Origin of the sequence: Deminuibacter soli, from assembly GCF_003412455.1 — a bacterium.
GTDB classification, from domain to species: Bacteria; Bacteroidota; Bacteroidia; order Chitinophagales; family Chitinophagaceae; genus Deminuibacter; species Deminuibacter soli.
Genome location: NZ_QTJU01000007.1, coordinates 230,685 through 288,355, shown reverse-complemented (window position 1 = coordinate 288,355; position 57,671 = coordinate 230,685). Strand labels below are relative to the sequence as shown.

Genomic DNA, 57,671 nt, shown 5'->3' with positions numbered 1-57,671 from the left:
CTGCAGATCCTGCTCAGAACCCAGTACAGATAATTCGATGGCAGTAAAACCCTGTTGCTGCAGTTGCTGCATCTGCTCTTCAAACACCGGCTGCCATTCGTGCATACAGGCAAGATGGTAAAACAGCTTCACCTGGTTGCGCAGGTAATCGGCTACGGTGCTGCAGTAGCGCGACAATAACCGGAAATGCTGTTCATAATACAGCTGCTGCGGCAGCTGTATGCAGGCTGGCTGCTGCGCGGCAGCAAAATCAATAATGCCGCAGCCCCAGTCAGTATCTACCAGGGTGCAGCGATGGGTGGTTTGGTTAAAAATGCGCAATGCGGCTTTCCATACGGTGCCGTTCCAGGTTTCGCCTTCTGTAAATAATTCAGGTGCGCGCTGGTGCCAGGCATCGGGCGGCAAACAATCGTGCAGTACAATTACACCGTTCGGCGATACACAACGGCTGGCATTGGCAAAGTCTTTCAGCACCTGCTCTTCGGTATGCATGGCATCGATAAAAATCACATCGAAGCTTTGTGTATTCTGTTCGAAGAAGGCATCGGTAGTACCCTGGAAGGTAGATACAGGGCGGGTATCTACCCCTGTTTTATGGGCGCATTGTATGTGTATGAAATTTAAATTTTCATTGTTTACACCCAGTTCAAGATAACTGGCTGCATTGCGTTGCGCAATTAAATGATTGAGTAAGGCTGTGCGGTTCATGGCGGGAACGGTGCGTTAGCAACGGCAGGAGAATATGATTAGCGGAGTGTTGTTTTCTGCAGTATTACCAATGTACCGGCCTGGTGTACCTTGTAATAGTGACCACTGTGCAGCAGTTCATGTACCATGGCCTGTACGCCGGGATAGTAATCTGCATAATCATGAAACCCAATGTACGCGCCGGGTACAAGGCATGCGGCAAAGGCCCAGAAATCGGCCGATACATGCGGGTAATCATGCAACCCGTCAATGTACAGGAAGGCAACAGGTTTGTCCCATTGCAATTCATCTGTGGTAGTGCGAATGCTGTGCACCACGCGCGACAAGCCTGCTTCACTGATGTTTTTTGCAAACAGTTCAAATGAAGCGGGCAATGTATAAATACAATCATCGGCAGCACCCTGGCGGCCATCGTGCGGATCAATGGTGTATACCGCTGCCCCGCCGAAAGCTTTGGCCACGCTGCCCAATGCAACAGTGGCCTTGCCCTGGTAGCAGCCTACTTCTACGATATTGGGTGATTGCTGTTGCTCGCGGCATACTTTAATGGCAATTGCCATGAGCAGTTCTGCCTCATCCGGCTCTAACCAGCCCTGTATGTTTTTAATACGGCTGAGTACTGCACTGGTGATAAACAGTTCCTGCGCACCCTGGTCTTTTGCTACGGCAGGTTTGCCGAATGGCGTGTAATGCCTGAAATAACCACGCAGGTGTTTGCGTACTGCATTGTCGTAACGCCGTTCTACCGGGTGCATCCAGAATGCATCGGTGCGGCTGAGTGCGCGGTTGGTTTCCTGCACACTGAAACTGCGTTTATATTTTACATAATCGTAACTGCATGGGTTGGTTTGTATATCATAGCCCAGCAGTTTTACCAATGTGGGCAATATCACTTCTTCGGTTGCCCATATTTTGGTGCGTTGCATAATATCCTGCAACACGGTATTCTTTTTAAACAGCTGTGTAAGGTCATGCATGGCATCGCGGAGAAAAACAGTAGAAGGCCAGAATGTCCAGTGCACGAATTTGTCGTCCCCGTTTTCAAACTGCTGCAGCAAGGGCTGCCAGAGATCTGTTTCCTTAAAAGCCTGCACAGCAGGAAAAACCTGCACATCGGCAGGCAATACTTTTTCATACCTGCTCGATAGCATGCCCAGGCCGTCACGTTCCTGCAGGTTGGCAGCAAGATAGCCGGCATACCCTTTCCGTATGGCCAGCTGGTCAGAATCTACAATGGTTAACGTATCGCAATTGAAGTTCTGCAATGCAAACTCCATGCTCTGCAACGCAAAATGATGCAGGTAGCCCCATTTGGCAGGCACAGGCCGCGGATACATTACTGCACCGAACTGCCCGTAGGGAAAACGGTTGGAGAAGAGGTTGGGGTTATTACCGCCGTTGTACAGCAATATCACCGAAGAGGGATCATGAAAATGCAGGTTACGCACCAGGTCAATCACACAATCCTCCTGCTCGTGCACCAGGCAGGCATAAATATTCTTTACGGGCGTTATGTTCGCTGCCTGCGCTGATTTGTGCACTACCCTTGCTGCGGGCACAAATTCCGTTGCAACCGGTGCGCCGTCGTTGGCATAAAACTGCCAGTCATCATCCATTATTTTCTGTATCTCTTCTACGGGGTAGGCATGCCACCACGCACCATCTGTTTTTTTGGGACTGATGTTGTGGTCGTGTATCATGTGCACCGAAAAAGTAGAATCAGTATGCACCATTACCCGTTCGCTTGGTGCGCGCCAAACGAACAAACCATCCATGCCTACATCGATATCGGCAAACTGGTTGTGGCTCCAGAACTCGCGGGTATAACAAAGCGAGCTGCCCAGCATCCATTTGCGCTGGTTCGATGGGTACACATAATTGTACGCGTTCTGGTTACGCAGATCGAAGTACAGCAGGTTATTGATACCGCAGATATCGGTATGATGGTTTTGCAATGCGTTTACCTGGTATTGCAGGCGGCGCGGTGCATACCAGTCATCATCGTCCCAGTTGGCGAGTATATTACCCGCAGCATAGGTACAGGCAAGGTTTAACTTGGCGCCGAGTGTTATTTTATTCTGCAGCCGTATGTAACGGATATTGCTGTCGCCCGGCACCAGGTCTTCAATAGCGTCTGTGCCATCGTCTACAATAATGAGTTCTTTACGGGGATATTCCTGTCTTAAAAAATAGCGGATTGCATGAGGTATAAACGGCCGCCGGTTAAATGTGGGCATGATGCAGGATACCAGCGGCAGTGCGTTGTCTGTAGTCATAATAAAACGGCTTATTGTTAGCGGGGGAAGCTGGCTGACCGTTCTTTAAGGATGGATTTTATGGTTGGATGGTTTTATTGTTTGATAGTTTTGCCTTCTGCAAGACACCTCGCGGGCGTAACGCGGATACCTGGCGGCATTAGGTATGCTTTGTTACTGCACTGGCTTGTCGGTGGCGCCGCCCGGGTTGGTTTTGGGGAGGGTGGCTACGAAGCGGGTGAAATTGTCGGAGCTGACTACTTTCTGGATGGCGGCATGATCGTTTTGCAGGGAAACAATTTGTGTTTGCATGGCAGCGATCTGCTGGTCTTTCGCGGCTGCGTCTTTTTCAGCCTGGGCAAGGCGTGTCTGCATATCATTGTCAGCGCTTACCACTTTCTGAAAGGCAGTAGTATCGTTTTGCAGCGAAGCAATTTGTGTTTGCATGGCAGCGATCTGCTGGTCTTTCGCGGCTGCGTCTTTTTCAGCCTGGGCAAGGCGTGTCTGCATGTCGTTGCCGGAGCTGACCACTTTCTGAAAGGCAGTATTGTCGTTTTGCAGCGAAACAATTTGTGTTTGCATGGTAGCGATCTGCTGGTCTTTCGCAGCAGCATTTTTCTCGGCCTGATCAAGGCGGGTCTGCATGTCACGGATGCTAGCCTCCTGGGCAGCGGCATTGGCTGCGGCGGCAGGATCAACGGCAGCTGCGGGTGCCGGCTGATCTTTGGTGATGGCGTAGTACTTTACCTGGCCGTTTTCCTGGAACAGGGTTACCTTCTGCCCTGCTTCCAGCTTGGCCGGCATAGAGGCAATGCTGGCAAAGGTTTCTTTGTTGAAGCCGGGTTTGTATTCTTTTATTTCGGATACCGCGATCTGTTTGCTCTGCAGGTTTTGCGTGGCAGTGGCCACGTCCTGGTTAACCACATCGCTGCTTTTGCTGGCGCTGGCTTTGATGGGGTTGAGATGAATGTTCGACAGTCCTTTTGTTATGGCATCACCCAGCACACTTTTCGCGCTGCCTATTTTGTCTTTCACATCGCGGATGGCTCCCGAAAAATCAGACAGGTGCAGGAAGGTGGCTGAGCTGAGGATCTGCGAGGTGGAAATACGGTCTTTCCCGTCTGTACCGGCAGGTGCTGCCTGGTACAGGGTAATGATTACCTGCTCAGGTGCCGTGGGATCCCATTCCACTTCATCCTTTGTATCGTAAATCTGCAGGTTGTTCTGGTATACTTTAAAATACAGCACGGTGTTGTTGGCACGGGCTGCCGTATCAACGGGTACATTGAAATAGCCGTTGGCATCGGTGGTGGCACTGCCCAGTGCAACGTTGGCGGCGGTTGCAGCAGCGGTGGCAGACCATGCTTCTACCTTGAGATCGGCCACACCTGTGCCGTCTTCACTAACTACCTGGCCGGCTGCAAAAAATTGCTGGTTAAACATATGTAGGCTTTATAAAAGTGCAGGTGAGGAATGTTGTTTGGACGTTTGAAGTTTAACGTTTGACGTTGGCGTTTTTTTACCACAAAGGGCGCAAAGAAAACACACACAAAGGGCACGGAGGAATACAGTTAACTTTTACCGAGAATGAGGCAGCAGAATTGTTCGAAAGCTTTTTCCATTATGGGTTTTACCGGTATAACGGAATGCCAGTAATCTACTGTGGGGAACGATTTTACGTATTTGCGTTTATCGAAGTTACATACGTGGTATACCTGACCGTCGCGTATTTCTACGCAGCCGAGGTATACTTTTTTCTCGGGATCGCAAGTAGGGCAATCGATCAGGAATTCTTCCACAAAGCCGTCTTTGAAATGCTGTACCAGGTGACCCAGCATATCCTTGAATGTTTTGAGTACGCCGTCATGATAGTCGGCCAAACGCTTGGGTGCTTCTACTGTGTAGTTCGGTTTGAATGATGGAGAAAATGCCCTTCTCACTTCGATGGTGGTGAGGGTATTCACCAATCCGTTCAGCACGTATACATTGGCTTGTTTGGCATCGGTGGCAATACCCATCGGGAAAATCTGTACGGGTATGCGGTACTTGGCATCTACTGCCTGTATGCCGTCTGCATTGGCAGGCAGGCGAACTACCTTGCTTTTGTCTGACAGGCTGGCGAGCAGGTATTCCTTTTTGCCGGCGGTAAGGTAAGCGAGCCGTACAATCTGGTTACTGTCGAGTGCTACTGTTTTCTTCAGTACAGAGGTATAATCAAACTGGTATACCATGCGGCCGGTTGCGCCTGCTGCATTGTTTGCCGTAACGTAAATGATATTGTTGTGAATTACCAGGTCGTTCCATGCGTCGGTGCCTGTTACCGGCAAATCGGGTGCTGCACCTGTATCGGTTGCTTTCAGTTTGGTGATGTGTATGCTGGTAAATGTAGTGGACACATTGCCGATACCGGCAGTAGCACTTACACCGCAATAAGCACGGCCACCATCAGCCGATACCACCAGCAAACCGGTGGCACTGAATGCTTCTACCACTGTTGCGTTGAAGTTGGCAGTGCCAATGCTGTCAATTTTAAAGATGCCCTGTCCTTTTGCTATTGCATACAGGGTATTGTCTGTTGCAGCCGCTGCGCCTGCTGTTGCCGTGCCCTGTGCCATGCCCAGTGTGGAAAACTGGAAACCGCAACGCAATGAGGTAGGCCCCCAGGTGAGTACCCCTGCAGCATCAATGGCAGCAGTGGCAAATACAGAATCCTTAGCGTCCAGCACGCCTACGGTATACAGGGTTTTGCCATCAGGCGAAATCAGGATATCCTGTACAACAATTTTATCACTGGCCGGGAATACCAGTGCCTGGCTGTACAGCTTTTTCTGCAGGTCGTAGGCGTATATTTTATTATCGGTACCGCAGGTGTATGCCACATTGCCCGATGGATGCACACGCAGTTTGGTGTGTACTTTCAATGCCGGGCCAAATACGGTATCCAAACCTTCGTCAATGGTATAATCCGGGTAAGGGTTATCGTTATCGAACATGGCGCAGAAGGTTTCGCTGCCCAGTTGTTTTTTCAGGTCGTTGTACAAACACCACAGCAATTTGTCTTCGTACAGTTTGTCTCCTGCAACACCGGCGCAGTCTTTTTCTGTGCGCAGTATGGTTTGTGTTTTGGTGCCTGAAACAAATACATACGGACCGGTAGCTGAGTTGAGCAGTTGTGCCATTACATTGATCACGGCTGTTAACCGCTGCTGGTTTACCGGTATGGGTGCTGTTTCAGTGAGCGGGAAAGGCGACAGTGTTTTCAGGTACTTGACAAAGCTCAGGATATAGTCATTATAAAAATCTTTAAGCAGGGTACCTTCCAGTACATCATCCCAGAAATTTTCCTTGCCGTGCGCTTCTATATTAATCACTGCACCTTTCACGCCATTGCCTGCCAGCATCAGGTTTACTTTGCCTGATTTGCCATCTGGCAGCAGTTTGGCGCGGATGGCTTCTTCCACTACATTGTAGATGGTTTCCTTTTTAACCTGTACCAGGTTACCCTCGCAGTCAATAGCATGGCCCGGTTCAAGCACTACATTCTGCCGCGTAAGCTGGAAGCCGCCTGAAGCAGAAAGCATGGTAGAACGCACTACCTGCGCCTGCCCGCAAATCAGCTTCAACCCGCATATTACCCCAACACCATGCAACAATTTGTTGTGCAGGCGCAGGTCGTTCGCAGCACACAGCTGGTCAAGTGCATCCTGCACGGTTTGTGCGCCACCGAAATTGCAGTTGCCGTTATCAAAACAAATGTCTTCTGCGCAGATATCGGTAAGGGAAGGGAACAGGTCACGGCAATCCTGCACCAGTGCGGCTTTGCCGTCTGCCACCTGTATCAGCGCGAGTTTGCTGTAGTGGTGCAATGTGCCAACAGGCTGCAATGCAGCGGGTTTGGCAGGCATACCCTGCAAAGGCCATTCTATGTTACCGGTAGCAGTGCGTGCAGGTATCAGCCAGTAGTCACCGGCATGAAATTTACCGCTATCAAAGCTCACCTGTATGCCACCTTCAATATCAAGCCAGCCGGTGTTTACAGGTGCACCTGCTGCGGTGCTGCCTGCACCCTGATCCCAGCGGCGCAGCTTCAGTCCTTTTTTACCAATATAGCCTGCAGCAGAGGTGCTGATTTGTATAATGCCGTTGTTTACATCCTGTATTTTCACCAGCGGGTAAGGCGCTGCGCCGAGTGAAACAGATTCATCGATTATTTCGGCCCACTGCCCTGCAGCAAAGCCCAGTACCGTATCATCTTTACCGGTAGAGGCTACAGTGAGTTTATTGCCTTCAATATGTGTAATGGTAGTTTCAACAGAAGCATTATCGCGCGACCATTTAAAGCCCATTGGCTTGCCATTGGCATCTACCTGGTGTACCTGTACGCGGTACAGCTGGTTTTCCAGCCGCTGGTAACCGGCTGAAGGCGGCAGCACGCAAGGGTTATCGCCCGGTTTTACCGGTACAGTCTGCGCGGTTAATTTACCGGTAGACGGCATGGACAATGCCACATAGCCGGGGAATACAGTATCGCAGGTAAGCGGCACCGAGCTGTCTGCACCAACGTTCAGCAGTTTTACCTGCCATACGGTTTGCAAACGCATGGTGGTGTCTGCTTCACCCAATGCTACTTCGTGAATATGCGGATCGTCGAGGTAACTGATCTCACGCTGCCAGGCATCCAGGTACACGAGATAAGCACCATCTTTCAGCTGTGCAAACACGGGGCTGGCCGGTGGGCTTAAAGGGCTGTCTGGCGGACTGAGCGGGCTATCGGGCGGACTTAAAGGGCTATCCGGCGGACTGGTAACCGGGCTGTCCGGTGGTGCAAAAGGCCCGGTAAAATTGCCCAGATCGGGTAACGGATAATAAGGCTGATGCAGGTAAGAGACAGCAGACTTTTCCAGTTCGCAAAGCAATCCATCCACGTATATGCGTCCCGGTGCAATCAGCAGATCGCTGGCATCGGTTAATACGGTTATTTTAAAGCCATCTGTTTTTTTGGGCACGCCCGAAACACCTATTACATCCTTTGTTTCAATAATTGTTCTGTGCTGCTGAATGGCCAGCTGCTCATTCCAGTCAGCGTCGAGCAGTACACGGCCCTGCTGCATAAGCACACCGCTGTAGTGCTTATGCCTGTTAAAGGTTTTACGAGAATAATCGCCTGGCATTGTTGAACCCTCCTGAGTTTATGATGAGTTTGTTAAGAACCATAAAAGATACCCGCCTCCAAACCAAATGGCAGGTATTCGTTGAGCCGTTTGCGTAAGTTGGCTTCGCGCTGCGGCTGGTACAGGTTATGAAAGGCACCCATTTCGGCACCATCTGATGCACCTGTTTTAATTACACACGGGCATTGCAAGGCCAGCTGACAATAGCCTGCTTCACCGTATTGCAGGGAAGTAAATGAAGGTTTTATGCTGTCTGTATCACTGCCTGCCACGGGCTGGCACTGATAGGCACTGGGGAGTTTTGATCCTGGTGGAATATAAGAGAACCGGATACAGCCCTGCTGCAAACGCGCTGCAATAACAGGCGCCTGCCAGCCATCTGCGGGCAATGTTGCCGCCACGAAAATGCTGTTGGATGCCAGTTGCATAATGCGTGTATACACCTTACCAATAACAGTACTGTTCTCTGCATGCAATACCGCACCGGGCTGCAATGGCGCTGCTGCCGCAAACGCCACACCGGTTTCGCTGCCTGCATCGGCAATGCTGTTGCTGAGGTATACCGTGGCATCTTCCGATGCGCGGATGGCACCGGTAATGCTGTCATCTATTTTCAGGGTAGTGTCCGGCAAATCAATCCACAATGAAGGTGTATCGCTTACCGGTAACAGGGTACAGTGTTGTATATCGAGTTCGTGCAGGCCATTGGCACTGCCGGTTTTATCTGTGGCAGGTACACGTACAGCCCCGCCGCTTACCAGTAAGCCATTTAATACAAATACGGAATTAACGCCGCCAGTTATCACCAGTTCGTCCTGCAGCACCAGCACACCGCGTGCGCCTTCGCCGGAGCGTATCTCGATGGTTTTACCTTCGGGTACGTGTATCACGGGTGTTTCGTGCAAACAGTCTGTATGCGCTATTTCAACAATGCCGCCTGTATTCACGAGTTTATCCAGTGCTTTCTGAATGGTGGGCACATCATCAGGTACTTTAAATACGGCAGGCTGATCTTCCCAGGTAGTAGTATCTGCATGCAGGTATTCGCCGCCGCCCATCGATGCGCTGAAGCCATACTGATAGGTTACGCGCACATCCATGGGTTGCGAGGTTTCGGGTAGCCATTCGTTTGGCAGGGCTATGCGGCCCAGTACAGGATCGATGGATACCTTGTGTTGTGCAGGCACATGGTTCCAGCCGGTAACATTGCCCCAGCTGTCTGTGATATCGCTGAGGTCGCAGATGCTGATGATATCGTGCAACTGCTGTCCTACCCCGGCCTCCAGTTTTTTATTGTTGATGGTAATGAAAATGCTTTTGTCTTCTTCATCACCGTAATACCCTTCAAGGTTATTGTCGAGCGCCCACCTGCTCAATGGCATGGATACATTTACGGGTGCAGCCAAATGCGTAATGGTGGCTTCTACTTCGGGTTTGTTGTACAGGCGTACATTACGGCCCAGCGCATCAAAGGTGAACATACCGGTACCTGCTTCAAAAGCAGGCGACTGCGTTAACTGGTAGTTACCTATGCGCCACAAATGAATGCCTACATTGGGGATATTGTATTTGCCGCGTTTGCGTTCAATATTGCGCACATCGGCTGTATGCGGAATGCGGTCGAACGGTGTATTTACGTACTCCATGGCCGTGGCATCGCGCAGGTTGGCCACGGATAAATTGCCGGGCCGCAGGTGGTTCATGTATTGCGTGGCAGCCAGCACCTGGAAGTATTCCACCACGCTCGCATTCCACCCGGTTACATCCCTTGCCAGCTGTTCAATTACTGCTGCCGTGCCTTTGCGGCGGCGGTACATCATGGTATCGGCCACCTGTGAGCGCTGGCTGAAAGGCGCACCCGGAAAAGTAAATATACCGCTGGTGCCTACCAGGTCGCCGATATAGGGCACTACCCATTCGGCACAGGTTTCTATGAATTGATCGTCGTATAACTGCGCCAGGTTCTCTTCCAGCACAGCCACCTGTTCTGCTACAATTGCCAGCAGGGCTTTCAGCGGGCCGCGCCGCTGTTCATCAATGCGTTCCTGCAAGTCTGCCGCTTCGGGGCTATTCTGGTCGTGTATGGCATTCAGCTGTTGCTGCAGTTCCTGTATACGCAGCAGCACTTCAGGTGTTACCATGCTGTTGCCTGCATCGGCATCGCGCATGCGGTACCAGGAAGGCAACAGTTCGTAAATGGTTTTGCTATCGAATGGCATGCTTACATCTGTTTAATATCTGCCGGTTGGGCGGGATCGAGTATGAGTATTTCTGCGGGCAAAATGCCATCGTCACCGGGCTGCGGCATACGGGCAAACAAAATGGCAGGCGGGTTGGCATCGGGTGTACTGTCGCTGCGGTAAAAAGCATCGATGTCTACTGCATCCACACCTTCTACATGCTGTATTACACTTACCACTTCACTGTAGGCAACCGGGTCGCCGAAATTGCGCGCATCAAAAGAGAAATTATCTGTGAGTGCCTGTTGTACGGCAGTGAGTACTTTATCGGGAAGGTATGCTGCATTCACCTGCACAGTTCCGGTGATGCGGAAGTACACGGGTTTGAACGATTGCATAAACAGGGTTACATGCGGCTCGCTCTGTGCAAGAATGGCTAACCGCAAACGATCGTACAGCTGCGAGCCGGCGGGCACTTCCTTACCGGCAGCGCCTGCAATGGTGAGCAGCACACAGCGGCGCTGGCCATTCCATGTCCACGTGGCGAGCGCTTTGGCAATACCGGCAAAGGCGCGGGCAAAATCCTGGTAATCCTGCAAGGACACTACCCGGTTCAGTGTACGTATGGTTAAGGTGGCATTCTGCCTGGCATCTTCCAGTTGTTCGGGATCTGCTGCACCGGCTGCTGCAAGCGGGTTGGTTACTGTTTTAACACCCAGCGGGCGGGTTAACAGCTGCGACAGCTGGTTGGCTTTTACCAAACCGCCCAGGCCAATTCCCTTGCGGTAGGTGGCTTTGATATTATTCTGCCCGGTAGGCAAACAGGCACCTGTAATGCCATCACCAAAAATTACCGTGGTAGCGCCTGCATCGTCGCGGCGGGTAATGTAAATATGTTCCGTGGGGCCATGCCCGTAAAATGCCGGCACTTCTTCCCACAGCAAATCGTTTACACGTATGGTTAAGGTAGAAGCAGCGCCGGTGGCCGAACTGCTGCCGGTGTAGGTAAGCGGGGGCTGCTGCAGCACAAAACGCTGAAATCTTGCAGCTGCATTACCGCTGCCCAGTGTTTCCTGTACAGTTTCGCCATGGGTGGCTGCTGCAACATTGGCATTGATGGTTACCGTACTGCGTGTATAACTGTATACGAGCGCAGCGGTAAACGTGAGTACGGTTAAGCCGTTTTCGGTAAGGGCATCCTGTATGGTCATTACCTCACTGGCTACTACCCCTTTCAGGTCACTGCGTTCTCCGGCAAGAATTACCACCTGTCCTTTTTTCAATTCAAGGTATAAGGCATCCAGCGTAAGTGCAGTATCGGGTGTATTGGCATTGGCCACTACATCGTTCAGCGGGGAGAGTGCAAGCGGCAGTACTTCGCTCTGCACCAGGAAGCTGATGGGGCGCAGCAGCGAAAAATCATCATTGACGGTTGTTTTCTTCCCGTGCGCCGCACCATGTGTGTATTTATAATCGACCACTTCCTCTTTTCCCAGGGCTTTTTCGGCTTCCATTTTTTCCTTGATATCGAGCCACCAGTTGGGTGTAATGGCATTGAACTGCAGCCGCGTTGTTTTGGCGCCTACGCCATAGGCATACCGGGATATGGTATCTACCTGTTTCAATGCCACCACTTTTGATTGTTCTACCGCATCACCAGGCTGGTGAACCGCGATAAAACTGCCTGCCAGCACTTCATCGTATACATTGTCGAGGTATGCCGTATGGTTGTTTTCATCTGCTGCCCTCAGCCATTCAGTCATTTGAATGGTGTTGCCAGATGGTGTTACCTGCAACGGTGCATTGGCGGCAAACACAGCTGCTGTTTTGCGGAATACATACAACACACCATTACCCGCAGGCCCTGCGGCCTGCAGCTTGGCCATGCCTGCTACAAACTCGTCGAGCGGCCATTGCTGTGTTTGCACCAGCGCCAGCAAGGCTGCCTGATCCCATTGTTTGCTTACAATGGTTTGCAATACGGTTTGACTGAGTGTTGTTTTTTCCGGTATATCCGTTACGCTGCCAATGGCAAGACCTGCAGGCCGTTTAAACGCAGGCGGCTGAACACCGGTATCTGCGCAGTATACCCAGGTGGTTTTGGCATCATCGTTCACCACCACCTGCTGTACTTTTTTCAGGTAAGAACTGTTCTGGTAACGTACCAGCAATATGTTGCCCTGTTTAAGACTGGTATTGGTACCCTGCACTATAAACAGGCTGGTGCTGCCATTGATGAGCTGCGGTTGTGCCGGCAGCGGGTGAATGCTGTTCCATTCCACATGGGCATCCAGCGGCTCAATGGTTTCGAAGGTTTGTGCTGTTTCGCCGGGGCCGGGAATGCTCTGCACCCTGGTGGCGGCATCGATGCGTACCGGCGGCAGCAATTGTTTGGTGCTGGTGATGGGGTTTAACGAAAGCGCCTGCCCCAGGGCACCGGGCGTATTGTCGAGCGTAAATGCGAGATAGGCAGAAGCCGCTACGCCGGGATTCAATTCATACCCGATGAGCCTTGCCAGCTGCAGTACAGACAGGCGTTCTGTTGCCGTACGCAGCCAGGCTTCATTGGCAATGCGTTCCTGGTAAAAGGTGAGCACATCGCCCATGGTGGCGAATGCATCGAGCAGGGCAATGGTGAAATCATCGTCACTGCGACTGGTAAATGCATTCAGCGCAGGCTGGTGCAGCGAGGTTAACCTTGCCAGCAAACTTTCTTTAAACGTTTGCCGGGTACCTGTGCGGTAGGCTACGGCCGATAAGCCCGGCCGGTTGGTAATGGCCTGCGGTGTTTCAGCAGAAACACCATCACAGCAGCCGCAATCATTTTGTGTGTCCATCATGGTACTTCAATGCGTTTATTTGCCTCCCACCATCAACAGGTTTAATACACCGTGTGAAGGGAAATTCCTGTCGTTATCCAGTCTTGCTATTTCCAGGCGGTTCAGTATCAGTTTACCGCTGAGCAGTGCGGCATTATCCGGTTGCCCCTGCCGCTGGAATTTGGTGATGCGTACCGAATCAATGCCTTCTGTAGCCTGTGCCACTGCGTACAGGGCGCTGAGGTAAACGGTTTGACCGAATGTGAAATTATCGGGATGAAAGAAACCGGGTGTGCCGTTGGAAAGTATGCGACTGCTGAAACGCGCAGCCAGATCGGCTTTCACATCGGCAGCGAAATAACCGGCAGTGACGCAAACGGTCATATCAATTTCGAGCGATACATACACCGGCCCGTCAATCTCGATGTCCTGACCGGCCATGCGATATTTTTCCATGTTAGTGGTTAACAGGTTTTCAAATGGTGCGTCTACAATAGTGCTGCCCTTACGGTCAACCGTAACAAATGCGGTGCGCCAGCTGCCTGTCCACCGGAAAGTGCATGCCGCCCGCTGCACCTGGTTGCTGCTGCGTTTGGCCACATCTTCAAAATCTGCCGCTGTTACAGCACGCTCCTGTGTGCGGAATGCTTCGGGTGCATCGCGTTTCACATGCTCCATGGCCTCCGGTTCGGTGCCTCCCCAGCCTGGCAGCGGGTTGCTGACAGACAAAATATTTTCATCACCGGTTACCAGCGGGTCGTTGCTGGCCATGTGTGTTACCGTACCTGCACCAACATTACCTGCAATGCCATTCCCCTTGCGCACAACGGCCGTAAACACCGTTCCGGAAGCAGGTCTTGACCCCTGCAAATTGTCACCGAACCGCAGCCAGGCAATGCCGGCATTATCGGTCTCTACCACTATTTTTTTGGCATTGCCTTCCACACCAATCAAATCTTTGGCGGGCAGCCACTCATCGGTAGGCAAACCATCTACTGTTTGATATAATTTAACGGCAGGCATGGTATCGCGCATGGCCCAACTGCGCACAGCGCTTGCAGATACCGGCGCTTTGCCGTTAACGAGATAAGGCACGGCCTGCGTAACGGGCGATTGCTGCAAATGCGGATTGTACCTGGGCTGTACCAGCGTTTGCTGCAGGGTATCATCGCAATGGCCGTGGCAGGCTGCTGCATATGACAGTGCCGCTTCAGGCACCAGTGAAGGCAATGGTGTATCATCTGTTGTAAGCCCATAATCAGCCAGTACAATATTTCCCCAGGCTATGCTTACATTATTGAAGTAATCATTTTTGTTGCGTGCCGAAATACACAGCGCAGCAGGCAAGGCATCATCGGCGTGCCAGGTGATCTGTGTTACCGGTAAATACACTGCACTTGCCGGCGATTCGGGTGGTGAGGTCAGCGGCGAATCAACAGGCAGGGTGTGCAGGTAATCGTAGCTGTAACTTACTGCTGTGAGCTTTACCGGGTAACGGTGTGTAGGATCGGCATCTGCTGCATTGCCTGTTGCAGGCCCGGTTACTTCGGCCAGCACCAGTACCATGCCCGGCTTCAGGTTGGGGTAATAACCTGCCAGCGTAGCCTGTGTAGCGCCTTTGGGCAAACAGCACTCTTCTGCATCCCAGGTATAAAAAGGCATTTCATTGTGTTCGGGATACAGTATTATGCTGTTTTCATCACCAATGATTTCAAATGCGCCTGCATCTGCTTCCAGCAGCTTGCGGTATACATCGCTGCCGATTGACATGGATGCAGGCATATTGGGTACCGTAGTAAAAAACTGTGTTAAGTACGGCGTATTTTTTTCGTACAGCGTAAGATGCTTTACCGTATTGTTCAGCCGCACATGCAGCCATACACGTGCATTGCAGCCGTCGTGCATAAAGTAGTCTACCAGCCTGGCATGTCGCTTTACAGAAATGCGCTGCAGCGCGGTATCCAGGTAGGCTTCTGTGGCAATGGCATCCTGCCGGTAGCTGAGGTAGTCGCCTATATAGGCAAACAGCTCAACCAGGGTAATACCCAGGTCGGCGGGGTTGCGTTCTGTCCATTGCGGCATCAGCAGCGACATGCGGTCGAGCATGAGCTGTTTAAAGCTGCTGTAATCTTTTGCGAGGTAGTTGATATCCGAATCTTCTGCCGGTTCGTGACTGCAGCCGCAATCGGTGGCGCAGTCAATATCTGCCGGGCAGGTTACCTTGAAAGAGAAATCCACGGCCGACATCATTACATCAAAACCGCTGAGTGGTGTGTGGTCATCGTCGTCGTTCACCAGCTGCAGGGTATAGGTAGAAAAATCACCTGCTGCTTTTACATGCACGGTTAAAATGGTTTCATCGGCCAATGCAGGTGATACGGGCAATGGCGTGGCAGCGCCTACTTCCACACTTACCACTTCAATGTTGCGGATGCTTTCGCCGCCGGTGATAATAACATTGTCAACACCAATACTGCCGGGCGCAATGTATTTTAAACAATGCACCAGCAGGGTGGTTTGCCGCAGTTCTATGGGATCGGTTGAAATATCCTGCACTTCCAGGAAATCGATGCCATTGAGTACCGGGTGTTCTTTTACCAGTGTACGGCGGTTGGTGTCACAGCATGCGTAATTCATGGTGTATCTAGCGGGTGAATTGTTCTATAAAATTCTGCTGGGTGGTGCGTACGGTGTAGGCGACAATTACTTTCAGCAATGCATCATCATTGGTTACCTGTACGGCGTTTACTTCAATCAAATCGCCCAGCCATTGCTGCAGCGCGCCCTGCACCAGGAACTGCGTGGTGGCAGCCAGCTCATCGCTGTTGGGCTGAAACACCAGCTGGTTCAGCGCTCCGCCAAACGAGGGCCGGTTAAGCCGTTCGCCTGGATTGGTAAACAGCAGCTGTTCAATCATATCACGGATATGACCATCATTATCGGTGGAGGCCGTGCGGCCCTGGCCGCTGAACTGGTAGGTGAATTTTACATTCATGGTATTGCTGGTTACATACCGGTAACCCGTGTTTGGGTAGATGTGATCATGAGCGGTGTGCCATTGGGTACGCAGATGGCCTGGCTATCGAGTAACAACAGCGGCATGCCCATTGACGTAATGCGTGTGGCAAACGTAACCCAGGTGGCGGTAACACAGGGCACCGGCGCGCCCGACACATTGAACGGGCACCCGGCTATTACATATGGCGCAGGCTGCGTGGCAACCGGCATGCCGGTTACCGTAACACGCGGACTGGGTGCGGTGGGTTGTGCTGTTCCGCCATGTGCGCACAGCACAACAGCACCCTGGTGTAACAAAAAGCCCGGCATAGTAAGTAAAGGGAATTTATATAACAGCGAGTGCGCCGTTGTTGATGGTTACCGCAGGGCCAACAAGCGTAATGCTTGCCCCCTGCCCGTTTTGTATAATGATGCCTGTTTCGCTGATGGAAATAAAAGCACCTGTCATGGTTTTTAACATGATGCCACCGGCAGGACCAGGCAGGTCACTGATCATTAACGTATTTTGTCCGAGCGTTTGCAATACAATGCTGGGCGATGCAGGCAGGCCGGCCAGTGCCAGCGCAGGCACTTCAGCAGCAGAGCCCCAGAAACAGCCAGACCAGATGGGGTAATCGGGATTACCGCCTTCAAATTCAACCCACACGCCTGCACCAATGGGCGGTATCATGTGTGCCCCCATTTGTGTGCCTGCAACAGGCAAACAGGGCATGGCCCAGCTGGAAATACCAAGTGCTGTTACATCGGGCACCTGTACCAGCAGGCGTGCTGTTTGCAGGGGATCGATGTTGTTCAAAACAAGTCCGCGATGTTTACCGTAATATTTTTCCATATGTTCACAAGGCTAGGCAGGCACAGCCGGTACTGTTGATACAAGACCGTTGCGAGACAGGGTAAACTCCTGCTTGTACTGCCCGCGTTTTATTTTGTGTGTTACTTTTTTCACGAAGTATAAACCATCATACGCTATTCCCGCGCCGCGCACACCAACCAATGCACGTGATTTGAGTACCGTTCCGTAACGCACTACATCCAGCGAGCCGTTACCGGTAACCACATCTGCCGAGCGGGAGGCTTCTGCCAGTCCGCGGCCGATGGCTGCCATGGGGCTGAGGTTTACGGTATCCTTCATCATTTTCAATTGCACCGACAGGCCCGGGATAGCACCCAGCGGCGGGTTCAGCGGTGTAATATCCGGGATGGGAATGGGGATGGGCGCCCTTGTTTGCTGGTTCTGGATAAACACCACCGGAATTGTTTTGGTGGCTGCATTGTACGTAAAGTTGAGGTCTTCCACATTGGTGAACGAATCCATGTTTACGTTGAGTGCTTTCTGCGGCACACCTACTTTTATTTCAGGCCCCCAGTAAGCCATGTTGGTACCCATTACGGGGCCGGGTTCTACATAAAAAATGTAGCCTGCATCGCCGGCGAGCTGTCTTATATACGCGAGGTCTGTGCCCTGGTGTACGGGAATCCTGTCTGTAGGTATAGGTATATCCATAAACAGGGAAGGAATAACTACGGGTATCATGCCGAACATGGCGTATTTGGCTACGGCGAGGGCCACGCGGGCTTCGGCAGGCATACAGGGATATGGCAGACCGGTAAATTCGATGAGATCCATGGCGCTGGACAAATCACTGCCTGATACATGCAGCACCGACTGCCCTGTTTGCACATTGGGTGTTACCTGCTGGTGATCGATTAAACCATCCATGAGTACATGCTCTGTACCGCCCACGGTTACTGCGATAATCACCCGGATAAAGGGCCCTGTTTGCCCGATCAATAACAGTAAGGTATTTAAAGCTGATTTGCTGCTGAAGGTAAATGACATCTGGAAACCACTCGCCTCTTCGCCGGATGCTGAAGTGACTTCGATATCGTTGAGTGCGTCCATGATTTCCTTTGGTACCGGTAATGGTACCAGGGGGCCTATCATGAGCGAGAGCTGTATTTTTCCTTTAAGCATCTTAGTGAGTGGTGAGTAGTGAATAGGCAATAGTGTCAGCAGGACTTCTTCGGAGAATGAAAAGGCCGGTTTTGCTTGCAGCTCGAAGCTCGAAGCTTGTAGCTCGCAGCTTTCTCTAGCTGATGCGGATGTTGGCGCCGGGGGTGGTTGTTAGTTCTTCGGGGTGCATGGTGGTGTTGAGGTCGGCGATTTGCCAGAACTGTTCGGGATCGCCGGTATAACCTGCAGCCACATTGTCGAGCCGGTCGCCCTGTTTTACGGCATACAGCTGTGGCTGCGGATTGGGTGCAGGTGCTGTGATGAACCTGCGTTGTACATAGGCCACCGTATTGCCCTGTGCATCGGTATAGGCTGATGTTGGTATGCGGTAATAGCGGCTGTTTACACCGAAATTGCCTGCAGGCTGGTTGCCTGCGAGCAGCATGGCTTTAAACTGGTCTGCGGTCATAATATAGAAGTTATACCAAGGTTAGTTAATGGACCGCCTGAGAACATGGCTGCCAAACGTTCTTTGTTTTGCTGGTAGCTCATGTACAGGCTGCCGCCTTTGTGATCGAAGCCGAGATCATCTACCGTTAACACGCGCATGCTTATGCTCACTTTTGCCCTGATGGGGTTCAGGTTAACATCAAATGCTTCTTCGGTAATGCTGAACTCGGTTACACGTACCGGTACAATGCGGTTTTTATTCCAGATGAATAATGCCAGCGGCGTTTCCATCGGGATAATTTCAAGCGAACCGGATGAAGCACTGCTGTTATTGGCCAGCAGTTGCTGACTGGTGGGATAGATCATGGTTTCCAGTACAGACAGCTGTGGCTGTATCCCTACTTTCAGCGTAACACTGTCTGCTGTTTCGAGCTGGTCTGTTGCATCAATCTCTGCCTCTACTTTCAGTGTTTCCACAGGCGGGCCTGTTAAACGCATGGGCTCTGTGCGGTGGCTGCTTTCACCTGTGCTTTGCACCTGGAATGAGCGGGTAAGGCTGTCGGGATTGTACTGCAGCGTAATGATGCGCTGTACAGTGGCAGTATCGGGGTTTACCAGTACAATACCACCTTTGATGAGGTGCGGAGAACCGGGAAATGTGGTCATAACAGGTTACTGCAATTTAACGTGGTTTGGGCGAGCCATGCAGTCCGCCCATTACAGCAGCAGCCACCTGTGTGCCTGTTGCTGCGGCGGACTGCCCCGGCGCCATTTGTATAGTGTGTGCTCTTAGGGCTTCTATGGCAGCAGGCATGGCCAGTTCGGGCGGCAATCCCTGCTGTTGTAACATACCGGCCAGTGCTGCTTCCACGGCTGCACCAATATACGGTGCTTCGTGTGGTGCAAAACCATGCAGCACCAGTTCTTCTATATGCAGGTTTACCTGCCGGTATGGATTACGCATTGAGTTCGCTGTTGCTGAATATTTTTTCCAGTTTCTGGTATTCGTTTTTGGCAGCATGCATCAGGTGCGGCATTTGTATGGAAGTGTTTTCGCCTGCGGCCATAAATGCTGCATTGAGGGCAATGTTGCGGATATTGCCACCCGCCATGTTCAGGCGTGATAAACGCGCAATATCAATATCACTGGTGGGTGTACCTGCCGGGAAAATGCGCCGCCATATTTCCGCACGTTGTGCTGCATCGGGAAAAGGAAACTGCACCACGAAACGGATACGGCGTAAGAAAGCTTTGTCCAGCGCGCTGCGCATGTTGGTGGTAAGTATGGCCAGGCCGCGATAGGCTTCCATGCGTTGCAGCAGGTAACTTACTTCGATATTACTGTAGCGGTCATGACTGTCTTTGATATCACTGCGTTTGCCAAACAGGGCATCTGCTTCATCAAACAATAAGATGGCACAGCTGTCTTCTGCTGCATCGAATATGCGGCCAAGGTTTTTTTCTGTTTCGCCAATGTATTTGTTTACTACCTGGCTAAGGTCAATCCTGAACAAATCGAGCTGCAACTCCCCTGCCAGCACTTCTGCCGCCATGGTTTTGCCGGTACCGCTTTCGCCGGAGAACAGGGACGTAATGCCCAACCCGCGTGAAGCCATGGCAGCAAAGCCCCATTGCTGGTATACCTTGGCGCGTTGTTTTACCTGTTCACCCATCTGGCGCAGCATGCTTTTTTGTATATCGGGTAATACCAGGTCGTCCCAGGTAGCAGCGGGTTCAATGCGTTGCGCCAGTTCGTGAATGGGTGCGCGTGTATGTATGGCGCACGATTTCCATAATACCCTGCTGATGGCTGCGGCATCAGGCGCGGTTGCAGTTGCGGTATACACGGCCATCTGCTGCAATACCTGCGAGCCGGTGCTGTGTATGGCCTGTGCATCGAGACTGAACTGCCCTACCAGTTTTTCCAGTTCGCCGTTCAGTGTATCGGTATAAGGCTGCAATGTATCTTTCCATAAGGTAAGCTGTTCTGCAGATGAGGGCCTTGGCACTTCAAACAGCAGGCATTGCTGCCGTACTGCGGGTTTCCACTGGCTGCTGCAAACAATAACCAGTCCCTGCACCTGGCTGATCAATGCATTTATGGTTTGCAGCTTTACTTTATCATTCATATCGGCCGTGGCCATATCAACCAGCAATGCGCAATTGGTAAGGGCAATGGTCCTGTTCCATAAACGCGTGTACTCGGTAATGTCTTTTGCATTGGTTGGAACGGCCTGTAAAACCACCTGGTACAAAGGCAGCTGCATGAGTGAACAGATGGCCTGCGCAATGGCAGGTTTATCGCCGCTTTGCGCGCCGGACAATACCATCACAGGCCAGCCATCTACCATTCGGCTCATGCACAATTGCCGGGCCTGTTGCGCCAGCGCAACCTGCGAAGGCACTTCGGTAACGGGTATCAGCAAGCCATCGAGCACACCGGTAAAACGCTCATCGAGCTGCGGAATGCCGGTGAGGTAATGTAATACCTGCTCATCAATTTTCAGCAGGCTGGTAGTAAGCAATTGCGAAGGCAGCAGTTCAATCAACCGCCAGTAACGCAGCGGGGCCTGCGGTGTAAGCGCATTCCAGTGTGCATTGCCTAACACTGACAAAGCCAAACCAAAGGAAGGCAGCATTCTTGCACTGTCGCCCTCCATCTGTGACAGCAGCAGTGCAAAACCTGCATCCAGTTCAGCACCTGCGCTTAACAGCAATACCGAACGTTCAAAAGCAGAGAGATTGAATTTATTGCACAATACGTCCAGCGCAGCAGGTGCCGGCAGCTGTGCCTGCGCCTGCGCCACGGCTTCATTGGCCTGCTGCAGCCGGGTTTCCCCATCATCGGCAGGCGTATAAAACAGTTGCAGCTGCAAACGGATTTGCTGCACTGCAGCCATCAGGTATCGCTGGTTGGCTTCCGGCCAGGAAAGTTGTTGTGCTGTACTCATGGAATAACCACTGTGGGTGCATTGTATCGGCCTGCGCTATCGGCGGCCAGCGGGCTTTCTGCACCATTAATGCGTATACGTACCAGGTAAGTGCCTGCGGTAACACCTGTAACAGGAATGGTTACCGTATCGGTTGTGGCAGGCCCTGCGGCGAGCGTTGCGGCAGACAAGGTAAAGCTGTAGGCGGCCAGCGGTGTAGTGCCGGTTACGGCCACCCACTCGTTCAGCAGCAACTCTACCTGCTGCGTGTTGGCCACCAGCGGGTTTACTTTCACGGCTATATCTGCCGCGCGTGGCGCAGTACCTGTGCCGGTTACATTGGCTGCTGTTACTGAAACGATGGAAGGGCTTAGTACAAAAGCCTGCACATTAGATACAGCGCCTTTGTGTGCCACGGGCGGAACGCCCATTAATTGCGGCTGTACTACCTGTGCGGTATGCACCCCGGCGGTAACAGCTGCCGGTATGGCAATGCTGATTTGTTCGTCGGATATATCTGCAGGTGCCGGTGTGGCTACAATGCCGTCGATGTTTACGGTAACCTGGTCGCTGCTGAGCTTATGCCCCTTCAGCACCAGTATATAACCGGCCAGTATCTGCTGGTTGTCGACCACAGGCGCGGCAGGCGCTGACTTTGAAGCGATGGATTCAATGACCGGCTGATGAAACGGCACCACATACAATTGACGTGAGCGAACAGGCAGGGCTGATTTTTTTGACTTGCGGCTTTGCAGCAGTACTACGGTAACCTTGTAGGCAGCCGTGGCACGGTACTTTGCCTGGAATGCAGGCCATAGTTTTGAAATTTCCTCGGTGCTTAGTACCACCGGGGATATTTTGATGAGCTCTGTTTGTTCGGCCAGTTCTGTGAGTGCCAGCATGGGCAGGTTTACATCCAGCGGGGGTTGCAATGCCTGTTTAATGATGTCACGCGATAACACAGGTGTATCGTGCAGTATCAGCATGGCAAAGCCCATGAGTATTTCGGGCAGCAATTCGGTAGCGCTGTAGGCAGAGATGAGGTAATGCAGGTCTAACGCCAGTGGCGGGTTACTAACCCTGGTGCCTGCACTGTCGTGCGTTGGCAGCCCTTCGTTGCGCCAGCCCTGGTTTACCGTAGCCTGGTACATAAACAGGTTGAGCTGTGTTTGTTCATTGGCTACTGATGTGTCTATGCGGTCTGGCGGAATTGCGGTGAGTGCGAAGTTACCGCCAATGGCGCCGGATACGTCGTTATCTACAAAGCCGTTGTTCAGCAAATCTTTCATCACATGGGTCACGGCGGCAATGGCAAGAGCGGTGCTCATTTATTTTGCTTTGTTGCGCTGTTTTAAATAATCAGACAGGGATACTGTCGGTTGTGCCTGGTGCTTTGCTGCAGGGGCAGCCGGTTTGTTACCGGGTACAGCCCGCACATCAATACGGCCGATCGTTACTTTTACCACAGGCTGCGCTGCCTGTTGTGTGGCGGCTGTTTGTAAAAAGCTGTTGCGGGCGCCCTGGTAAAATTGCTGCATCCATCCGCCCAATGCAGCGGAGGCCGCATCTGTTGCGCTCAGTGACCGGGGGATTCTGCCGGGCTGTAACACCTGCTGTGCACCAGTTTCAGCAGCATCGCCATTTTGGGGCCATGCTGATTTTTCTACCTGCACCTGGTTTACCTGTGTTGCGTTTTCGCTGTTGTTGTGCAAATGTGTTGCCTGCTGTATTGCAGCTGCCGGTAATATGCCTGCTGCGGGCTGCAAGGCGTTATCAGCCCTGACCGGTTGCCCGGCCTGCAGTGCCTGTGCTGCCTGCTGCGCAATGTTGATGGTGGCATCGTTTTGCTGCTGACTGGTTTCACCGGTTGCTGCGTTCACTGCGGGTACCGGCATGCCTGCCAGTGGTGTGGCGTGCGCTGCTATAACCACGTTGTTGTGTGCAGGCGCAGCTGTTGCTTTATTTTCCGCATCCTGCTGCAATGCAGTGGCAGTGCGGCCTGCAACATCATCATCATGTAAGCCACCTGGTGTAATCATACCTGATGGTAAATGATGGCCCTGTTTGTTATCCGCCTGTGTTCCGGGTTCAAACTTCGCCCTTATGCGCGGACGAATGTGCAAACCTGCTTCTGCGTGGCGCTGTACAAGATGGTGTATAAAACTCATGCTTTAATCATTTGCAGGTAGTATTGCCTGCGTTGCGGACTTAATGCGAGAATGGCTTCTTCCGTCCAGCCGAATGCCATGGCCAGCACGGCTGTTTCCTGCAGCAGGTGTTTCACGGCATTGTCTACTTCAATCCATAAATAACTGACAATGTCAAAGTGCGACTGCCACTGGTGTTCACAGGCCGGGCAGGTTAGCTGAATGCGTATATCGGCCTGCCTGTCGGCATCTTCCATATAGGCATTTACTGCATCGAGTGCTGTTTGCGGCAACTGTGCTGCGACACAGGGTTCTCCATTGTGCCATGCCGCGGTAATGCAGTTGTGTAAAATAAGCGAGGCATCATCCAGGTAGGCTTCCTGGTACAACACCTGCAGCATATCGTTGCTGTTGGGCAGCCTGAAATGCACTACACAATCATCTGTAGCAATGCTGTGCAGCTGCACTTCAGGTTGTTGCTGCCAGTTTTGCAGGCGAAAAGTATCTGTGCCGGTTTCCCATTCAATTAATTCGTTGCACTGCGGGCAATGTACCAGGTTGATGAGTTGCGAACCAAATAGCCATTCGCGCAATTGCAGCAAACGGGCGTCCCGCTCCCCTATGCTCCACAGCACGGGTGTACAGGCAGTTGGGTTGCCGCTGGTTACATACAGCAGCTGCAGTATTTTTTCGAGGTAAGTCCGGCAGGTGGTATCTTCCCATACAGCCAGTAGTTCACCCGGTGTTGGCGTGCGCATGGGCTAACCGGCTATGGTTCGTTAAAAGAAGGCTCTGCAGGTTCGGTAACCTGGTAGTCACGTTCCCAGCCTTCGTTCTCCAGTTTAATATGTTGTATGGCGATAGCATTGGCGTTAGCATCGAGATCGGGTAATGACTGGTACTCCGAAACCCAGCAACGGTGCACATGATAGGCAATGGCCAGCTGACCTGCTTCGTTGTACAGCTCAATGGTAATTTCCTTGCGGAAATCTTTGAGCGAAACTTCAGAGCCAAGTCCTGAACCAAAGTTCCATACTTTGTTGGCCCATTGTTCAAACTCGGTATCATGGGTTACACCGCGCTCGAGCGTAATGGCTTCGTACTCGGTACGGCCCGGGCTTTTGCGGCTGCTGCTGGGATCGCCGCCTTCGCGGTGTTTCACTACTTCGGTTGTTTTTTTAAGACCACCAACCTTGCTGATACCCGCTACATAACGGCCGTCCCATTTAACCCTGAATTTGAAATTTTTGTAGGGGTCAAAACGTTGCGGGTTTACCGTGAATTGTGCCATAGTATTTTGTTTTAGAAGTCTTTGAGGTTATATGTCTATCTGGCCTGCCAGCTGTTGTATTTTGATGTATACAAACTCCGCCGGTTTCAGCGGTGCAAAGCCAACCAGTATGTTTACGATGCCCTGGTCAATATCGTTCTGCGTGGTTGTTTCCTTATCGCATTTAACCAGGTAGGCCTGTTTGGGTGTGGTTCCCTGGAACGCACCCTGGCGGAACATGTTGTGCATAAACGCACCCACGTTCAGGCGTATTTGCGCCCACAGCGGTTCGTCGTTGGGTTCAAACACTACCCATTGTGTACCGCGGTACAGGCTTTCTTCAATGTACAGTGCCACGCGGCGAACAGCAAGGTATTTGTATTCATCTGCCAGTTTATCGGCACCACGCATGGTACGTGCACCCCATACCACTACACCGCTGAGCGGGAAGTTGCGGAGGCAGTTAATGCCAACGGGGTTAATCAAACCGTTTTCGAGATCGCTGAGGTTGGTCTGCAATCCCTGCACACCGCTCAGTGCGGCATCAATGCCTGCAGGCGATTTCCAGATGCCACGGGTGGAATCTGTTTGCGAAATGATGCCGGCCACCAATCCGCAGGGAACAAATGTATCCTGCAAGCCATCCTGCTGCGGATCGGCCTGTAATACACGCGGGTAGTAAATGGCGGCATTGCGCGCAGCCGGGCCGGTAAGTCCCAGTGAGCTTAGGTTGGAAGCAACTGTAGCGGGTGCTGCCGTACCCCAGGCCAATGGTGTATCTACCAGCAGGATGGCTCTTTTATCCACGCAGATGCTTAACGCTGTTGCATAAATGGCTTTGTCTGTATCGCCACCTTTTACAGCAGGTGTAATGCAGAGCAGGTTAAACAGGTCGGCTTTGTTCAAAGCAAACAAACCTGTTTTGTCTGCCGCATGTGCAGCATCGTTGTAGGCAGCGGTGTCGAGATCATCGCCATCTGTACCGCCTGAAAAATTTGTTTTGGTAACAACGCCTGCATTCACTGCAGATGCGTCTGGTCTTGTACCGGGTGCAGCGCCGTGTATGCGTACCAGGTTAGAGCTTTGTGCAAGCACCTTGGTAACAAAACGGGGATCTGCAGTGTTTACCGAAACGTTCAGGAATGCTTCGGTAGTACCACCCTCTGCGTTCTCGCTTACGAAAAGGTTAAACAGGTTGGCATCCGGCGTGGTGGCATCTTCATCTTTGGTATGATGATCTACCCATACCTGCAGGTTATTGCCGAACGTACCTTTGCTCGCGGCTTCCAGGGCCAGCCCGCTGATGGTACCTGTTGCAGCAACTGCATTTTTCTCGATACGAACGATGATGGCCACGCTGCCGCCGTTCTGGTAAAAATCCCGTACGGCATAACTCATGGTGCTCTTCGTCCATATACCGCCGAAGATGCGCTGAAAATCGCCGTAGCTGGTAATGGTAACAGGATCACTCACCGGACCGCGGAGTGCCCTGCCAACAAAAGCGGTGATAGAAGTGGCCACGCCCGTGATTGTACGCACGCCGCTGGACAGTTCTTCAATATACACTCCCGGATAGGTTGGTTGTACTGGCATAAGTAAACTGATTTTTGTATGATGATAATGACTGCCACTGCAGTTAACAGGTGAGGCTGCCTTCCTGCATGCACATGAGTTGTTCGGCCGGCAGGTTCAGCAGTATGCTGCGCTGCAACAGGCTTATGCGAACCAGAATTTTTTCTTTTCCCTTGTATTGCACCACTTCACAGCAATAGCCCGTAAACACGCCTTCCCGTATCATGAGCTGGCGGCCGGGCCTGAAGTTTTCATACGATATTTCCATACCGGTTTCGCCCTGTACAGCCAAACGGATATGATCAATCACCGTATCGCTGATGCGTGCAATTTCTTTCCCTGTTCTTACATAATGCAGCACACCGTCTATATCCAGGCTTTTGAGATAACACTGGGTATCGGTTAAATGCACAAATACATAAGACGGGAACAATGGCGTTTCAATGTACTTCTTCCTGTCGCACCAGGTGCGCAGTGTTTTAACGGTGGGCAGGAAAGCATTGACAGCTGCTTTTCCCAGTTGTTCGGTAACTTTTTTTTCGTGGCGCGGTTTGGTGTAAATCACAAACCATCCTGCATTAAACTTGCTCATAACACTAAAAACTTAAGGGTTACAGACAATCCGGGTTAACCGGTTTATGAATGACCTTTAAAAACGCACTTCGTTGAGGATTGGATATAGCTATCGCTAGTGTAAGTACCAAAGCAGGAGACAAATGAGGATAAGGGGCTGAAGAGGAAATGCATAACTACTTACCCGTGTTATTGGCATAACCGGCATATGAGATACACTTCAGTAAAAATTAGCAGGACGTATAATAACGTGAGGATAATATGCAGGCACAAAGTAAAAAGGATATTTTAAAAGTGCAAGGGTTTTGAAAAATGTTTTTGCTACATTTTGAAAATCCGAAAATGTAACCATCTAAAGCAGCCTGAACCCCTTTATACATGCGGGTTAGCGCATATGCATGCAACATGGTTATGGTACAATCGTGCCGGAACAATTTGAAAATGTGCGTGCATGATAGCTGTGCAGCTTGTTGCCGGTGAAGACACCGGCAACGGCAGTTGGTGATCGTCACGACCGGCGATTTATGCAAGTGGCAACAGCAGCGAGAACACCGATCCCTCTCCCGGGTTGGATGTAACGTTGATGCTGCCGCCGTGGTTGCGTACTATTTTGCGGCAATAGGCCAGGCCGGAGCCTGAACCATCGGTATTGCTATCGTTGCTGAAACGCACAAAGATGTCGAAGATTTTGCCGAGCTGCGCCTGTTCAATACCGGTTCCATTGTCTGCAACCACGATTTCGCAATAGCGGGATAAATCGGTGCCGGGCAACAGGGCATCATCCTGTTGTTCTGTGTTTAACGGTCGCGCGTAAATATGCACCAAAGGCTTAACATTGCTGCGCGAGCATTGTACAGCGTTGCGAACAAGGTGGTAAAACAGCTGCACCATTTGTGCAGGCACGGCCTTTACTTCGGGCAAAACATCAGCCTGCAATGCCGCTTGTTTTTCGTTGAGTTGTACGGCCAGGCGGTTGCGTACTTCACGGATCACCAGGTTAAGATCCACGGGTTCAAAACTGAAGTGTTGCTCATCCAGTTCAGAGAACGTGGTAAGCGCGTGAATTTTGCGGCTTAGGTCGCCTGCAAAGGAATTGATCTTGGATGCAATATTGCGGGCCTTGCTTACATCGGTTTCTTCCGTTGCATTTACCAGCAGATCGCTGAACATTCTTATTTTCCGCAATGGCTCCTGCAGGCTATGGTTGGATATGTGCTGGTACTGCCGGTTCTCATCACGGTAATGTGTTAACTGCCGGTTGGTTTCGAACAATGCATGCTGGCTGCGTTCCAGTATATCGGTACTGTGCAGGTGCAGCATCAGCAGCTCGGCAAACAAGGTAAACAGCCCGATAATTTTGGGATTGTTGAGTTGTGCAGGACGCGGGTCGATGGCGCATAAGGTTCCGAAAAAAGCGCCGTTCTTCAGGAAAAGAGGAAAAGAAATATAACTCTGGAAGCCATACATGGCCGGTGTATGGTGATAACGGTACAGGTCGCTTTCAGAAACATGATCGATAATCACCGCCTTGCCGCTGTCGCGGATTTCGTTGCAGATGGTTGTCTGGAGCTGTAATTCGCCGCCAGGTTTTAACCCGAAACTGATTTCATCACGCACACAGCAGGCGATCCAGCGCTGCTGGGTAACACGCGCCACTGCTGCGAATCCCATACCTGTGGTTAAACAGATCACTTCGAGCATGGTAGGAACAATAGATAAATGCTGCACGGCCTCAATATCGGCCGCTAACTGCGCTTCAAGGGTATCACTCATGTAATATTACACTGTTAAACAGTAACAATACAATAAAGATACTCTTTTATCGGTGCTGGCCCCGGTGCCGCTTACAATAAAACAAGCCGCCGGCACAGGACTAAGCTTTTTTTAATCAGCCAGCGCCACTGTTTCGTGCCCTGCGGCCCGGTTGCCATGCAGTTTCTTGCTGATGAGGTGAAGGTAGTCGCGGTTAAACGGTTTCATCAGCCATTGTACGGCTCCTGCCTGTAAAGCTTCTTCTTCTGCAGTACCGGTACAGCCGGCGCTTAAAATGTACACGGGTATGTATTTGAGAAGGGCATGCGCTTTTAACTGATGAAGCACTTCCATGCAGTTGGCGCCGGGCAAAAACTGGTCGAGCAGCACCACATCGGGTAACAGCTGCTGTGCTGCCAGTATGGCTTCGGCAGGGTCTTCGTAAAACAGGGCCTGCACACCGTGCTGGGAACAGATTTTTTCTGCAATCAATTTGTCTATAAAATTGTCTTCTATAAAAATCCACTTCATAGGCAAAACATTTACACAAGAATACACCAGCCTTTTACACATTCAAAGGCGTTAATATATACTTAAGCGCTGTTATATGAATTTTAAGCGATTCTGTATAAAATACTGTGTTTCTGAAATTTAGCTTAAAGCAAAACAACCCGTAAAAGGACAGCCAATGCGGTATTTGATTTATTATAATGATCCAATCATCCCAAAGCTGTTCTGCAGCTGTCCCCGGGAATACTGCAAAAAAAGCATGGCAGGTATTGCATTTGTAGAATATAATAACAAACTTTGGCAACAGCATTGTAACCCTGTTCATTTCACGTTTACGTTTGCAGCTGCCGGTGCTATTTTTATATTACCGGCGGTATACGGAAATAAACACACTCCATACAATTATCCCCATAGCAATCCCTGTATTGAACTTTAGCCGTTTGGCACGCTGCCAAACGGGATTACACTGTGTGCAACTATTAAACACCGCCGGAAAATTGCCTATATGGAAAAAGAGAACAACAACAGGCCCGTGCTCTATGCGCTGTTAATCGGCATCAATGAATATCCTTCGCCTTTAAAAATGGGTAGCCAAACCATCGTGTTCCCCCCCCTGCGTGGATGTGTGAATGATACAACAGCGATTAATGATTACCTGCAGACAGAAAGAAATTTTACCCTGCAAATAAAACAGCTGCACAACAGCGATGCCACCAGGCAAAACATTGTGGCTGGCATACAGCAGCATCTTGCGCAGGCAACGGCCAATGATGTGGCCTTGCTGTATTATTCCGGTCATGGCACACAGGAAGAAACAGACACCGCCGTATTTCAGAATGCAGACACACATAAACTGCAAAGCCTGGTATGTTATGCAGATGCCGCATCGGGCAACAACTTTTTGCTGGCCAATAAAGAACTGCGCTGGCTGATACATAACCTTGCAGCCACAGGCGCACATATTGTTACGCTGTTCGATTGCTGCCATTCAGGCGGCACTACCCGCAATGCCGCACTTGTGAAAGATGCATTTAAAGATGCAGAAGCAGCAGAAAGAAAGGTGGATGTTGTTTTCCCGCAACGGCCCTGGGGCGACTTTATCTTCAGCCACCAATTGCAGCAGGCGCAGTTTACACCGCATAACCTGGCGCAGCTGCTGCCCGAGGGTTTTCATTTCCAGCTCACGGCCTGCGAGCAAAATGAATCGGCCATGGAGCTGAACCGGCGGGGCGTGTTTACACAGGTACTGCTAAGCGTGTTGAAACATGCAGGCAGCACCATTACCTATGCCAATTTATGGGGGCGCATACGCCAGTACATGCGCAATGTATATGAACAAAGACCCACGCTGTATGTGGGCGCAGGCAACAGCAGCGACTGGCATACCAATTTCCTGAACAAACCCGCAAGCGCAGCCGGTACGGCATTGGGTGAAGCCACGTTTAATGAAACGGATGGCTGGCAGCTGAACATGGGCGCCATACAGGGTGTGGCTGCCAACAGCACCGTGCAATTGTTTACTGCCGGTAACCGTGATGTTACGATAGCAGCTACTACCGCCAATATAAAAATAGATTACTGCAGCCTGCAACCCGCATCACCACTGGATGAAGCACAGGTATACCATGCCGAAGTGCAGGCAGCGCAATCCAGTCAGCTGCCGGTGTATGTTGATGACCCTGTGAACCAGCAGGCAGCTGCCCTACCCATTCAGCAGTGTGTGTTTGACAGTTTGTTTAATCCATTCAATAGCAGCATTACCCTTGCCACGGGTGAAACAGCAGCCAGGTATGTGTTACGGCAAACAGCAGGCCTGTATTATATTACCCTGCCAAACGACCGGTACCGCCCATTGGTACAGCCGCTCAATGCAAAAGACACCGCTACACCACAGCGGTTGGCTGCATTTTTTAAACAGATGGCACGATGGGAGTTCATTAAAACGCTGCGCAACCCGGTAGTTGACGAAAACACTGCCTTTGTAAAAATAGAAATAGCCATTGGTGAAACGGCACCCTATGAAACCATTGGCAATAGCGAACAGGTACCGGTTACCCTGCTGCAGCAAAACAATACCTGGCAGAATACGGTACGTATACGGCTTACCAATACCACACAGCAAGACCTGTACTGCTGCGCGTTGTACCTGCTATCAAACTTTGCCAGCTTCTCCAAATACCTGAACCCGCCGGTGAAATTGCTTACACCCGGCAACCCGGTTGAGCTGGTGTACAACAACAGCGCAGTACTTGCTTTTGCAATAGACGAGATCGCTGTTTGCTACAACTGGGAAACCACCAGCGATTACCTGAAACTGGTTATCAGCACCGTGAACTTTGATGCCACCACACTCGACTTCGGCCCCCTGCCCATGCCTGCCACTACACGACTGCACCGCGGCGCACAAAACCTGTACAGCAACGATGCAGCCGGTGTAACAGACCTGAAAGAAAGCAACTGGCATACCCAGCTGGTTGAGCTGTGCACCATTAACCCGCTATACAATACCGTGGGTAAAAAGCAGCTTGAATCACTGCTCGGCAATCCTGAAACAGCACCGTTCGCCAAAGGGCTTTATTGCACCAACAACACGCAGCAGCGTATTACCCTGTTACCGGTGTAAAACAAACAACGCATCCAAAACCACCTCATCTATAAAAATTCAACAGTATGCCAACGCACGACGTAGAAAAGTTTATCAAATCACTGGAACTGGCAGATGCCGCTTCAACCTACCCTACCGACAAAGATTTAACCGATGCGGAAAAATTTGTGGAAGGAAAAGAGCAGGCTTTTTTAAATGACCGCAGTATTTTTTCCTTTGCAGCAGACACAACCGGGCAGATACGCGAAGATGTGCTCAACTCTACCCTGTTGGCGCAACTCGCTGCCAACAAGGCTTACAGCGATCCGGCCGACCTGGTTAAATGGCAAAAGAAATTTGCTGAAGTACTCAAGAACCTCGGCTGGATTGTAGAAGGAACCGAGTTTCAAACCTTCAGTTCAGCACATGATCTTGTGGAAGTAGAACAGGTAATTGTGGATATACTTACTGCCAGCTTCGGCGCTGCAATTATTCCCATCATTACCAAAACACTGGATGCGATAAAAGGCCTGGCCAATACCGACGGCAAAATAAAAGCCTTTGAACGCAACACCACTGCCGTATCAAAAGGAGTTTTTCAACTGGGCGTAGCTACGCAGAAAAACGACCTGGTAGCATTGCAGCTGGGTTCATTCATTATTTCCACCGAAAACAAGATTACGCGCATCCTGTTTTTCAAAATAGAGAAAGACCGGTCTACCCTTGATTACAATTCACAGAAAGCCACCCTGGTGGCAGATAACTATGCCAAAGTGCGTGAAACCATTAAAGAAAAGCTGGGCGAAAAAACACAGGATTATATTGCCGGCATAGAAATATAACTCATACACGCCGCTTATTATCCATATACCTTTTCATCTTTTTTTACTGCTTCCCTGCTGCTTTTGACAAGCTGGCCTGTGCGCTTCAGGAAATAGTAATACGATACAGACAGTACACCCAAAAACAGCAGGGGATCTATCACATACATGATACGGTCGCCTGTTGCGCCGTGCGCAATAGACCCGGATACCAGGGTAATGGCAAAACCGGCATAGGCAAACTCTTTCAGCTTAACGGGTATGCCCGGTGCCAGCAGTACCAGTATACCCAGCGTTTTGGCAATGGTGAGTTCTATTTTAAAATAACCGGGCAGACCAAGGTGTTTAAAAGCGCCTTCAGGATACAGAAAATGATCGTTAAAGGTAAAATTCACCACACTAAAAGTCATCACCGCTGCAATAACGGATGTAGCAATCCAGTAAATCAAATTGTCCCTTTTCATCTTGTTAAGTTTAAACACAAGACAAATTGCAGCACCTGTATGTGACAGCACAATAATGAAAATTTGAAAGTGTGCTAATGAAAACAATTCTACCATTTTTGCCTTTCATTTTCAAATCAGCAAATTTTCAAATTGTTTCGCTCCTGAATTGCATCAGCTTATCCGGGTTTGTTTGTATATAGATATTACTGATACGGTCACCATCGGGTTCAATGGAAACCAGCGCGATGGGGGTATTTCCTGAAAAGTTAAGGATCGAGGGCAGGCCATTGGCCATAATGATCTGCTGCCGGAAATCGGGGATATGTTCATGAAATTTGGGCCATACATTAATGAGCAGCCTGCTTACATTTGCACTGCCGCAAATAGGCTTTTGCGTGGCAGTAATGCGCTGGCCATTCAGCATAAATGTATTGCCATTGCCATCGCCCATCAGCACAATATCCTCTTTCAATACCTGGATTAATTCCTCCACCTGCCCTGCAGACACTGCTTCCAGGAAATGATGCAGTATTTTTTCATGCACCTTCAGGTCTACTTCAAAACGCCGCGTTTCTTTACCCAGGTTGGCTTTGGCACGTTTCAGGATTTGCCGGCAATTGTCTGCCGTTTTCTCAAAAATCTCTGCCAGCTCAGCATAGTCATAGGCAAATATCTCGCGCAGCAAAAATATCGCGCGCTCCTGCGGAGTAAGCTTTTCGAGCAGTACGAGGATACCGATGGACAATGCATGATACGATTCTACCCTTTTCTGCGCACTGCCGGTTTCGTAATCATTCAGCGGCTCTGGCAGCCATATGCCGATATACGATTCGCGGCGCACACGGGCACTTTGCAGGTAATTAATGCAGGTGTTGGTTACTGCCTTTACCAGGTAAGCCTTGGTATTGTGAATGGCAGAATCGTTGGTTTCGAGCCATTTTACAAACGTATCCTGCACAATATCTTCTGCTGCAGCTACCTGCCCCAGCATGTTGTACGCAATGGAGAACAGCAGCGATTTGTAATCGAGAAATATGGTGGCCTTATTGTTCATGCTATTACACAATTTACCCTGTTTATACGAACTGGTATCCGTGTATTACAGCAGACAAGGCAGCCAGGCCATTTGTGACAGCAATGCTAACCGTGCCCTGTATCCGTAAGTTTTACGGAAATATGAATCTGTTCAACCGGTTGGGCCTCATTGCCCGCCAGATATTTATTGAGGATAATTTTTTTACGGTGGTCCTTACTCCAGAAACGGACCATTTTATTACTGGAATCAAGATGCTTTTCCACTTCCCGCTTTGCGGCATACCGGCCCAAAGCCTTATCCAGTGCATAGTAAGTTGAATCGCCCACGGCAATATTGCTGGTTACCACATCCATCCACACTTCCCCTAACCATTTTGCCGCTCCGTTTCTTCGCATGATAACAGTGATACTTCCGCGGTCAAATGCAGGGTCAAAATAGTTGTTATGGTGAAATTTAAATGTATGCCAGGATGGGGTATCATTCTTGAAAAAATCAGGCGGGTAAGCCGTCCATCCTTTCGCCGTATCCAATTGCAGGTTATCGTTGCGTTTGAATGTAGCTACCAGGCCTGTATCTGTTCTTTTCAGGCCAGTTTGAAAAAAGATGGATGCAATCAGGGTGTCAATATTTTGCGCTTTTGCAGCAACACCAATGGTCAGCAACAAGCATACCAGCACTAGCAGGCGAAACATAAACAATGTTTTAAGGTTACCCCGGTTAGCGGCCAATAACACATACCGGGAATAGGTATTGTACGAAGCAGGAAATTACTGCTTTTACCTATGCAAAAGCGCAGTTGATATTGTAACTTTAAAATAAATCTACTCACCCCATCAATGCGGAATTATGGCAAAGGCAAAACCCAAAACTACGGAGACCGGCAAAAGCGTAGCCGCGTTTATTAAAACCATCGAAGACGAAACCAAACGGGAAGACAGCCGGCAGCTGGTTGAGATAATGGCACACCAAACCGGTTATGAAGCCAAAATGTGGGGAACCGCGATCATTGGTTTCGGAAGTTATCATTACAAATACGAAAGTGGTCATGAAGGCGATGCCCCATTGCTGGCCTTTTCACCGCGCAAAGCTGCTATTACCTTATATGTTGCTGCTTTTGAAGAAAAGGAAGCCCTGTTGCAGCAACTGGGCAAACACAAAGCAGAAGGCGGTTGCGTTTATATCAAAAAGCTTGAAGATGTTGACCTGGAAGTGCTGAAAAAAATCATGCGGCTTTCGGTTAAGTTTATGCAGAAAAAGCATGGGAAGTAAGCTATTACTTTTGATGAACCACAAATTTCACGCACATTGTACTTGCCAATGGGCATACACACGATACGACTTCAGTAATTTCCGGAGAAAAAACTTAAAACAGTTTGAATTTCACCGGCAACTTTATATTTTACATCATGCGCTGCACTTGGGTACAGTTGCATGAACCTCTTCCGCTCAGCATTTCCCGCCATTTTGTATAGCCTTTACCTGATTTGACAAACATCAAAACAAGATGGGTCAGTTCTTCAATAACCATTCAACAATAAACCAATAAACCATCTGATCCATCCATCATCTTATAAAACACAGTTATGGCTGACACACTTATTAAGCTGGACAAAATTGAATATTCCACTATTTACACTCTTCAGGAGAATACAGCTGCTTTCTTTTATGAAGCAGGAATGGCCATTGATGCAGATGGTTCGCCTATGGCCTACAATGCAGACAGCGCCAAGGGGCTGGACAAACTGGCCAATGCCGGCAGCCCCGGCAACTGGTTCGGCGTTATGACGGATGCCAATGGCAACCCCATTGTGCAAGGGCCTAGTGATCCGGCACCAGGCTTTTATATTTCACAAACATCGCTGCAGGACAAGACGAAAAAAAGCACCGATCCGCGCCGGTATGCAGATGCATCCAGTATCCCGTTTATCGTATTGCCCAGCAGAAAATCATTCAATGCCAAGCTGGGTGATTTCTGCATTGTTTACAATCAAAAGACCCGGCAGGTAGCAGGTGGCGTATATGCGGATATTGGTCCCAGAACAAAAATTGGCGAAGCATCCATTGCCATGGCAGCAGCATTGGGCATTCCTTCTGCCCCAAGAAACGGCGGCGCAGGCGGCGGCATTGTTTACCTGGTATTCCCTAGCTCTAACAGCACCTGGCCCCTGGGCAATGATGCCATTCAAACCCAGTCGCTGCAACTGTTTACCAACTGGGGAGGGTTAACGCGGTTAACGGCGTTGCAGGAGCGGATGTGAGCGATGGCGTTTATTATAGCGCAATATTAAAGCGCAACAATATTCCTATTTAATATTCAGCGGATAAAGCCTGATAAATTCCGGATCCAATTGCTGATAATGACTTGGAAAAAAGGCTTGCTTACTTTTATCACTAAGTGCATACTGATAAGCTTTTTCCAGATCCCTTTCTTTCATATAAGCAGTTTCTTGTCCTACGTATATCCGCGATATTTTCTTTTCCGTTAAACTATATGCTGCAGTATGTATCATAGGCACAATTGCTTCATCAGTTAAATCTGCAATAATGGGCACTGAATCACAAATAAATACCGTATACTGAAGTTGACAAATATTGTTATCCTTCTTTTCAAAACCGGTTAATTTAATAGTGCATTGTGATACAAATAATGAATCCCGATATCTCAACCTGCTACTCCCATTCATTACATAGATGTACTTAAGACAAGTATCATTCACCGAAACAAGATTATATTTAACGATAGAATCCTTACAATTAGCAACAGAGTTATTAAACGCAGCAACAGCCCTACGCGCTGCTTCCAGGCTATCGACTAGCCTGACCTCCCCGGTAGTACGGTGCAGCATACGTTGCTTCGGCATTTCCACGTTGCCGCATCGTGTCATCAGGGCTGCAGAAATGCATAAATAGATAATCTCCTTCATCTTCATTGCGAGCATTCTTCTGCTTTATTGTAGGTTAAAATCATCCATTATTATTTTCACTCCGCTACTTGCTCCAATCCTATATAAATTCAAAAGACCTTTTCATCAAAACAGATTTAGACATAAAAAACATACAGCTGGCAAGATGTTGTTACTTATACTCATTTGCATATCGGATAGAAACGGCTATTTTCATGACTGTCCGATCATTCAGACTATCCAGATTATCTCCGTACATGCTAAAGCTGTTGCCGTCTTTTAATTTAGGCATATAAATACCTGACATCCCTTTGCCAATTCTTTTTGGACGAACGACCTTAGCTACTATTGAATGAATGGTATCATAGTAATAATAATTCTTTGCAAAAACCTTCTCGTCCTCATCTTCTTGCGGAGAATCTGAAAAAACAAGATCTGTTTCCGGCTGCATTTTGATATGTTGACTAACCATTAACGCCTGATCATCTATTGAGCGAACTGCCGGCACATTTTCCTGTAAACTGAAAATGATATTCCTTTTTCCATACTCCAGTTGAAGAAGCGTATCATTGGTACGTTTATTCAAAATACAGCCGCTATAACTATCTATTCCCTTGCCTTCAACGAGCTTCATAGTATCAGGGATTGACATTTTCAAGCAACCAACTGTATAATCGATATCCCTTACATGGCCTCTGTTACAACTCGTAAATAAATATGCCAGTAACGTCACTTGCAATAAGCGAATAATCTTTATCATTGTGTCTTTTTTATAAAATCTTTCATTTCTTCCCAACTGTCGGCTGTGGTACCACTACGATTCCAACTCGGGCCTAGAGGTAAAGTTTTAGTCCAATCGAAAATGATCTTTCTCTGAACTTGATTGGTACCCGAAGATCTATTATCAGGATTTACATCAAGACTTTTCTCCATAATCGTGTAAGGACTATGTTGTAAGCCAAGAATATGCCCTAATTCGTGACTTATAATCTGATTAACAAATTGGCCACTTCGTTTTCCAGCCTCTACAGTAGCCACGTCACCATGAGCTAATCCAATAGGATTTACATACCCCTCACTTGTATTTTGGGAAGGAATGTCATTGACAAACGTGATAATAAAATCAGAACTCTTCGCCTTATCGACATCCGATACAACAGTAAGGTTTACACTAACGTCAATATCTAAAGTTATCGGATCCCCTTCTTTCCCTTTATCATTTTTTTTAGTATTAAGAATACCGCTAAAATCCTTGGCTATCTTATTTTTTAGCGCAATCTGATCTGCATCTCCAAATGTAAATTCATTGTTAGGATTAACTATTGTTAAATTAATTGTAGCAGATATTAATATCGTTCCGTCACCTTTCTTTTGCACATAATAATCAATATCATTTCCATCAGGATCAACAAATAAAATAGGATTATTTACAGCATAATTGTATGGACTAAACATGTAGAAGCTATCGGCTTTGTTGTCTACGTTAAACCAACGCCCCAATTGGGCATTTAAAGACCTTGCTCCGTAATCATACTCCTCCAACCCGCTACCATCACTAAACTCAGCATGCTGCAGCTCTTTTCCATTATACTTATACCTATTCTCCAACTTCCCAGTCGCCTTACTGCTTATCCCCGCCATCGTCAACCCAAACGGATAATAGTGCGTTTCTTCCGCAAGCGGGCCGCGGGTGTGTGCTACCTGGATATTGTCGAAGTATACATTTACCGGGCTCTCGTTGCTGCAATATACATAAACGTACCCGTTGGCAGGAGCGGTTTTGGCCTGCAGCTCGGCATGGTGGTCTTTCAGTACACCGTTGGCACCCACCATGCTGAAACCATGCCCTACACAGGTGAAGCGTTCATCAAAAAATAGGTAGTTGATAAATGCACGCGGGGCTGTGACATTGTTATTGCCAACTGTGGCCTGCTCGGTTTGCAGGGCTTGTATGCCGGAAACAGCTGATGGCAATGCATCAATACCGGCTGCTGTAACATTGTGCGCAGCCGCGATACCTGAACCCGCCGGTGTGGCCAGCAGGCCAGACAAGATGCTCAAAGTCGGCAGGTTGTTACTGCTGCCCGGGTTACCGGTATTGTAGTAAGATTTGCCAAAAATATCAATCACATCCCCCGCCATTACTTTCAGGGTAATACCCAGCCCGGTTTTGCCGGTTCCGTCACCAGTAAGCTTGTACATTTTCGCACTGTTGGCGCCGGTTTGTGCATTGGGGTTATTGTTGGGAATGCCATTGTTGTTTACATAGCCAGGTATTTCTGATAGCTTGTTCACAATATTGGCATCCTCAATGGCATAAAAATTCTTTTCGATGGCCAATGCCCCGCCAGACGCGTCACCTTCCAGCGTGGCTGCCGGGTAAATATCCTGCTGCCTTTCGTCGGTCAGCACCATACGTGTGTTACCCAGATGGTCTTTCAGTAAGTAATCGTAGGCAAACCCAGTTGCAGCGCCGCTGCCATCGCGCAACTGGCGTACGCTGCCTTCTTCATGTCCGAAGAATTGCAGCAGGTTGTTTTCATACACGTAGTTGCCCAAATAACTGGTAATGGTTTGTTTGGCATTGTTGTTATTGAAGGTGCCCGCAACTCGTTTACCCGTTTTTCAAGCTTGGTGCCTACGGCATCGTAGATATAGGTAATGGTACCCTTACCTGGTATAGTCACAACCGATGGCAGGTTCATATAGTTGTAGGTAATACCATTTGTTCCGGCACTGCCGATATCTTTATTCAGGTTTTCTAACGTGCCGCCTAAACTGAGCCTAATTCGTCTATTGTGTAAGTGACAATGGCTCCAATATTATACCTTCACCTATTAACATCTGTCCTTCATCAAAGGAAAAACTGATGCCGCTTGTAAAATTGCTATCAGGGATAATACCCTTTATAAACGACACATAAACAACACCTGAGCTCCCTGGAAGAAACTTATCCATCTCTATCAAATCGATGCGACCAGAGATCTTCGTCGTTGCACCAGTAAAATTAAACAAAGGCCGGTAGCCGCTTATAAATGGCGTCTTCCTTCCATTCTTGTATAAATGAATACGTGCTAAAACTTTAATTAGATGCTCCATATTTACCAATTCATGCCAATCATTAACAGCTTTAGATAATCAACTCCATGCCACTTAAATTTCCTCCAGATATGGAAACCCAATCTTCAACTTATTCACCAAATCTGTATCATCCACATGCACTATAAAATAAGATGAATCAATCAATTCAATTACACAATAACAACTTTCAAACATCTCCTCATCATTAGAGTACTTTCTTAGTTGATTTTATCTTTATCACCTAAAATAACGACATTAATAACCTGGGAGAAGGTGCTAAAGAAGTTAATAACTTCCGAATATGTATACTGCAGAACAATCCCTTTATTATTAATTTCATTTTCTAATGCGGCAACTGAGTGCTCCCCTTTTAAACTACCAATCGCTTCCAGCCACACAACACTCCAATACAAACCGCACTCTTCTCCTATATATACACTGTAAAATTTCATTTACGGTGATGGATAAAAAGCCGTTTTCAATAAGACCTATTTTCACTTTGCTCATATATCGCTTTAACTAAATCAATTATGTTGGCTATACAAACTGTTGACACGATGACGTCTTTCTCTGGATTCTCTATCTTATGTTGTGAACGCAAAGAGAATCCCTATCGCTTTTTTCATATGAAAAAATTCACAATAAATCCAAGACACCTTTCTACAACGAAGTACCACGATACGCTTTTATAATAAAAGCATTAGAATTATTTTCATCTATAATTTCTCTCAAAATAGCGAGATCCGTGCAGAGAAAATCGACATTCAAATGACCAGATATTTTTATAATAAATTTTAGTTCTCCATGGGAAATATTCAAATCCTTATATAGAAATCCATCTTTATTTAATACCACGTATGGATATAGTAGTAAGTCATGAACTAACCGAAATAAATTACTTTTCGAAATAACCAGTGCACCTTTAGAAGTTCCCGGAATTTCGCTTTCCTTGAAAAAGGTTCGTAAATGGTTTAAATTATTCTCATTATTAGGAAACCAGGCCAGGTCTTTATCTTCATGATTTACAATCCAACACCCCCCATTATCAAGCTTAGTTATTATATTATTAAGTAGACGTTCATACATTTCAACAAATGTCGTTAACATGAGGTCGTTTCTTTCGATAGGACTTGACAATTGAAATGAAATGCCATACCATACAATAGACAAATCAGACGAATCGTCATCGAAAAAATCAAGATATTGCTCTCTATTGTATGGAAGTTCTTTTGCAACCTCTTTCTTGAAATTTATCATAAATATCATTCTTCGCGCTGCGTTTAAGGAATTTTTATGTATAACGAAATTTCGCAACGGAGCCACATAACCGAATTCATTTGCTGCTATTACAAATAGTTCGTTAGCCCTGTACCTGTCAATATCGTTTTCAAAAACAAAGTCACTGCAATAGAATAATTCAAATTACCACTTAGAACATCTCCGCCAAATTCCTGCTCCCTATAATCATCAGACGCAAGTTTATTTCTTTGCATCATGTTTCCTGCTACCATGATGATTTTCACATCTTTATCAAGAATTATATCGATTACACTTATTTTATCAGAAAACACGTTATAAATGCTTGTTGTATATATATCTACTCCCACTATAGTATCATTTATCTGTTCCAATTTATAGCCACTAATGTATTTTGAACTCTCCATTGTCGATACTACGATACCATTCTTTTGATTCCTAATCTTAAGTAGTTTATCATTTGACATTTTTTTCTTTTACAAAGAAAATATAATAGAGAGCACAAAAAATTATTATTAATACGAAGAAAACAGCCATCACCTTTTTCATATAAAACATTTTCTCAAGCTAATTACTACTACTTAATTTCTTTTTTTCAGGTTTAGGAACAGGTGTAGACGTTGTACTGTGATTCGTACCACCATTTGCTGTGACGATTGATTGAGCAATTTAGCCGGACTTGTAATAAGCCGCCCCATGCTTGGGAATTTAAGTCTTCTCCAGTAATCACATTCCATACTTTGCCTGGATACCCTGCACAACTATTGCTTGGTTTCCAATCAACATTATCCTCTTTTTCATTGAAGACATTTATGTAATCGACATGAGTATTTGTAATAGTGTATACCAAAGCAAAGCCCCGCGTTCGTGGGGCTTTGCTGATATCTTTGATATCCTTTGAACTTCAGCTCGATTTCGGCTGCTTAAATTTTACAACATCTGTGTTAAATGATTTAATCATTTTATAAAACTAAAGGAATTAACCGATTTATAAAATTGTCCATATTTATTCGGCTTGATGTTATACAATAAAATTATTGCTCCATCTTTTTTTACAAGGACACTCTTTCTTTTTACACTAAACGCTTTTGCCGTGATATCGTATTTAGATTTTTGGACAATCGGCCTGCTCTCAAGAAGAGAATCTAACTCTCGCTGAGTGGGATTATATATAGTATCTCTCCTTAAATTTTTGTCAAAATCAATCCGTATCCAAATGGCTTGCCTGCCATCATAATAGACGCTAAAATCCGTTGAATTTGTTATCTCATAATATTTTATTCCTTTAGGCAACATAACTTTAAAATGCTCGGGGCTCATTTTTTCGGTATCTCTTGATAAGCCAACGGATGATGTATATATAAGCATATTGCTATCAGGATAAAAAATAAAAAAACCATTCCTCACGCCAGTTTCTGCGCCTCTGTTCACTTTGTCTATATATCTGGAACAAGAAGTCAACATCACCAAGAAAAGGACGCAAGGGCATAACGCAATCATTATTATTCTCATGAAATCGCTGATTATTTTTTATTGATCTTTTTAATTGCATCTACTAACTCATCATACTTGATCGTTATAATGCTTCCATTTGAATTATAAAATCCAACAGTTCGAATAGTTTCAACGGTTGAACTTCCGTATACGCTAGCCCTTGCGTAACAATCTTTCCGTCAGATTCGGCAAATGAATAGTCCATCATGCTCTTAATTTGTCTTTAGGCATAAAGTCACTTTCATTCCATGCGTTTAACTTCAGTGAAAGATCTGAATTATTTAACTCGGTTAGCTCACTCACATGCAGGTCTCCATTCGTCACATCAACCGGACTAATAAACCTATTCGTCCTTGTTAGGCAGACAGTATAGATCAACATCAAATGCTATATTCAATTCCTTTATCAGGCGGTTGTATCGCGCATCTAAATGTACGGACGGCGTACTTTCGTCATTGTCATAGCGGATAAATATAGCACAAGAAAACTCACAATAATATTTCTCACAAAACGGTCGAAACAGTTCTATTTTGGATTCGATGATATTCAACATGGCGTTCATCTGATCTTCAAATGAGGCGTATTTGTCTAGGCCTGAACCCATAATCCATCGATTCCGTTTTGCAATCCCAGAAAAATTAGGGTTCTTTCTTTCACCCTTAATATAGATTCTGACTGGAGTAATGCCAATGTTTTCAGTGATTTCATTGGGGGTTATATCATCAAAGTCCGCGATCACAAAGCTTAGAATGATTTCATTTCTCATAAGATTATTCAATTTTATTATTAAGGTGTAACTGCCGCTGCCCCCAAGGAGCCACCAAATGTTTCTGGCGCCAAAAGGATAGCCGCGCCCCATTTAATTACCTCATATAATACAACTCCACCAACAACACCAGTTCCTATTTTACCTGCTGGACTTAGGCCACCTGCTGCGGGAGTTGAAAATAGGTTGTTCAGATTTATACCAATTGGATCGCCCGGCCCAAGTCCTCCTTTTGGTTTTTCATATACAGTACAATCCACAGAAGGCTTAAACATGCAGTTTTCACTTGATACTGGTTTATTTATAAGCTGGTTAAACAGTAAAAAACAATAGAAATTCATACGCCCGCTGCTGCAGATGATCACTTATAGCCGTTAACTATACCCCATGTACCATATCTATATAAATATGCAGTAGGTTAAGATTAATGCAGGGAAATAACGAAAGGCAGGCGGCAACAATTAAATGCCGTTAATATAGCTCTGGCTGTAGCTTCGGGCAATCAACATTATAGCAACAGCGCATGTTTGTTAACCGATAAAAGAAAAGAAGATCCGGATATTAACGGAGAATAACCTATAGCGTATCCGGTTGCTAAAACAGTACGGTGGTAACCGGTTTTGGTTGGTAAAAAAGTCATCAGAACAGGATTTAAGCAGTTGAATGTTTTGCAAATAAAGGGATTCTGCCCAAAAAACAAAGTTTCCGCAATATTTTCCCTATTCACCCATTCAAAATCTGCATGCGTGGCGTTTCTGCTGCTCATTAAGGCGGCTTCGCGTTTGTGAAACCCCAGGTGGTTGATTACGATGTTTCCCTTTTGCAACCCTATCAATACATACCGCGCTGCATGCGACATCAGCGAAAAGGCATTGTTGATCGCATTCAGGTTGCCGGTAGCATCTATAACTACAGCTATACTACTCAGAATATATACCCCGCAGAAACGCGGAAAAACGGGTATCGCTGGCTTACATTCCTGAAATCTTTGAAATAACCATTCAGTGTAAACTGTCCCACGCCTGCTACCAGTGAGAGACGCTTGAAAAGTTTACCACGCAGTTCTGCAAAGTAGGTGTTGATGATGTACGAAGATTTGTTCCCGTTCACGGTTTGAAAGCGATTGCCTTTATAGCTTAACTCCGCTTCAACAATATCATGAAAATTAAACACGGCATTGCCGCTTACCAGCAAACCCGGACCGTAATCGTAATTGCGGCCTTCCCCGTAAAACAAATACTTGTCTGGCACAGCGCCTAATACTACTACACCAGAGCCGATCTCGGTAAATATCTTAAAGTCTTTTTTCCTGCGCCAGTTAGACAGCAGCTTGAAAGTAAAACTCTGCCCGCCGTATTCAAAAGCACTGTTCTTTAAATAATCGTAGTTCATGGTAACGGAATACAGGTGCAGCTGGCTGCTGTCTTCTTTCATTTTCCAGGTTTTCAGCGCGCCCGCCACCTGCACATTATTCAGGTAGGCCGAATCACCGCCACCTGCTTCCACCTGTGCGTAAAAGCTTTGAAAAGGTATATTCGATTCCTGGTATTTATCACCGTAATACAAACGCAGCCGGAAGTACAATTCGTTTTTGCCGTTGTACTTGCCATATAAGTCCCTTAAACCAAAACGCCGCACGCCAACGTTGATCATGCCGGAGAGCTCGTTACACGAATCCGTATCGCCGTACACCCTGCCCCACTGGCCATTGATGATGCGGTTAAGCCCATTCATGGGGTTTACAATCAGCGCCAGCACTTCCTGCACCTGCCGTTTAACACCCCTTGCCCCGTTGTTGACAATTTTGTTGGAGATGCGGTAAGTCATTTCACCCAATGCAATGCCGCCCAGACTGGTATTGATAAAATCATTCGGCGCCGGGTTATGTGTTTCACCGGCTACCTCCCACAAAAAGCTGCCTGCAAATGCCGCCGGAACCGATTGCCAGAAGGAATAACCATTGGAACGAAATGCACTGTAATACAAGTTGCCGTGGTAGGGATGTGCAAATTGGTTGGTGCTGAAATTATTATCGTCCCACTCCCAGCTCGAGGGCTTCAGGTTATGACCAATACTGGCAAAATTCACTTTGGCAAAATCTGCTTTGCGGATAAACCTGTTTTCAGACCAGGGTATCAATTCAACCAGCAACAACTCGCCCGCGGCACGCCAGAAGTGCTTCTTCCGGGGCACAGTATCTCTTTTCACGCACAATGAATCACTCACGGCATTCGTGAAAGAATGATCCTGTGCAGCGAGGCTTACGCTGAGCAGTAACAGTAGTATAAAAAGGAGCATTCGTGTGTGCATGTTTCAATCCCGGTTTTGTTTTACCTGCCAGTTACAACTTATCTACTGCCCGTTTTAAAAATTTAGGTGCCGCAAACCTGTACCCTGCAAACAATTGCAGGAATACCCGCCCATCCTGGTCTACCGCTGTTGTTAAACCCTGTGAATGTTTCGAAGAATTGGCCGTGAGGTATAACCCGGAAAAAAACCGGCGTCCGTTATACCCCAGCCCCGCTTTCGCCTCCCACTGGTAAACAGGGCTTAACCTGTTGGTAATCTCATTGCCCTCCCGGAAACGGGTCAACAGCCTTGTATCGATATAGCCAAACGAAGGAATAAATGAACCAAATAAATACAACGATTTGCTTACAACAAACGTATGATGATAACCCGCCCCCAGCAACAACTGGAAATTATTTGTTTTTTGCGTGATGCCGGTGTCTTTGTTATTGATAATAAAATAGCGGTAGGAGAGTACAGGCAAAAATGCACCGGCACTTTTCAGCTGCCGTTCCGTTTGCCCGTATACTGCAGCCAGGGAAAGCCGCGGATTGGTGTTGTACCCGGTTGATCCGCCCAGGCTTGTTACCTGTAATTTGTGCGCCTGGTAATAAGGATCACCCGGTTGCCAGCCCGGAACAAAATCTTTGGTATTCTCCAGGTAATAACCTTTTGTGAAAGAAAAATCGGCATTCGTAAACCACTGGTGTGAATTAAAACCAAAACCAAGTCCCAACCCCGTTGTTCTTCCCTTTTCGGCGTCATCGTTATTGCCGGGCAGAAAATGCGGTATATAGGTAAGATAAAACGAGATGTAGCGATAGGAAAAATAGGTGCGGAATAATTCGGCCGGGTTGGGCTGAAACACGTAATCAAAGGCGTCGGTATTTACAGAAAAAAATTCTGCACTGTTTTCCAGTGCCAGCTTCAGCACTATCCAGTCCTTGTATTTTTCTATCCAGTTGCTATCACTGGTTACAGGGCGCAACCTTGCTGTATCCTGTGCACACACGCTTGCTGCGAATAGCAGCATGCTGCATAAAATCAGTGCTTTGCTGTACGGCAGTTGATGGAATAAGGTCTTTTTCAAATGAATGCGTTAAGTACAATAATGCCTGGGTGTATTCACCAATTCGTAATTATTTGCGAAAAGCCCTGCTGACTGGCAGGGCTTCACATGGCAGCTTAAGTATTAGTAACATGGATCAGCCATTAATTGGTTTTAGATCCGCAATCCGTTGTTTGTTTAATTTTCTTTAATGATTGCTCTGCAGAGTTGGCTGTTATTTCCTGGCAACTTACTTCATTGGCCCATACTAGGTTTATGTAGGTAATTTTCCCTTCCGCTACCAGTACTTTAAAAGGAGCAGATTTTTTATCAAGCGAAATGCCCATATTCTGTGCAGACACCGTGTGTTCACCGGCACTCACCGTGTGCAGCGAGTAGCGCTTGTTCTTTAGTTTACACGCGAGGCTGTCATCAATAAATACCCGGAAATTAACAGCAGAAGCAACATAGCCGGTGGCACGGATAAAACAGATCTGGCCGGTGGCGGCAGACTGGGAGAAGGCTTTTACAGAACAAAATGCAAAAAGAACGGGTAATAAAAACAGGTATTGTTTTTTCATGATCAGCTTACTGTGTCTATTGTTTAAAATGATTGTACAGGCAATTATTTGGTATATAAGGGGCAACGTTTCAACAGGTACTCCAAGGTTGCTTTGTAAGCATCCCGCTGTGGCCAGAAGGCTTTGCGATTCTGATTGTATACAATTTCACTTTTATCATTGAAGATTTTAAAGTCCATCACTGTCTGGTAATTCTGTGTGCTGGTAGAATAGGTGCTGCCGTAACCGCTGCTCTTCTGTCCGTCCGTTTTCGTATTATCCTTGGTACTGGAACTATACGAACCGCTGCCGTAATTACTCTGGGTGGTTTTGTTCATGGTCACCATGCCACTCACAATATATTCCACGCCGAGTATGGTAGAGATTTCTTCCATGGTATAGTTCATAATGGTTTCCCTGGTAATACCTGCTTTATTGAGCTTTACATTAGTGGCACGAGGACTGATTACCGTATACACACCGGCGTGCTTGCTCAGCATATCATAGCACTCATTCTGAACTTCTTCGCTCACTTCCTGGGCGGCATTCTGGCCATCCTCGATAAACTTAAAGGGCAGGATGGCTACCTTATTGCGCCTGTCTTCAGCAGTGGATTGCGGCTGCGCAGGCGCAGCCACCGGCGTGGAATTTGCAGCAGGTTGTGATACACCGCGGTTATAAAACTCTACCCTGCCGCTGGCAAAAGTTATTTTAATAATCTCGGCCTTCCTGATGCTGTATACCAGCTTTTCACCGCTGTATACAAACTTTACAGCACTGTCCTCAATGGCCTGCACCTCTCCTTTTAATTCATCGCCATTTGTTTTAAGGATAACATCTGCAGTTTTGCCGGCCTGGGAAATGGCCGCGACGGATATAAATAGAAAAATAAAAGCAGGCAGGATGTGTCGCATAATCAGCTGGGTATTGTGGTGTATTCAATAATTTTCAGCTAATTTAAAGAAAAACAGTCAATTGTATTAATTGTTGAAACAGCTGCAATAAAAATGCTGCCTGTTCCATTGCCCCTGCCACCTGCCAACGGCGCAGCATACCGCAACGCCGTATAACTGTATGGAGCACTATTACTTAAAGATAGCAAAATCAACCTATGCAGCAGAAGGCGTCAGAAAAACGGAGACATTTCCCATATGTTTGCCCCATGGACGCGTGGTGGTGTGCTCTTAAAAAAAGGAGATGCCATTGCAGGTGCCGGCGCATATAAATAAACCTTCCTTCCGCTATCAAAAGATATGGAAGGAAGGCAATAGGTGCTGCATGGCATGCAGTTGAACAGCTATGCAACCGGTTACTGTTAATGATGTGTTTGCGGATGCAGCAACTTAAACAGCGCCTGCTGCAAATCATCATTCTGTAATTTGTTGAGTTGTTCCGATTCGATCTCGTACCAGGTTTTCTTGTTCCCGAGCACACCAATCACAAACGTATGACCAGCCGCCGCAGGATCACCTGTTTTCGGATCTTTTTTGGATAGTGTTACCACTACATCTTTGAATTTTGACATCTGTTAATATAATCAATATCCGCGAACTTTCCTATTAAAGTGCCGCCGGCATTGCTATTCACTGCATGGCCACTTATTACTGTGCGGCCTTCAGCTGCACTTCCTTATCCAGTATATTCGGGTTGCCTTTACCTGTGTTCATCAGGGGCAGCAGGCTCTGTTGCAGAAAATGGCTCCAGCCGCTGGAGCAATCACCATAACATTCAATACCCGGCACCAAACCATGGTGTGTAAAACGGATCTCTGTCTGCTTGCCTGCAGGTGTCAGCTCAAAGCTAACAGTAGTACCGGTCCATTCGGCTTTATCTTTCAGAAAACTCAGCTTGCTGTCTGTTACCAGCCATACTACTTTCTTATCAGGCACTACTTCGGTTAGCCGTTGCCTGGAATAATGCACATCTCCAAACCGCACTTCAAATTCATCATTCAGCTGCTGCGACTTGCCGGTAAAATCTTCCGTCCACCATGCGCGTATATCGTTGATGGCATTGAAAGCATCATGGGCAGAAGCGTCTGTCAACAACACGAGTGTAAAGTCTTCCTGTTTCATAATTCCTGTTTTAGTGGATGATTTGTTTGCCGCCACGAGGCGTTATGTAAATGTATCATGTAAATAACGCCCAAACAGGGTGTAAAATGGACTTTCCGGCGGGTTGATTTGGACACGGTTGTATGCATGGTTCTTTCCAAACAGGCAATGTATTGCTGCAATAACATAGCGCTATTTTTTGTCGTAAATGCCCCTGCACAATGACGCAACTTACAGCCATGCCTTGTTTTACTTTTTACTAGCTTTAAACAATGAAAATTGTACGCGTTCAATACACCACAAGGCCCGAATATGTGGCCACCAACCAGCGCAATATTGCCGCTGTTGTTGCCGAGTTAAAAACACTCAATCACCCGGGTATAAAGTACACAGCCTGGCTGTTGCCCGATGGTAAAACCTTTATGCATTTCGACCAGCTGGAAAATGAAGCAGCACACCTGGTACTGCAAGGCCTGGATTCGTTCAAAAAGTTTGCGGCCGAACTGGCGGCCAGTGCGCTGGAAGCAGAACCCGTGCTGTTGCAACCCACACTGGTGGCATCTACAGAGACTTATTTTTAATGGCAGCTTAAAGCTCTGCATTTTTTGTACAGTGCGCAATGGCATACCAGGCTTGTGGAGGCAATCACGGGCAAAATGCTTATTTTCATTGCCCAACACAAACCAACAACTGCCTAAGCACATGAAATTTTTACTTTTCACCCTGCTCCTATGTTTTGTATTTCTTTCAGCCCGTGCACAAATTATCGAAGACAGCACCTGCTTTGCTTATTTTAAAATAACCGACCGCCTGCGCCGCGGCGATACGCTTGACAAAGCTACCTGGCACAACTTTGTGCAGAATAAAGCCATACAGGTGTACATGAACGACCAGGGCGCCAACGACAATTATTATGAATATTACCGCCGCCTGATGCAGATTGTGTACATGCCGCAGAAGGACAGCATTCTGCAACGCCAGCTGAAAGATTCTATTAACTACTGGTTCACTTACCTGATTTATCAGTACAAAGTGAATGAAGAAGGCATGAAGGCTTACCTGCACCGCATCAATGCCAATCCCGGGGCTTATTTTGACAGCTGTTACAAATATTGCTATACCGGACTTGCTGTGAAAGACCGCAAAAAGGCGCCCGATGAAATCTTCTCTTTTATTCCATTGCACAGCGATGCACATGCAGAAAACAAATGGGTGATTTATAGCCTGCTCTGCGCCTATTTTAATGATAAAAACAAATTGGGCATATTGGGCGGCCACGAACTACACCATGTTTTGAGACCACAGAAAGATATTGATTCAGTTGCTGACAAAGACCGCGGCGTATTAACGCTCATGCTGCGCACGGTTAATGAGGGCAGCGCCGACCTGGTTGATAAAAAATACATGACTTACCAGGCCACTGCATTGCTCGATTTTCAACGGGGCACATACGAAGACTTTTACAGCCTGGGGCAAAAACAATTGCCGCGCATTGATTCCCTGCTGCAACTCAGCGCCACCAGGGACAGCAGTTATACCCTTTACCAGCTGCTCAAAGGCGCAGATAACTCAAGCGGTCACGTGCCTGGTACCTATATGGCCTATACTATTGAACAGGCAGGTTTAAAACAACAATTGCTTGCACACCTTGATGATCCGTTCTATTTCTTTTCCCTGTACGATGAAGCATCGCGTAAAAAAGACAGCAAGGCATACCGCTTCTCTTTTACAACGGTCAATTACCTTAAGCAACTGCAACAGCAATACCGGGACAAATGGAAATAGGTTCATACCAATAAAAAAGCCCCGCAGCACTAACTGCAGGGCTTTCTATTGATGAAGATACCTCTGAAGGCGATTATTTGCCGGCAGTTTCTTTCAGTTGCCACTCAGGACGGATAAAGTGACAGGTATATCCGTACGGATGTTTCTGCAGGTAATCCTGGTGCTCTTCTTCTGCATCCCAGAAATCACCGGCAGGCACCACCTGCGTAACAATAGGCGACTGGTAGATATGAGCGGCGGTAAGTTCTTCAATTAAAGCCGTAGCCACGTTTTTCTGTGCTTCATCTACATAAAAAATAGCAGAACGGTATGAAGTACCCACATCATTACCCTGGCGGTTACGCGTGGTTGGATCGTGAATCTGGAAGAAAAATTCGAGCAGCTTGCGGTAGGAAAGCTCATCCGGATTAAATTCTACCCTGATGCCCTCTGCATGCGTACCATGATTGCGGTAAGTTGCATTCAGCACATCCCCTCCTGTATACCCTACTGTTGTTTTAACCACTCCCGGCAGCGCGCGGATCAGTTCTTCCACCCCCCAGAAACAGCCACCGGCGAGTATTGCAATTTGAGTTGCCATAAGCTTGTCGTTTTTTCAGTTATGCGTCATTTTTTATGCCAATAGCCAAAACGACAGGCATTGAAGCTGAGAAGGCATAATTCAGCCGGGAAATGATGCCTTTGTACAACGGGTTTATGCCGGGCTGTCATTAAGGCGCAACTATTCGCTGCTTACCGGTAATCCCTATCCCCGCATAAAACAGAAAAAATACCACAACAGCATCAATTGCATTAAGTATATTGTGTAAGAAAATTATCCCTTTTAACCGGACAATACATTTATTCACTTATTATTTTTCGCTAATGTATTTCGATCAACATATTCACTATAAACAGGTGATGCTGCGTTACCAGCGCCCTGCCAATGAGCAGGCTGAGGATGAATTTATCAACAAAATTACCCTGGCCTTCAGCGAATCGCCCGACGCTGCTGCCTTTGATCATTTCAGCATAGAAACGGTGCTTGATTATATACGCAGAACACATGCTTTTTACCTTGGCACCAAACTGCCCGAAATTGGTCAAACCATCTATTCCCTGAGCACCGGCACTGATACCAATAAAGAATTAACGCTGTTGCTTGAAGCAGCCTTCACCACGTATTACCGTGGACTGGAAGCGCACATCAAAGAAGAAGAGACGTTTTTACTGCCTTATATCACACAGCTCTATATTGGTTTGCAGGATAACGCCGGACTTGTTTCACCGATGTTTCTGCATGACAACTACTCCCTCGAAACGTTTGAGCAGACGCATACGGATACCGAAGGCGACCTTACGCTGATGCGTTCGCTGATACAACGGTACCAGCCTTCTGCCATTACGGTTTCGCCTTACCGCATACTTATTTCACAGCTGGAAAATTTTGAAGCAGACCTGAATGTGCACGCTTTTATAGAAGATGAAGTGCTTATTCCAAAAGCCAAAATCATGGAATCGCAGCTGCTTCGTATACTGGCTGAACGTAACGGGCGAATGTAATAAACAGCGCAAGCAAACCTGTATTGCAGAGATGGAAGAACAATTATTTGACAAGCTGGTTGCCATCAGGCGCCGGCTGCACCAATTCCCTGAATTAAGTTTTACTGAATTTAAAACATCGGCACTGGTAGCAGCAGAACTCCGCGGCCTGGATATACCGGTGATTACTGTTGCACAAACAGGCCTGATCGGCACGCTGCAGAAAGGCGAAGGCCCCACCGTATTACTGCGCGCAGATATGGATGCATTACCGGTGCAGGAAGATTCAGGCGTTTCATTTCCTTCTTTAACGGAAGGCGCCATGCACGCCTGCGGACATGATTTGCATGTAGCCATGCTGCTGGGTGCAGCGCATTTGCTGAAACAGCAGGATTTTACAGGTACCGTCAGGTTTGTTTTTCAGCCGGCAGAAGAAAGTCCGCTCCGCAGCCCCGAACCAGGCAAATCCGGCGGACAGCTGATGATGGAAAGCGGTGAACTTGCCGGTGCTGATGCCGTGCTGGGTTTACACGTGAATCCCCTGCTGCCCACGGGCCAGCTCGAATACAAAACAGGTGAAGCGCTTGCCTGCGTAGGTAATTTTGTGATCCGTATTCACGGCAAGGGTGGTCACCCCGGCGCTATGAAACATGTGATTGACCCTGTTGCCGTAGCCGGCGCGCTTATCCCTGCTGCGCATGCGCTGGTAGGTGTACAGCCCGATCCGCCCATAGCCGTTCTCGCCATTACCCATGTGGAAACCCTGGCGAAACCCAGCTTCAATGTGGTACCCAATTCCATGCTGCTGCAAGGCTCTCTGAGGGCAGTACAAATAGCCGATTACCAAAGCATCGTAGCCCGGCTGCGCACCTTGCTGCAGCAGCTGGAAGAGCGCTACAACTGCCGCATAGAACTGGAATTTACGGCCTATTACCCCGGCCTGCTGAACGATGCCGGCATACACGACCTGTTGTCGCCTGTTCGCAAGCGATTGTTTGGGGAAGAAAATATGGTGGCAGGACAGGATTACCTGGTGGGCGAAGATTTTTCTTTCTATTCCAGGGCCATGCCCGGGCAATTCTATTTCCTCGGTGCACAAACAGAAGAAAACCATACGTATTGGCTGCACCATCCCAAAGTGACTTTCAATGAGGACTGTATTAAATACGGTGCCCCCTTCCTGGCTGAAGGGGCGCTGCAATTGTTGCAAACACTGAAACCCGGGGAGCAGGTTAACAAGCCGGGCATTGGGTTTACAGCGGTTGCTGCGCAGGGCTAAGGTTCCGCTGACTTCAGGCAATCAACCGGCAAAACCATGTAAATCATGCTTTTTTACGGGGCGGAAACAGGAGGCTGGCGTATGTCAGGAAAAATATTCAGAAAAATTTGCATCAATTGTTTATAATTCAATTGATTCTCCTATTTTTGCCACCCCGAATAACGAATGGTCCTGTGGCCGAGTGGCTAGGCAGAGCTCTGCAAAAGCTTCTACAGCGGTTCGAATCCGCTCGGGACCTCTGAAGTAAGGATCGCTGCGAAGCGATCCTTACTTATTTTTACCTAACTCCACTTTTAGTCGTTGATTTTAAAAGCTGCTTATAGCTTTTGCTTCATGTGGTGCATCCCACCTTTATTGGATAAAACAGTTGCGTTGAAACACTATTTCTTTGCATCAGATTTCTGGAGAAATACTTCCATGGCACTTTAATTATTGGTTGCCAATGTGAATGCGTTCATATTTCTGAAGGGCTCATTGAATTTTTTTAATCGTTGGATCAGATCATTCATGCTGTATACTGTCTAAAATCATTCCGTTCCGCACGTTGTCGCTCTCAAGCGGCCGTCATGCGCATTACACAGGACGTTCGATGACACCGCCGGATCTTTCTGACAAAAGAATCAAACTGCTTGTAAATGCGGCTTTGGACAATATATTATTGGCACATTTTCATTACATCAAATTTAATGTGCCGTGTCATCGGATCGTTTGCACAATACCTCATCCAGCACATTTTTAATGTTCGTTTTATATTCAACATATTCCTGCGATTTGCTGATAAATCTCGTGGCGCCAAGTTGCAATGCATGTTGTATATCTTTACTTTGACTTGATGTACTCAACATTATAACTGGAATATGTTGAAGGCAAGTGTTCTTTTTGATGATGGCAAGGCAGTCAAATCCATTCTGCAATGGCATGTTGATATCCATAAATATTGCATCGACCAATAAGGGGTTTTGGTTAAGCATTTGTATGGCATCCAGCCCATTATTTGCAGTAAATAACTGAACCAGGTGATGAGCTTCCTGTACTGCATCGTTAAAGAACAGTTGGTCGTCATCATCGTCGTCTACCAGCAGTATTGTTATTTTATCCAAAATTAGTCTTTACCCGACAAAGGTAAACCTCACTTTAGGCAATAGCTTACACAATGGGATTTGAAGTTTACATATTTCCCACAAATAAGCGTTTGCGAGGGCCCAGTATCCCTGATCAGGAACATGTGAATCATGTAATAGTCTTACGCCATCTTGTAATATTTTACGCTTTATCCTGTCTTACCTTTATGGTTGATGGCCCTGATATAATCCAAAATTCATTGTGCATTCTTAAAGGATTTCCTTCTCTAAGCCTACACTTTTCCGGATCGAATAATCTGTATCATCATTGTTAGGTTTTACCAACGTAGAGGCAGGCTTAAAAACACCTGCCTCTTTTTTTGTAGGCACTAAAAGAAATATTGTGGAAAATAAAGAACTCGAAAAACAAAAGATGCATATTACGGTGGAGATCATTGAATATATGTCACATGCCGTTGTAAGCAAAACGATTATCAGGAAAAGCACCGGCACTGTCTCTGTAATGTCGTTTGATGAAGGCGAGGGTTTAACCGAAAGAATAGCTCCCTTTGACACCTATGCTCAAATTATAGAAGGGCAGGCTGAATTGGTCATCGATAAAGAGACGTTTCTGTTAACCACCGGATCTTCCATCATCATTCCGGCACATAAATCCAATACCATTAAGCCCAATGGGAGATTCAAGATGATTTTAACGGTTATTAAAAGCGAACCAAGCTAACGCTGGATTGTCAAATATCAAATGACGTAGCCACTTCGACTAAAATAAGAGCGAAATTGATTTTCAAAATATTATGAGCCTCGGACGAATCCGCTCGGGACCTCTAACAGTAAGGATTGCTCAAAAGCGATCCTTACTTATTTTTACTCAGCCTTACTTTTAGTCGTTGATTTTAAAAGCTGATCGATCCGGACTGTATGTTGAATGATCTCCGCTAAACCTTGAAGTACTTTTTTTGAATCGTCCTTGTCATTGCTGCCGCAAGCTTTAATCCAATTGACAGTTTGATCGTTGCGCCAAACCGCACGAACATAGAGACTAAGTCGTTACCTGATTGCCGAATAAAACACCGTAAGTATCCTGTAACGGTTACAGCCTCGAAAAGATTACCTTATACTCGCTACACCAGCAAAAACATACTAACTTTAATATGCTTGCTACAACACAGTACTTCTAAAATGCATTGCATCCGGTCGAATTCAACCCAAAGAATAGTTACTCAATAAACAAAAATATAAACATGACACTGCCCATCTTTTGCATAGGGATAACCTGCGTAGTGTTGTCAGTCACAGGTTACAGCCTGCACTCCAATCTCAATGCTACAGCTGTTCCAATTGATTCCACCGAAGTAACCGCACATGAAATTGTAGAATCCTATGTTTACCTGTTAGGACGCGCGTTGGCGGTGCGGCAGGAACAAATTGACCTTCGCGCACCACAATTCGAGTATAATGTAATTAAATACAATGAAGCCGGGAAAGCAGATTTTGTTAACCCTAATCTTGATGTCGCCTATATGGAGGCCTGGTTTGCAATTGATGAAAACTCCGCAATAATTATTGAGATTCCCCCTATTAAAAATCGATATTACACGGTGCAGTTGATGGATGGTTGGGGCGAGGTGCTGTATAATTTAAACGAAAGGAATTTCCCAGCTCATCCGTATGGTAAATACGCATTAACCCTCGAAAATACCACAGCAGCAATACCATCTGATGCAATAAAAATCCCGCTGCCAGAAAGGAAGATAAAAATGTTGGCGAGGGTGGAATTGCAGAAAACCACCCAGGAAGCTGTTAAGCTGCAAAAACAATTCAAGGCGGTTGTTATTGGAAATCCTGTTATTGAACCGGTAGTCGAATTCTCCTTTTTCACCAACAAGCAATTGCCAGATCTTGCGGTGTTTGAATTTGCTAAAGAATTGATGAAAACCCCTGATTCTAAAATGCAGAAAAAAGATTCCATCCGGGCAATGTGCAATAAAGTGGCGGCCTATGCATTGGCAACTGAAACAAATAAAGAAGAAGTGAGAAAAATAATCAGAGAAAGCGCAATCCCTCAATTGCTGAATTATGCCATTAATAAAGCCGGTACAGTTAAAAATAATTGGCTGGGCGTGCTGATTGGCGGTGAATACCATGGCAACTATTGGACAAGAACTTCGGCCAATTATGTTGGGATTTGGGCAAACAGCACCGCTGAAGTCATTTATTTTATTGCCTCAAAAGATGCTACCGGAGATACTTTAAAAGGAGGCCAGGAATATGTGATTAATTTTGAAAAAGACAAATTGCCCGGTTTAAATGTAAACGGTTTTTGGAGTGTCATACTTGTTGATTTTCCTAATTACCG

At 47.5% G+C, this 57,671-nt stretch carries 54 protein-coding genes and 1 tRNA gene (2 of these 55 cut by a window edge); 11 read left to right on the top strand and 44 right to left on the bottom strand.

Translation table 11 applies throughout. From position 1 onward, the window contains the following. The 23 genes from DXN05_RS18345 to DXN05_RS18235 form a co-directional block, all read right to left on the bottom strand. Positions 1-708 carry the 5' portion of a class I SAM-dependent methyltransferase gene (locus DXN05_RS18345; RefSeq protein WP_116848732.1) on the bottom strand. It extends 531 nt beyond the left edge of the window, so 708 of the gene's 1,239 nt are visible here — the first part of the coding sequence; it begins with the start codon at positions 706-708; its stop codon lies beyond the left edge, outside the window. A 38-nt stretch (positions 709-746) separates the two neighbouring features. Further along, the gene (locus DXN05_RS18340; RefSeq protein WP_116848731.1) at positions 747-2,984 is read right to left on the bottom strand and encodes a glycosyltransferase; all 2,238 of its coding nucleotides are present in this window, start codon (positions 2,982-2,984) and stop codon (positions 747-749) included. 153 nt (positions 2,985-3,137) lie between these two features. After that, the gene (locus DXN05_RS18335; protein WP_116848730.1) at positions 3,138-4,406 is read right to left on the bottom strand and encodes a hypothetical protein; all 1,269 of its coding nucleotides are present in this window, start codon (positions 4,404-4,406) and stop codon (positions 3,138-3,140) included. Positions 4,407-4,534: 128 nt separating this feature from the next. After that, positions 4,535-8,134: a DUF6519 domain-containing protein gene (locus DXN05_RS18330; protein WP_116848729.1), complete on the bottom strand. Its 3,600-nt coding sequence runs from the start codon at positions 8,132-8,134 to the stop codon at positions 4,535-4,537. Between the two features lie 32 nt (positions 8,135-8,166). After that, positions 8,167-10,353 (bottom strand): hypothetical protein, encoded by a 2,187-nt coding sequence (locus DXN05_RS18325; RefSeq protein WP_116848728.1) that lies wholly within the window; start codon positions 10,351-10,353, stop codon positions 8,167-8,169. A 2-nt stretch (positions 10,354-10,355) separates the two neighbouring features. Beyond that, positions 10,356-13,154 carry a putative baseplate assembly protein gene (locus tag DXN05_RS18320; protein ID WP_116848727.1) on the bottom strand — a complete coding sequence of 933 codons (2,799 nt, stop codon included), beginning with the start codon at positions 13,152-13,154 and terminating at the stop codon, positions 10,356-10,358. Between the two features lie 15 nt (positions 13,155-13,169). Beyond that, the gene (locus tag DXN05_RS18315) at positions 13,170-15,770 is read right to left on the bottom strand and encodes a putative baseplate assembly protein (RefSeq protein ID WP_116848726.1); all 2,601 of its coding nucleotides are present in this window, start codon (positions 15,768-15,770) and stop codon (positions 13,170-13,172) included. Between the two features lie 7 nt (positions 15,771-15,777). Continuing rightward, entirely contained in the window at positions 15,778-16,128 is a 351-nt protein-coding gene (locus DXN05_RS18310) for a GPW/gp25 family protein (protein WP_116848725.1), read from the bottom strand. 11 nt (positions 16,129-16,139) lie between these two features. Then, positions 16,140-16,460, bottom strand: a complete 321-nt coding sequence (locus DXN05_RS18305; protein ID WP_116848724.1) for a hypothetical protein — start codon at positions 16,458-16,460, stop codon at positions 16,140-16,142. A 16-nt stretch (positions 16,461-16,476) separates the two neighbouring features. Further along, complete coding sequence (locus DXN05_RS18300; RefSeq protein ID WP_116848723.1) at positions 16,477-16,983, bottom strand: phage baseplate assembly protein V; 507 nt, start codon at positions 16,981-16,983, stop codon at positions 16,477-16,479. A gap of 12 nt (positions 16,984-16,995) precedes the next feature. Beyond that, the gene (locus DXN05_RS18295; protein WP_116848722.1) at positions 16,996-18,126 is read right to left on the bottom strand and encodes a hypothetical protein; all 1,131 of its coding nucleotides are present in this window, start codon (positions 18,124-18,126) and stop codon (positions 16,996-16,998) included. 115 nt (positions 18,127-18,241) lie between these two features. Continuing rightward, complete coding sequence (locus DXN05_RS18290) at positions 18,242-18,574, bottom strand: LysM domain-containing protein (protein ID WP_116848721.1); 333 nt, start codon at positions 18,572-18,574, stop codon at positions 18,242-18,244. Next, positions 18,571-19,221, bottom strand: a complete 651-nt coding sequence (locus DXN05_RS18285) for a hypothetical protein (protein ID WP_116848720.1) — start codon at positions 19,219-19,221, stop codon at positions 18,571-18,573. The genes DXN05_RS18290 and DXN05_RS18285 overlap by 4 nt, the downstream gene beginning before the upstream one ends. A 16-nt stretch (positions 19,222-19,237) precedes the next feature. Beyond that, on the bottom strand, positions 19,238-19,519 hold the full coding sequence (locus DXN05_RS18280) for a hypothetical protein (RefSeq protein WP_116848719.1): 282 nt from the start codon (positions 19,517-19,519) through the stop codon (positions 19,238-19,240). After that, positions 19,512-21,506 (bottom strand): ATP-binding protein, encoded by a 1,995-nt coding sequence (locus tag DXN05_RS18275; protein WP_116848718.1) that lies wholly within the window; start codon positions 21,504-21,506, stop codon positions 19,512-19,514. The genes DXN05_RS18280 and DXN05_RS18275 overlap by 8 nt, the downstream gene beginning before the upstream one ends. Continuing rightward, the gene (locus DXN05_RS18270; RefSeq protein WP_116848717.1) at positions 21,503-22,813 is read right to left on the bottom strand and encodes a DUF4255 domain-containing protein; all 1,311 of its coding nucleotides are present in this window, start codon (positions 22,811-22,813) and stop codon (positions 21,503-21,505) included. The genes DXN05_RS18275 and DXN05_RS18270 overlap by 4 nt, the downstream gene beginning before the upstream one ends. Further along, a complete protein-coding gene (locus DXN05_RS18265; protein WP_116848716.1) occupies positions 22,814-23,653 on the bottom strand; it encodes a hypothetical protein in 840 nt (279 codons plus the stop codon). Further along, entirely contained in the window at positions 23,650-24,390 is a 741-nt protein-coding gene (locus tag DXN05_RS18260; protein ID WP_116848715.1) for a T4 family baseplate hub assembly chaperone, read from the bottom strand. The genes DXN05_RS18265 and DXN05_RS18260 overlap by 4 nt, the downstream gene beginning before the upstream one ends. Positions 24,391-24,401: 11 nt before the next feature. After that, the gene (locus DXN05_RS18255) at positions 24,402-24,923 is read right to left on the bottom strand and encodes a phage tail protein (RefSeq protein ID WP_116848714.1); all 522 of its coding nucleotides are present in this window, start codon (positions 24,921-24,923) and stop codon (positions 24,402-24,404) included. Between the two features lie 27 nt (positions 24,924-24,950). Continuing rightward, positions 24,951-26,495 (bottom strand): phage tail sheath family protein, encoded by a 1,545-nt coding sequence (locus tag DXN05_RS18250; RefSeq protein WP_116848713.1) that lies wholly within the window; start codon positions 26,493-26,495, stop codon positions 24,951-24,953. 43 nt (positions 26,496-26,538) lie between these two features. After that, positions 26,539-27,066, bottom strand: a complete 528-nt coding sequence (locus tag DXN05_RS18245; RefSeq protein ID WP_116848712.1) for a UpxY family transcription antiterminator — start codon at positions 27,064-27,066, stop codon at positions 26,539-26,541. A 503-nt stretch (positions 27,067-27,569) separates the two neighbouring features. Beyond that, on the bottom strand, positions 27,570-28,820 hold the full coding sequence (locus DXN05_RS18240; RefSeq protein WP_116848711.1) for a GAF domain-containing sensor histidine kinase: 1,251 nt from the start codon (positions 28,818-28,820) through the stop codon (positions 27,570-27,572). A 111-nt stretch (positions 28,821-28,931) separates the two neighbouring features. Beyond that, the gene (locus tag DXN05_RS18235) at positions 28,932-29,330 is read right to left on the bottom strand and encodes a response regulator (protein WP_158559314.1); all 399 of its coding nucleotides are present in this window, start codon (positions 29,328-29,330) and stop codon (positions 28,932-28,934) included. 484 nt (positions 29,331-29,814) lie between these two features. On the opposite strand from DXN05_RS18235, the gene DXN05_RS18225 reads away from it, so the two are divergent. Both DXN05_RS18225 and DXN05_RS18220 read left to right on the top strand, forming a co-directional pair. Then, positions 29,815-31,932: a caspase family protein gene (locus tag DXN05_RS18225; RefSeq protein ID WP_116848708.1), complete on the top strand. Its 2,118-nt coding sequence runs from the start codon at positions 29,815-29,817 to the stop codon at positions 31,930-31,932. Between the two features lie 47 nt (positions 31,933-31,979). After that, positions 31,980-32,735: a hypothetical protein gene (locus DXN05_RS18220; protein WP_116848707.1), complete on the top strand. Its 756-nt coding sequence runs from the start codon at positions 31,980-31,982 to the stop codon at positions 32,733-32,735. A 17-nt stretch (positions 32,736-32,752) separates the two neighbouring features. Here the strand turns inward: DXN05_RS18220 and DXN05_RS18215 are convergent, their stop codons facing one another. The 3 genes from DXN05_RS18215 to DXN05_RS18205 form a co-directional block, all read right to left on the bottom strand. Further along, on the bottom strand, positions 32,753-33,178 hold the full coding sequence (locus DXN05_RS18215; RefSeq protein ID WP_116848757.1) for a DoxX family protein: 426 nt from the start codon (positions 33,176-33,178) through the stop codon (positions 32,753-32,755). Positions 33,179-33,305: 127 nt separating this feature from the next. After that, a complete protein-coding gene (locus DXN05_RS18210) occupies positions 33,306-34,214 on the bottom strand; it encodes a sigma-70 family RNA polymerase sigma factor (RefSeq protein WP_116848706.1) in 909 nt (302 codons plus the stop codon). A gap of 86 nt (positions 34,215-34,300) precedes the next feature. Beyond that, positions 34,301-34,888 carry a hypothetical protein gene (locus DXN05_RS18205; RefSeq protein WP_116848705.1) on the bottom strand — a complete coding sequence of 196 codons (588 nt, stop codon included), beginning with the start codon at positions 34,886-34,888 and terminating at the stop codon, positions 34,301-34,303. Positions 34,889-35,042: 154 nt separating this feature from the next. Between DXN05_RS18205 and DXN05_RS18200 the strand changes: the two genes are divergently transcribed. Together DXN05_RS18200 and DXN05_RS18195 are read left to right on the top strand one after the other, a co-directional pair. Then, positions 35,043-35,465 (top strand): DUF1801 domain-containing protein, encoded by a 423-nt coding sequence (locus DXN05_RS18200; protein WP_116848704.1) that lies wholly within the window; start codon positions 35,043-35,045, stop codon positions 35,463-35,465. Positions 35,466-35,779: 314 nt separating this feature from the next. Continuing rightward, the gene (locus DXN05_RS18195; RefSeq protein ID WP_116848703.1) at positions 35,780-36,454 is read left to right on the top strand and encodes a glycoside hydrolase family 75 protein; all 675 of its coding nucleotides are present in this window, start codon (positions 35,780-35,782) and stop codon (positions 36,452-36,454) included. A 45-nt stretch (positions 36,455-36,499) separates the two neighbouring features. On the opposite strand, the gene DXN05_RS18190 is transcribed toward DXN05_RS18195, so the two are convergent. From DXN05_RS18190 to DXN05_RS18115, 16 genes are all read right to left on the bottom strand, one after another. After that, positions 36,500-37,120, bottom strand: a complete 621-nt coding sequence (locus DXN05_RS18190) for a hypothetical protein (RefSeq protein ID WP_147313979.1) — start codon at positions 37,118-37,120, stop codon at positions 36,500-36,502. Between the two features lie 151 nt (positions 37,121-37,271). Further along, complete coding sequence (locus tag DXN05_RS18185) at positions 37,272-37,859, bottom strand: hypothetical protein (RefSeq protein WP_116848701.1); 588 nt, start codon at positions 37,857-37,859, stop codon at positions 37,272-37,274. Continuing rightward, the gene (locus DXN05_RS18180) at positions 37,856-39,658 is read right to left on the bottom strand and encodes an RHS repeat-associated core domain-containing protein (RefSeq protein ID WP_116848700.1); all 1,803 of its coding nucleotides are present in this window, start codon (positions 39,656-39,658) and stop codon (positions 37,856-37,858) included. Before DXN05_RS18180 ends, DXN05_RS18185 begins: the two co-directional genes overlap by 4 nt. A gap of 234 nt (positions 39,659-39,892) precedes the next feature. After that, complete coding sequence (locus DXN05_RS18175; protein ID WP_116848699.1) at positions 39,893-40,198, bottom strand: hypothetical protein; 306 nt, start codon at positions 40,196-40,198, stop codon at positions 39,893-39,895. Between the two features lie 200 nt (positions 40,199-40,398). Continuing rightward, positions 40,399-40,632, bottom strand: coding sequence for a hypothetical protein (locus tag DXN05_RS18170; RefSeq protein ID WP_116848698.1), 234 nt, complete (start codon positions 40,630-40,632; stop codon positions 40,399-40,401). 208 nt (positions 40,633-40,840) lie between these two features. Further along, on the bottom strand, positions 40,841-41,437 hold the full coding sequence (locus DXN05_RS18165; protein WP_147313977.1) for an SH3 domain-containing protein: 597 nt from the start codon (positions 41,435-41,437) through the stop codon (positions 40,841-40,843). An 89-nt stretch (positions 41,438-41,526) separates the two neighbouring features. Beyond that, complete coding sequence (locus DXN05_RS18160; protein ID WP_116848696.1) at positions 41,527-41,904, bottom strand: hypothetical protein; 378 nt, start codon at positions 41,902-41,904, stop codon at positions 41,527-41,529. 490 nt (positions 41,905-42,394) lie between these two features. Further along, positions 42,395-42,949: a hypothetical protein gene (locus tag DXN05_RS18155; protein WP_116848695.1), complete on the bottom strand. Its 555-nt coding sequence runs from the start codon at positions 42,947-42,949 to the stop codon at positions 42,395-42,397. A gap of 325 nt (positions 42,950-43,274) precedes the next feature. After that, entirely contained in the window at positions 43,275-43,697 is a 423-nt protein-coding gene (locus tag DXN05_RS18150; RefSeq protein WP_158559313.1) for a DUF4279 domain-containing protein, read from the bottom strand. Between the two features lie 20 nt (positions 43,698-43,717). Continuing rightward, positions 43,718-44,038 (bottom strand): hypothetical protein, encoded by a 321-nt coding sequence (locus DXN05_RS24515; protein ID WP_147313976.1) that lies wholly within the window; start codon positions 44,036-44,038, stop codon positions 43,718-43,720. Positions 44,039-44,621: 583 nt separating this feature from the next. Continuing rightward, entirely contained in the window at positions 44,622-46,007 is a 1,386-nt protein-coding gene (locus DXN05_RS18140) for a DUF3943 domain-containing protein (RefSeq protein ID WP_116848693.1), read from the bottom strand. 31 nt (positions 46,008-46,038) lie between these two features. After that, entirely contained in the window at positions 46,039-47,076 is a 1,038-nt protein-coding gene (locus DXN05_RS18135) for a DUF4421 family protein (RefSeq protein ID WP_116848692.1), read from the bottom strand. A gap of 122 nt (positions 47,077-47,198) precedes the next feature. Next, positions 47,199-47,615 carry a hypothetical protein gene (locus tag DXN05_RS18130; RefSeq protein ID WP_116848691.1) on the bottom strand — a complete coding sequence of 139 codons (417 nt, stop codon included), beginning with the start codon at positions 47,613-47,615 and terminating at the stop codon, positions 47,199-47,201. A gap of 44 nt (positions 47,616-47,659) precedes the next feature. Beyond that, entirely contained in the window at positions 47,660-48,508 is an 849-nt protein-coding gene (locus DXN05_RS18125; protein ID WP_116848690.1) for a hypothetical protein, read from the bottom strand. 401 nt (positions 48,509-48,909) lie between these two features. Beyond that, positions 48,910-49,119 (bottom strand): hypothetical protein, encoded by a 210-nt coding sequence (locus DXN05_RS18120; RefSeq protein WP_116848689.1) that lies wholly within the window; start codon positions 49,117-49,119, stop codon positions 48,910-48,912. 76 nt (positions 49,120-49,195) lie between these two features. Beyond that, on the bottom strand, positions 49,196-49,669 hold the full coding sequence (locus tag DXN05_RS18115) for an SRPBCC family protein (protein WP_116848688.1): 474 nt from the start codon (positions 49,667-49,669) through the stop codon (positions 49,196-49,198). Between the two features lie 251 nt (positions 49,670-49,920). Between DXN05_RS18115 and DXN05_RS18110 the strand changes: the two genes are divergently transcribed. Both DXN05_RS18110 and DXN05_RS18105 read left to right on the top strand, forming a co-directional pair. Next, positions 49,921-50,229 carry a hypothetical protein gene (locus DXN05_RS18110; RefSeq protein WP_116848687.1) on the top strand — a complete coding sequence of 103 codons (309 nt, stop codon included), beginning with the start codon at positions 49,921-49,923 and terminating at the stop codon, positions 50,227-50,229. 121 nt (positions 50,230-50,350) lie between these two features. Continuing rightward, on the top strand, positions 50,351-51,433 hold the full coding sequence (locus DXN05_RS18105; protein WP_116848686.1) for a DUF5700 domain-containing putative Zn-dependent protease: 1,083 nt from the start codon (positions 50,351-50,353) through the stop codon (positions 51,431-51,433). Between the two features lie 73 nt (positions 51,434-51,506). Here the strand turns inward: DXN05_RS18105 and msrA are convergent, their stop codons facing one another. Continuing rightward, entirely contained in the window at positions 51,507-52,013 is a 507-nt protein-coding gene (gene msrA / locus DXN05_RS18100; RefSeq protein ID WP_116848685.1) for a peptide-methionine (S)-S-oxide reductase MsrA, read from the bottom strand. A 284-nt stretch (positions 52,014-52,297) separates the two neighbouring features. Here msrA and DXN05_RS18095 point away from each other — a divergent pair, with 284 nt between their 5' ends. From DXN05_RS18095 to DXN05_RS18085, 3 genes are all read left to right on the top strand, one after another. Beyond that, positions 52,298-52,975 carry a hemerythrin domain-containing protein gene (locus DXN05_RS18095; RefSeq protein WP_116848684.1) on the top strand — a complete coding sequence of 226 codons (678 nt, stop codon included), beginning with the start codon at positions 52,298-52,300 and terminating at the stop codon, positions 52,973-52,975. Between the two features lie 31 nt (positions 52,976-53,006). Then, the gene (locus DXN05_RS18090; RefSeq protein WP_158559312.1) at positions 53,007-54,233 is read left to right on the top strand and encodes a M20 metallopeptidase family protein; all 1,227 of its coding nucleotides are present in this window, start codon (positions 53,007-53,009) and stop codon (positions 54,231-54,233) included. A gap of 167 nt (positions 54,234-54,400) precedes the next feature. Further along, positions 54,401-54,471: transfer RNA gene (locus DXN05_RS18085), tRNA-Cys, on the top strand. A 445-nt stretch (positions 54,472-54,916) separates the two neighbouring features. On the opposite strand, the gene DXN05_RS18080 is transcribed toward DXN05_RS18085, so the two are convergent. Then, the gene (locus tag DXN05_RS18080) at positions 54,917-55,333 is read right to left on the bottom strand and encodes a response regulator (protein WP_158559311.1); all 417 of its coding nucleotides are present in this window, start codon (positions 55,331-55,333) and stop codon (positions 54,917-54,919) included. A gap of 289 nt (positions 55,334-55,622) precedes the next feature. Between DXN05_RS18080 and DXN05_RS18075 the strand changes: the two genes are divergently transcribed. Together DXN05_RS18075 and DXN05_RS18070 are read left to right on the top strand one after the other, a co-directional pair. Continuing rightward, a complete protein-coding gene (locus DXN05_RS18075; RefSeq protein ID WP_211330095.1) occupies positions 55,623-56,036 on the top strand; it encodes a cupin domain-containing protein in 414 nt (137 codons plus the stop codon). 520 nt (positions 56,037-56,556) lie between these two features. After that, positions 56,557-57,671, top strand: the 5' portion of a protein-coding gene (locus tag DXN05_RS18070; RefSeq protein WP_116848681.1) for a DUF1214 domain-containing protein. 241 nt of this gene lie beyond the right edge of the window; the window shows 1,115 of its 1,356 coding nt (coding positions 1-1,115); it begins with the start codon at positions 56,557-56,559; its stop codon lies off the right edge, out of view.

Bases quoted from the DNA above. Each gene is read 5' to 3' on its own strand.
- DXN05_RS18090 (WP_158559312.1), top strand. From the start codon at position 53,007: ATGGAAGAACAATTATTTGACAAGCTGGTTGCCATCAGGCGCCGGCTG.
- DXN05_RS18215 (WP_116848757.1), bottom strand. From the start codon at position 33,178: ATGAAAAGGGACAATTTGATTTACTGGATTGCTACATCCGTTATTGCA.
- DXN05_RS18120 (WP_116848689.1), bottom strand. From the start codon at position 49,119: ATGTCAAAATTCAAAGATGTAGTGGTAACACTATCCAAAAAAGATCCG.
- DXN05_RS24515 (WP_147313976.1), bottom strand. From the start codon at position 44,038: ATGAATTTCTATTGTTTTTTACTGTTTAACCAGCTTATAAATAAACCA.
- DXN05_RS18295 (WP_116848722.1), bottom strand. From the start codon at position 18,126: ATGCTTAAAGGAAAAATACAGCTCTCGCTCATGATAGGCCCCCTGGTA.
- DXN05_RS18165 (WP_147313977.1), bottom strand. From the start codon at position 41,437: ATGATAAATTTCAAGAAAGAGGTTGCAAAAGAACTTCCATACAATAGA.
- DXN05_RS18280 (WP_116848719.1), bottom strand. From the start codon at position 19,519: ATGCGTAATCCATACCGGCAGGTAAACCTGCATATAGAAGAACTGGTG.
- DXN05_RS18320 (WP_116848727.1), bottom strand. From the start codon at position 13,154: ATGATGGACACACAAAATGATTGCGGCTGCTGTGATGGTGTTTCTGCT.
- DXN05_RS18265 (WP_116848716.1), bottom strand. From the start codon at position 23,653: ATGAGTTTTATACACCATCTTGTACAGCGCCACGCAGAAGCAGGTTTG.
- DXN05_RS18240 (WP_116848711.1), bottom strand. From the start codon at position 28,820: ATGAGTGATACCCTTGAAGCGCAGTTAGCGGCCGATATTGAGGCCGTG.
- DXN05_RS18330 (WP_116848729.1), bottom strand. From the start codon at position 8,134: ATGCCAGGCGATTATTCTCGTAAAACCTTTAACAGGCATAAGCACTAC.
- DXN05_RS18305 (WP_116848724.1), bottom strand. From the start codon at position 16,460: ATGCCGGGCTTTTTGTTACACCAGGGTGCTGTTGTGCTGTGCGCACAT.
- DXN05_RS18110 (WP_116848687.1), top strand. From the start codon at position 49,921: ATGAAAATTGTACGCGTTCAATACACCACAAGGCCCGAATATGTGGCC.
- DXN05_RS18225 (WP_116848708.1), top strand. From the start codon at position 29,815: ATGGAAAAAGAGAACAACAACAGGCCCGTGCTCTATGCGCTGTTAATC.
- DXN05_RS18200 (WP_116848704.1), top strand. From the start codon at position 35,043: ATGGCAAAGGCAAAACCCAAAACTACGGAGACCGGCAAAAGCGTAGCC.
- DXN05_RS18095 (WP_116848684.1), top strand. From the start codon at position 52,298: ATGTATTTCGATCAACATATTCACTATAAACAGGTGATGCTGCGTTAC.
- DXN05_RS18140 (WP_116848693.1), bottom strand. From the start codon at position 46,007: ATGCACACACGAATGCTCCTTTTTATACTACTGTTACTGCTCAGCGTA.
- DXN05_RS18220 (WP_116848707.1), top strand. From the start codon at position 31,980: ATGCCAACGCACGACGTAGAAAAGTTTATCAAATCACTGGAACTGGCA.
- msrA (WP_116848685.1), bottom strand. From the start codon at position 52,013: ATGGCAACTCAAATTGCAATACTCGCCGGTGGCTGTTTCTGGGGGGTG.
- DXN05_RS18160 (WP_116848696.1), bottom strand. From the start codon at position 41,904: ATGTCAAATGATAAACTACTTAAGATTAGGAATCAAAAGAATGGTATC.
- DXN05_RS18285 (WP_116848720.1), bottom strand. From the start codon at position 19,221: ATGACCACATTTCCCGGTTCTCCGCACCTCATCAAAGGTGGTATTGTA.
- DXN05_RS18105 (WP_116848686.1), top strand. From the start codon at position 50,351: ATGAAATTTTTACTTTTCACCCTGCTCCTATGTTTTGTATTTCTTTCA.
- DXN05_RS18335 (WP_116848730.1), bottom strand. From the start codon at position 4,406: ATGTTTAACCAGCAATTTTTTGCAGCCGGCCAGGTAGTTAGTGAAGAC.
- DXN05_RS18315 (WP_116848726.1), bottom strand. From the start codon at position 15,770: ATGAATTACGCATGCTGTGACACCAACCGCCGTACACTGGTAAAAGAA.
- DXN05_RS18195 (WP_116848703.1), top strand. From the start codon at position 35,780: ATGGCTGACACACTTATTAAGCTGGACAAAATTGAATATTCCACTATT.
- DXN05_RS18170 (WP_116848698.1), bottom strand. From the start codon at position 40,632: ATGAAATTTTACAGTGTATATATAGGAGAAGAGTGCGGTTTGTATTGG.
- DXN05_RS18125 (WP_116848690.1), bottom strand. From the start codon at position 48,508: ATGCGACACATCCTGCCTGCTTTTATTTTTCTATTTATATCCGTCGCG.
- DXN05_RS18185 (WP_116848701.1), bottom strand. From the start codon at position 37,859: ATGATAAAGATTATTCGCTTATTGCAAGTGACGTTACTGGCATATTTA.
- DXN05_RS18270 (WP_116848717.1), bottom strand. From the start codon at position 22,813: ATGAGCACCGCTCTTGCCATTGCCGCCGTGACCCATGTGATGAAAGAT.
- DXN05_RS18275 (WP_116848718.1), bottom strand. From the start codon at position 21,506: ATGAGTACAGCACAACAACTTTCCTGGCCGGAAGCCAACCAGCGATAC.
- DXN05_RS18155 (WP_116848695.1), bottom strand. From the start codon at position 42,949: ATGAGAATAATAATGATTGCGTTATGCCCTTGCGTCCTTTTCTTGGTG.
- DXN05_RS18210 (WP_116848706.1), bottom strand. From the start codon at position 34,214: ATGAACAATAAGGCCACCATATTTCTCGATTACAAATCGCTGCTGTTC.
- DXN05_RS18325 (WP_116848728.1), bottom strand. From the start codon at position 10,353: ATGCCATTCGATAGCAAAACCATTTACGAACTGTTGCCTTCCTGGTAC.
- DXN05_RS18115 (WP_116848688.1), bottom strand. From the start codon at position 49,669: ATGAAACAGGAAGACTTTACACTCGTGTTGTTGACAGACGCTTCTGCC.
- DXN05_RS18310 (WP_116848725.1), bottom strand. From the start codon at position 16,128: ATGAATGTAAAATTCACCTACCAGTTCAGCGGCCAGGGCCGCACGGCC.
- DXN05_RS18255 (WP_116848714.1), bottom strand. From the start codon at position 24,923: ATGGCACAATTCACGGTAAACCCGCAACGTTTTGACCCCTACAAAAAT.
- DXN05_RS18130 (WP_116848691.1), bottom strand. From the start codon at position 47,615: ATGAAAAAACAATACCTGTTTTTATTACCCGTTCTTTTTGCATTTTGT.
- DXN05_RS18235 (WP_158559314.1), bottom strand. From the start codon at position 29,330: ATGAAGTGGATTTTTATAGAAGACAATTTTATAGACAAATTGATTGCA.
- DXN05_RS18250 (WP_116848713.1), bottom strand. From the start codon at position 26,495: ATGCCAGTACAACCAACCTATCCGGGAGTGTATATTGAAGAACTGTCC.
- DXN05_RS18260 (WP_116848715.1), bottom strand. From the start codon at position 24,390: ATGCGCACGCCAACACCGGGTGAACTACTGGCTGTATGGGAAGATACC.
- DXN05_RS18290 (WP_116848721.1), bottom strand. From the start codon at position 18,574: ATGACCGCAGACCAGTTTAAAGCCATGCTGCTCGCAGGCAACCAGCCT.
- DXN05_RS18245 (WP_116848712.1), bottom strand. From the start codon at position 27,066: ATGAGCAAGTTTAATGCAGGATGGTTTGTGATTTACACCAAACCGCGC.
- DXN05_RS18340 (WP_116848731.1), bottom strand. From the start codon at position 2,984: ATGACTACAGACAACGCACTGCCGCTGGTATCCTGCATCATGCCCACA.
- DXN05_RS18300 (WP_116848723.1), bottom strand. From the start codon at position 16,983: ATGGAAAAATATTACGGTAAACATCGCGGACTTGTTTTGAACAACATC.
- DXN05_RS18190 (WP_147313979.1), bottom strand. From the start codon at position 37,120: ATGAAGGAGATTATCTATTTATGCATTTCTGCAGCCCTGATGACACGA.
- DXN05_RS18205 (WP_116848705.1), bottom strand. From the start codon at position 34,888: ATGTTTCGCCTGCTAGTGCTGGTATGCTTGTTGCTGACCATTGGTGTT.
- DXN05_RS18175 (WP_116848699.1), bottom strand. From the start codon at position 40,198: ATGGAGCATCTAATTAAAGTTTTAGCACGTATTCATTTATACAAGAAT.
- DXN05_RS18150 (WP_158559313.1), bottom strand. From the start codon at position 43,697: ATGAGAAATGAAATCATTCTAAGCTTTGTGATCGCGGACTTTGATGAT.